At 74.0% G+C, this 56,602-nt stretch carries 52 protein-coding genes and 1 riboswitch (2 of these 53 cut by a window edge); of the genes, 30 read left to right on the forward strand and 22 right to left on the reverse strand.

The features are described 5' to 3' along the window. Positions 1–553, forward strand: partial view of a C40 family peptidase gene (locus ACFVQZ_RS16440; RefSeq protein ID WP_030497573.1) — the 3' portion only. 473 nt of this gene lie to the left of the window's left edge; only the last 553 of its 1,026 coding nucleotides appear in the window; the start codon falls outside the window, past its left edge; its stop codon occupies positions 551–553. Between the two features lie 71 nt (positions 554–624). Continuing rightward, positions 625–1,848 (forward strand): hypothetical protein, encoded by a 1,224-nt coding sequence (locus ACFVQZ_RS16445; RefSeq protein ID WP_383623060.1) that lies wholly within the window; start codon positions 625–627, stop codon positions 1,846–1,848. Between the two features lie 11 nt (positions 1,849–1,859). Here the strand turns inward: ACFVQZ_RS16445 and ACFVQZ_RS16450 are convergent, their stop codons facing one another. After that, positions 1,860–3,137: a glycosyltransferase 87 family protein gene (locus tag ACFVQZ_RS16450; protein WP_030497575.1), complete on the reverse strand. Its 1,278-nt coding sequence runs from the start codon at positions 3,135–3,137 to the stop codon at positions 1,860–1,862. Positions 3,138–3,233: 96 nt separating this feature from the next. Here ACFVQZ_RS16450 and ACFVQZ_RS16455 point away from each other — a divergent pair, with 96 nt between their 5' ends. Continuing rightward, on the forward strand, positions 3,234–4,376 hold the full coding sequence (locus ACFVQZ_RS16455) for a glycosyltransferase family 4 protein (protein WP_030497576.1): 1,143 nt from the start codon (positions 3,234–3,236) through the stop codon (positions 4,374–4,376). A gap of 48 nt (positions 4,377–4,424) precedes the next feature. On the opposite strand, the gene ACFVQZ_RS16460 is transcribed toward ACFVQZ_RS16455, so the two are convergent. Then, positions 4,425–6,221: an AMP-dependent synthetase/ligase gene (locus ACFVQZ_RS16460; RefSeq protein WP_030497577.1), complete on the reverse strand. Its 1,797-nt coding sequence runs from the start codon at positions 6,219–6,221 to the stop codon at positions 4,425–4,427. 259 nt (positions 6,222–6,480) lie between these two features. Between ACFVQZ_RS16460 and ACFVQZ_RS16465 the strand changes: the two genes are divergently transcribed. The 6 genes from ACFVQZ_RS16465 (at position 6,481) to ACFVQZ_RS16490 (ending at position 11,378) form a co-directional block, all read left to right on the forward strand. After that, positions 6,481–7,248 (forward strand): metallophosphoesterase, encoded by a 768-nt coding sequence (locus tag ACFVQZ_RS16465; RefSeq protein ID WP_383623064.1) that lies wholly within the window; start codon positions 6,481–6,483, stop codon positions 7,246–7,248. A gap of 90 nt (positions 7,249–7,338) precedes the next feature. After that, positions 7,339–7,779 (forward strand): SRPBCC family protein, encoded by a 441-nt coding sequence (locus ACFVQZ_RS16470; RefSeq protein ID WP_030497579.1) that lies wholly within the window; start codon positions 7,339–7,341, stop codon positions 7,777–7,779. 31 nt (positions 7,780–7,810) lie between these two features. Further along, complete coding sequence (locus ACFVQZ_RS16475; RefSeq protein WP_030497580.1) at positions 7,811–8,974, forward strand: ArsA-related P-loop ATPase; 1,164 nt, start codon at positions 7,811–7,813, stop codon at positions 8,972–8,974. Between the two features lie 54 nt (positions 8,975–9,028). Continuing rightward, the gene (locus tag ACFVQZ_RS16480; protein WP_383623068.1) at positions 9,029–9,538 is read left to right on the forward strand and encodes a DUF5304 domain-containing protein; all 510 of its coding nucleotides are present in this window, start codon (positions 9,029–9,031) and stop codon (positions 9,536–9,538) included. 67 nt (positions 9,539–9,605) lie between these two features. After that, entirely contained in the window at positions 9,606–10,547 is a 942-nt protein-coding gene (locus ACFVQZ_RS16485) for an ROK family glucokinase (RefSeq protein ID WP_030497582.1), read from the forward strand. Between the two features lie 72 nt (positions 10,548–10,619). Next, complete coding sequence (locus ACFVQZ_RS16490) at positions 10,620–11,378, forward strand: endonuclease/exonuclease/phosphatase family protein (RefSeq protein WP_030497583.1); 759 nt, start codon at positions 10,620–10,622, stop codon at positions 11,376–11,378. 6 nt (positions 11,379–11,384) lie between these two features. Here the strand turns inward: ACFVQZ_RS16490 and ACFVQZ_RS16495 are convergent, their stop codons facing one another. Further along, positions 11,385–12,089, reverse strand: coding sequence for a hypothetical protein (locus ACFVQZ_RS16495; RefSeq protein WP_383623072.1), 705 nt, complete (start codon positions 12,087–12,089; stop codon positions 11,385–11,387). Then, positions 12,082–12,864, reverse strand: coding sequence for an alpha/beta fold hydrolase (locus ACFVQZ_RS16500; RefSeq protein ID WP_030497585.1), 783 nt, complete (start codon positions 12,862–12,864; stop codon positions 12,082–12,084). The genes ACFVQZ_RS16495 and ACFVQZ_RS16500 overlap by 8 nt, the downstream gene beginning before the upstream one ends. A 174-nt stretch (positions 12,865–13,038) precedes the next feature. Between ACFVQZ_RS16500 and ACFVQZ_RS16505 the strand changes: the two genes are divergently transcribed. From ACFVQZ_RS16505 to ACFVQZ_RS16520, 4 genes are all read left to right on the forward strand, one after another. Continuing rightward, the gene (locus ACFVQZ_RS16505) at positions 13,039–13,785 is read left to right on the forward strand and encodes a 1-acyl-sn-glycerol-3-phosphate acyltransferase (protein WP_030497586.1); all 747 of its coding nucleotides are present in this window, start codon (positions 13,039–13,041) and stop codon (positions 13,783–13,785) included. Positions 13,786–13,822: 37 nt separating this feature from the next. Next, positions 13,823–15,052 (forward strand): MacS family sensor histidine kinase, encoded by a 1,230-nt coding sequence (gene macS / locus ACFVQZ_RS16510; RefSeq protein ID WP_030497587.1) that lies wholly within the window; start codon positions 13,823–13,825, stop codon positions 15,050–15,052. A 38-nt stretch (positions 15,053–15,090) separates the two neighbouring features. After that, entirely contained in the window at positions 15,091–15,738 is a 648-nt protein-coding gene (locus tag ACFVQZ_RS16515; RefSeq protein ID WP_030497588.1) for a response regulator transcription factor, read from the forward strand. A gap of 102 nt (positions 15,739–15,840) precedes the next feature. Next, positions 15,841–16,839 (forward strand): 2-hydroxyacid dehydrogenase, encoded by a 999-nt coding sequence (locus tag ACFVQZ_RS16520; RefSeq protein ID WP_030497589.1) that lies wholly within the window; start codon positions 15,841–15,843, stop codon positions 16,837–16,839. 6 nt (positions 16,840–16,845) lie between these two features. On the opposite strand, the gene ACFVQZ_RS16525 is transcribed toward ACFVQZ_RS16520, so the two are convergent. From ACFVQZ_RS16525 to ACFVQZ_RS16535, 3 genes are all read right to left on the reverse strand, one after another. Continuing rightward, entirely contained in the window at positions 16,846–18,720 is a 1,875-nt protein-coding gene (locus tag ACFVQZ_RS16525; protein ID WP_030493026.1) for a phenazine-specific anthranilate synthase, read from the reverse strand. Positions 18,721–18,829: 109 nt separating this feature from the next. Next, on the reverse strand, positions 18,830–18,886 hold the full coding sequence (locus tag ACFVQZ_RS16530) for a trp operon leader peptide (protein WP_107049246.1): 57 nt from the start codon (positions 18,884–18,886) through the stop codon (positions 18,830–18,832). Between the two features lie 90 nt (positions 18,887–18,976). Next, on the reverse strand, positions 18,977–21,757 hold the full coding sequence (locus ACFVQZ_RS16535) for an N-acetylmuramoyl-L-alanine amidase (RefSeq protein WP_030493025.1): 2,781 nt from the start codon (positions 21,755–21,757) through the stop codon (positions 18,977–18,979). Between the two features lie 175 nt (positions 21,758–21,932). Here ACFVQZ_RS16535 and ACFVQZ_RS16540 point away from each other — a divergent pair, with 175 nt between their 5' ends. Both ACFVQZ_RS16540 and ACFVQZ_RS16545 read left to right on the forward strand, forming a co-directional pair. Beyond that, positions 21,933–23,285, forward strand: a complete 1,353-nt coding sequence (locus ACFVQZ_RS16540; protein WP_030493024.1) for a class II 3-deoxy-7-phosphoheptulonate synthase — start codon at positions 21,933–21,935, stop codon at positions 23,283–23,285. 122 nt (positions 23,286–23,407) lie between these two features. After that, positions 23,408–23,653, forward strand: a complete 246-nt coding sequence (locus tag ACFVQZ_RS16545) for a (2Fe-2S)-binding protein (RefSeq protein WP_036413721.1) — start codon at positions 23,408–23,410, stop codon at positions 23,651–23,653. A gap of 8 nt (positions 23,654–23,661) precedes the next feature. Here the strand turns inward: ACFVQZ_RS16545 and bfr are convergent, their stop codons facing one another. Further along, on the reverse strand, positions 23,662–24,138 hold the full coding sequence (bfr, locus tag ACFVQZ_RS16550; RefSeq protein ID WP_030493020.1) for a bacterioferritin: 477 nt from the start codon (positions 24,136–24,138) through the stop codon (positions 23,662–23,664). A 181-nt stretch (positions 24,139–24,319) separates the two neighbouring features. Between bfr and ACFVQZ_RS16555 the strand changes: the two genes are divergently transcribed. Further along, a complete protein-coding gene (locus ACFVQZ_RS16555; protein ID WP_030493019.1) occupies positions 24,320–24,964 on the forward strand; it encodes a sulfite oxidase-like oxidoreductase in 645 nt (214 codons plus the stop codon). Positions 24,965–24,981: 17 nt separating this feature from the next. Here the strand turns inward: ACFVQZ_RS16555 and ACFVQZ_RS16560 are convergent, their stop codons facing one another. The 6 genes from ACFVQZ_RS16560 to thiO all read right to left on the reverse strand — a co-directional run bounded on the left by ACFVQZ_RS16560 (position 24,982) and on the right by thiO (position 30,626). Continuing rightward, positions 24,982–25,473 (reverse strand): DUF4396 domain-containing protein, encoded by a 492-nt coding sequence (locus tag ACFVQZ_RS16560; protein ID WP_030493018.1) that lies wholly within the window; start codon positions 25,471–25,473, stop codon positions 24,982–24,984. 90 nt (positions 25,474–25,563) lie between these two features. Continuing rightward, complete coding sequence (locus ACFVQZ_RS16565; protein ID WP_383623083.1) at positions 25,564–26,415, reverse strand: deoxyribonuclease IV; 852 nt, start codon at positions 26,413–26,415, stop codon at positions 25,564–25,566. Between the two features lie 7 nt (positions 26,416–26,422). Continuing rightward, positions 26,423–28,345, reverse strand: a complete 1,923-nt coding sequence (gene pknB / locus ACFVQZ_RS16570) for a Stk1 family PASTA domain-containing Ser/Thr kinase (RefSeq protein ID WP_030493016.1) — start codon at positions 28,343–28,345, stop codon at positions 26,423–26,425. 99 nt (positions 28,346–28,444) lie between these two features. Beyond that, complete coding sequence (locus ACFVQZ_RS16575; RefSeq protein ID WP_383623086.1) at positions 28,445–29,239, reverse strand: thiazole synthase; 795 nt, start codon at positions 29,237–29,239, stop codon at positions 28,445–28,447. A 5-nt stretch (positions 29,240–29,244) separates the two neighbouring features. Continuing rightward, positions 29,245–29,445, reverse strand: a complete 201-nt coding sequence (gene thiS / locus ACFVQZ_RS16580; protein ID WP_030493014.1) for a sulfur carrier protein ThiS — start codon at positions 29,443–29,445, stop codon at positions 29,245–29,247. Continuing rightward, a complete protein-coding gene (gene thiO / locus ACFVQZ_RS16585; protein ID WP_383623090.1) occupies positions 29,442–30,626 on the reverse strand; it encodes a glycine oxidase ThiO in 1,185 nt (394 codons plus the stop codon). Before thiO ends, thiS begins: the two co-directional genes overlap by 4 nt. Beyond that, positions 30,624–30,737, reverse strand: a riboswitch (TPP riboswitch). Its footprint overlaps the gene before it by 3 nt. Before the next feature lie 83 nt (positions 30,738–30,820). Here thiO and ACFVQZ_RS16590 point away from each other — a divergent pair. From ACFVQZ_RS16590 to ACFVQZ_RS16610, 5 genes are all read left to right on the forward strand, one after another. Then, on the forward strand, positions 30,821–32,044 hold the full coding sequence (locus ACFVQZ_RS16590; protein WP_383623093.1) for an NAD(P)/FAD-dependent oxidoreductase: 1,224 nt from the start codon (positions 30,821–30,823) through the stop codon (positions 32,042–32,044). Between the two features lie 81 nt (positions 32,045–32,125). Then, a complete protein-coding gene (locus ACFVQZ_RS16595) occupies positions 32,126–32,491 on the forward strand; it encodes a helix-turn-helix domain-containing protein (RefSeq protein ID WP_030493011.1) in 366 nt (121 codons plus the stop codon). Between the two features lie 73 nt (positions 32,492–32,564). After that, positions 32,565–33,218 carry a thiamine phosphate synthase gene (gene thiE / locus ACFVQZ_RS16600; RefSeq protein ID WP_383623096.1) on the forward strand — a complete coding sequence of 218 codons (654 nt, stop codon included), beginning with the start codon at positions 32,565–32,567 and terminating at the stop codon, positions 33,216–33,218. A 107-nt stretch (positions 33,219–33,325) separates the two neighbouring features. Next, positions 33,326–34,240 carry a methylenetetrahydrofolate reductase [NAD(P)H] gene (gene metF / locus ACFVQZ_RS16605; RefSeq protein WP_030493009.1) on the forward strand — a complete coding sequence of 305 codons (915 nt, stop codon included), beginning with the start codon at positions 33,326–33,328 and terminating at the stop codon, positions 34,238–34,240. 56 nt (positions 34,241–34,296) lie between these two features. Then, positions 34,297–35,175, forward strand: a complete 879-nt coding sequence (locus ACFVQZ_RS16610; protein ID WP_383623099.1) for a hypothetical protein — start codon at positions 34,297–34,299, stop codon at positions 35,173–35,175. A 22-nt stretch (positions 35,176–35,197) separates the two neighbouring features. Here ACFVQZ_RS16610 and ACFVQZ_RS16615 read toward each other — a convergent pair whose 3' ends face one another. From ACFVQZ_RS16615 to ACFVQZ_RS16635, 5 genes are all read right to left on the reverse strand, one after another. Next, a complete protein-coding gene (locus ACFVQZ_RS16615; RefSeq protein WP_383623102.1) occupies positions 35,198–36,631 on the reverse strand; it encodes a phytoene desaturase family protein in 1,434 nt (477 codons plus the stop codon). A 10-nt stretch (positions 36,632–36,641) separates the two neighbouring features. Next, positions 36,642–37,280, reverse strand: a complete 639-nt coding sequence (locus ACFVQZ_RS16620; RefSeq protein WP_030493006.1) for a DUF4126 domain-containing protein — start codon at positions 37,278–37,280, stop codon at positions 36,642–36,644. Positions 37,281–37,629: 349 nt separating this feature from the next. Next, positions 37,630–38,241: a TetR/AcrR family transcriptional regulator gene (locus tag ACFVQZ_RS16625; protein WP_030493005.1), complete on the reverse strand. Its 612-nt coding sequence runs from the start codon at positions 38,239–38,241 to the stop codon at positions 37,630–37,632. A gap of 34 nt (positions 38,242–38,275) precedes the next feature. Beyond that, positions 38,276–40,426, reverse strand: a complete 2,151-nt coding sequence (locus ACFVQZ_RS16630) for a YhgE/Pip family protein (protein ID WP_383623107.1) — start codon at positions 40,424–40,426, stop codon at positions 38,276–38,278. Further along, complete coding sequence (locus tag ACFVQZ_RS16635) at positions 40,398–41,168, reverse strand: ATP-binding cassette domain-containing protein (protein WP_383623403.1); 771 nt, start codon at positions 41,166–41,168, stop codon at positions 40,398–40,400. The genes ACFVQZ_RS16630 and ACFVQZ_RS16635 overlap by 29 nt, the downstream gene beginning before the upstream one ends. A gap of 366 nt (positions 41,169–41,534) precedes the next feature. Here ACFVQZ_RS16635 and ACFVQZ_RS16640 point away from each other — a divergent pair, with 366 nt between their 5' ends. From ACFVQZ_RS16640 to ACFVQZ_RS16650, 3 genes are all read left to right on the forward strand, one after another. Further along, positions 41,535–42,008: an SAV_6107 family HEPN domain-containing protein gene (locus tag ACFVQZ_RS16640; protein ID WP_051787436.1), complete on the forward strand. Its 474-nt coding sequence runs from the start codon at positions 41,535–41,537 to the stop codon at positions 42,006–42,008. 66 nt (positions 42,009–42,074) lie between these two features. Then, positions 42,075–42,863, forward strand: coding sequence for a methyltransferase (locus ACFVQZ_RS16645; protein WP_030493001.1), 789 nt, complete (start codon positions 42,075–42,077; stop codon positions 42,861–42,863). A gap of 272 nt (positions 42,864–43,135) precedes the next feature. Next, positions 43,136–43,543 (forward strand): DUF3040 domain-containing protein, encoded by a 408-nt coding sequence (locus ACFVQZ_RS16650; RefSeq protein ID WP_030493000.1) that lies wholly within the window; start codon positions 43,136–43,138, stop codon positions 43,541–43,543. Positions 43,544–43,826: 283 nt separating this feature from the next. Here ACFVQZ_RS16650 and ACFVQZ_RS16655 read toward each other — a convergent pair whose 3' ends face one another. From ACFVQZ_RS16655 to ACFVQZ_RS16665, 3 genes are read right to left on the reverse strand one after another with little or no spacing between them, the layout of a single operon-like run. Continuing rightward, positions 43,827–46,163 (reverse strand): transglutaminaseTgpA domain-containing protein, encoded by a 2,337-nt coding sequence (locus ACFVQZ_RS16655; protein ID WP_383623113.1) that lies wholly within the window; start codon positions 46,161–46,163, stop codon positions 43,827–43,829. Then, positions 46,160–47,539, reverse strand: a complete 1,380-nt coding sequence (locus tag ACFVQZ_RS16660) for a DUF58 domain-containing protein (RefSeq protein WP_383623117.1) — start codon at positions 47,537–47,539, stop codon at positions 46,160–46,162. The genes ACFVQZ_RS16655 and ACFVQZ_RS16660 overlap by 4 nt, the downstream gene beginning before the upstream one ends. Continuing rightward, complete coding sequence (locus tag ACFVQZ_RS16665) at positions 47,539–48,555, reverse strand: AAA family ATPase (protein WP_383623120.1); 1,017 nt, start codon at positions 48,553–48,555, stop codon at positions 47,539–47,541. Before ACFVQZ_RS16665 ends, ACFVQZ_RS16660 begins: the two co-directional genes overlap by 1 nt. Before the next feature lie 506 nt (positions 48,556–49,061). Here ACFVQZ_RS16665 and rsmH point away from each other — a divergent pair. The 6 genes in view from rsmH to mraY are tightly spaced (at most 18 nt apart) and all read left to right on the forward strand, a layout consistent with a single transcriptional unit that may run on beyond the window. Beyond that, entirely contained in the window at positions 49,062–50,018 is a 957-nt protein-coding gene (gene rsmH, locus ACFVQZ_RS16670; protein WP_383623124.1) for a 16S rRNA (cytosine(1402)-N(4))-methyltransferase RsmH, read from the forward strand. Then, positions 50,015–50,548, forward strand: a complete 534-nt coding sequence (locus ACFVQZ_RS16675; protein WP_383623127.1) for a septum formation initiator family protein — start codon at positions 50,015–50,017, stop codon at positions 50,546–50,548. The genes rsmH and ACFVQZ_RS16675 overlap by 4 nt, the downstream gene beginning before the upstream one ends. Before the next feature lie 7 nt (positions 50,549–50,555). After that, positions 50,556–52,571 carry a penicillin-binding transpeptidase domain-containing protein gene (locus ACFVQZ_RS16680; RefSeq protein ID WP_383623130.1) on the forward strand — a complete coding sequence of 672 codons (2,016 nt, stop codon included), beginning with the start codon at positions 50,556–50,558 and terminating at the stop codon, positions 52,569–52,571. A gap of 18 nt (positions 52,572–52,589) precedes the next feature. Continuing rightward, the gene (locus ACFVQZ_RS16685) at positions 52,590–54,284 is read left to right on the forward strand and encodes a UDP-N-acetylmuramoyl-L-alanyl-D-glutamate--2,6-diaminopimelate ligase (protein WP_383623134.1); all 1,695 of its coding nucleotides are present in this window, start codon (positions 52,590–52,592) and stop codon (positions 54,282–54,284) included. Between the two features lie 4 nt (positions 54,285–54,288). Further along, the gene (gene murF / locus ACFVQZ_RS16690; protein ID WP_030492992.1) at positions 54,289–55,713 is read left to right on the forward strand and encodes a UDP-N-acetylmuramoyl-tripeptide--D-alanyl-D-alanine ligase; all 1,425 of its coding nucleotides are present in this window, start codon (positions 54,289–54,291) and stop codon (positions 55,711–55,713) included. Then, positions 55,710–56,602, forward strand: partial view of a phospho-N-acetylmuramoyl-pentapeptide-transferase gene (mraY, locus tag ACFVQZ_RS16695; protein WP_030492991.1) — the 5' portion only. 178 nt of this gene lie beyond the right edge of the window; the window shows 893 of its 1,071 coding nt (coding positions 1–893); the start codon lies at positions 55,710–55,712; its stop codon lies beyond the right edge, outside the window. Before murF ends, mraY begins: the two co-directional genes overlap by 4 nt.

Genomic DNA, 56,602 nt, shown 5'->3' on the forward strand with positions numbered 1-56,602 from the left:
CATCGCCCTCGGCGAGCTGGAGCGCAGCCGCGCCGAGGTCGCCCGGCACAAGCGGTCGGTGGAGCGGAAGCTCGCCGAGGCCCGCCGGGTCCTCGCCTCCCTCACCGCCGCCGAGCGCGCCGACTACGAGCGGGCCTCCCGCTCCGGCGGGCGCTCCGGCGGCCCCGCCGAGGAACCGCCGCCCGCCGCCGACCTCGGCCCGGCGGACTCGCGCGGCGCCGCCGCCGTCATGGCCGCCCGCAGCGCCGTCGGCAAGCCGTACGTGTGGGGCGCGACCGGCCCCTCCGCCTTCGACTGCTCGGGGCTGATGGTCTGGGCGTACCGGCAGGCCGGGATCAGCCTGCCGCGCACCTCGGCCGCCCAGCGGCACGCCGGCCGGCAGGTGCCGCTGTCCCAGGCGCAGCCCGGCGACCTCGTCACGTACCGCGGCGACGCCAGCCACGTCGGCATCTACGCCGGGAACGGGCAGGTCATCCACGCCCCCTACCCGGGCGCGCGGGTCCGCTACGACCCCGTGAACATGATGTCCCACGTGACGGTGACCCGGCTCTGAGCGGGCCCTGAGCGGAGGGCGCCGCCGCTCCGGGAGGCGTGACCCCGTCACCCTTCCGTACGATCGGGGGCGTGGTGGAACAGGGGCGCGGCGCGCGACGGCCGGGGGGAGCGCTGCTCGCCCTGCTCCTCGCCCTCGCCGCGCTCGTCGGCTGCTCCACCGCCGCCCGGCCCGCCGACCCGGCGCTCCGCGAGGTCCAGGCCCTGCTCGACCGGCACGCGAAGGCGCTGCTGGCCCGCGACGAGACCGCCTGGCTCGCCGCCGCCGACCCCGCCCACCGGGCCGCCGCGCGGACCGAGTTCCGCCGGCTCGCCGAGGTCCCGCTGGCCGGCTGGAGCTACCGCGTGACCGGCGTCGACCGGACCGGCGAGGACCGGCTCACCGCCCGCGTCCAGCGCGGCCACCGCGTCGAGGGGTACGACCGGGGCCCGCAGGAGGCCGGCCGGGTCATGGAGCTCGTGGAGCGGGACGGGCGCTGGTACGTGGCCGGCGAGCGGCCCGCCGAGGGCGCCCCGGTGCGGCTCTGGGAGCAGGGCCCGGTCGCCTCGGTGCGCGGGGCCCGCTCGCTCGTCCTCGGCGTCGGACAGGACCGGGACCGGCTGGCGGAGATCGCCCGGCTCGCCGACCGGGCGGTGCCCGCCGTCGACGCGGTGTGGAGCGAGGAGTGGCCCGGGCGGGTCCTGGTCCTCGTCCCCGCCTCCCTCGACGCGATGGGCGGGCTGCTCGCGGTGGACGGCTCCCAGTACCGGGGGATAGCGGCCGTCACCACCGGCGAGACGGAGCGCCGGCCCACGTCGCCGGCGGACCGGGTGATCGTCAACCCGGACGCGTACGGCGTGCTCGGCTCCTTCGGCCGGGAGCTGATCCTCACCCACGAGACCGTCCACGTCGCCACCCGCGCCCACACCACGCCGTCCACGCCCGTCTGGCTCTCCGAGGGCTTCGCCGACTGGGTCGCCTACCGAGGCTCCGGCCGGACGCCCGCCCAGGGCGCCCCCGAGCTGCGGCGGGCCGTCCGGGCCGGGGAGCTGCCCGCCGCCCTCCCCGAGGACGGCGACTTCGCCTTCTCCGGCGACTCCGAGGCGCTGGCCCGCGCCTACGAGACCGGCTGGCTGGTCTGCGCGATGGTCGCCGACCGCTGGGGCGAGGACCGGCTGACCGCCCTCTACCGCGCGGTGGGCGCCCACCCGTCCCGCGACGGCGCGGTGGAGCACGCCCTCCGGGAGGTGCTGGACACCACCCCGGAGGAGTTCACCGCGGCCTGGCGGAGCTATCTGCGGGAGCGGCTGGGCTGAGCCGGCGCCGGTCAGGCCGAGCCGGTGAGGACCTTCTCGCGCTCCGGCTCGTCCTCGGGGACCGGGATGACCGTGCCGGCCCCGGTGACCGTGTGCTTCCACAGGATCCGGCAGGCCATCAGGGTCGCCGCGATCAGCAGGCCGTTGCGGAGGAACAGCACGCCGATGCCCAGCCAGTCGCTCTGCGTCACGTGCGAGAACCAGACCGGGAACTCGAACTGCGTCACCGCCGTCGCCCACAGGATCAGGTACGCGGGCGTCCGCATCCGGCTGGAGCGGTACACCAGGCAGACCGCGGCGAGGCCGACCAGCCAGATCATGTACTGGGGGGAGATCACCCGGCTCGTGGCGGTGAAGAGCAGCACCGCGACGAAGGCCGCGTCGGCGACCGTCGAGGAGGTGAAGCGGCGCGCCTTGAACCGCCACAGCAGCAGCCAGCCGAACGCGGCGACGGTCAGCGCCATCGCGCCCTTCGACACCCAGGAGACGTACGGGCCGAGGAACTCGATCGAGCCGTAGTTCATCCGCGCCTCGCCGTCCCAGCCGAAGTGCCGGGCCACGTGGAAGACCATCGCGCCCAGCGACTCCACCTCCGTGCCCCGCTCGCTCTGGAAGGAGAGGAAGGCCAGGCCGCCCGGCATCCACAGCATGCACAGGCCCAGCACACCGGCCGCCGCACCGGCCGCCACCGGCCAGGAGCGCCAGGTCGCCCGGCCCTTCGGGGTGCCCGCGAGGATCAGCGCCGGCCAGACCTTGAGGACCGCGCCGAAACCGGCCAGCGCGCCGAGCACCCGGGGGCTGCGGATCGCGGCGAGCAGCCCGGCGACGGCGACGGCGGTCACCATGATGTCGTAGCGGGCGTACGCCGTCGGGCCGAGCAGCGGCACCGCCGCCAGCCACAGCCAGGCGCCCCGCATCGACCGGCCCGGCCGGCCGCCCGTGTGCACCAGGAGCCCGAAGACGAGGGCGTCGCAGAGGAGGGCCAGCACGAAGAACGCGGACGCGTAGCCGAGGAACGGCAGCAGCGCCGGGGAGAGGATCGCGAGGGCGGCGGCCGGCGGGTACTGCCAGGTGACGTCGTCCTGCGGGTAGGTGCCGGTCTTCAGGACCTCGTACCAGCTCTGGTAGATCTGCTCCACGTCGCTGGTGACGTCCGGTCCCGGAACCACCACGATCTTGAAGACGCACACCAGGAGGATGATCCTGGTCAGTGCCCACAGGCCGAGCGGGAGGCGCAGCTCCCGCAGCCGCCCAGCCGTGCGCGAGCCGGTCCCCACTGCGCCCGTCATACCTGTCCTGTTCCTGTCCTGTCGGTCCGCTCGCGCGGAGGGGGGTGGTGCCGGGCGTAGGGTGCGATCGCGCGCCATCACGTACTGTCTGTCACGATGCACAAGACCCTGATCGTAACGAACGACTTCCCGCCGCGTCCCGGCGGAATCCAGGCGTTCCTGCACAACATGGCGCTGCGACTGGACCCCGACCGGCTCGTGGTCTACGCCTCCACGTGGAAGCGAGGCCGCGAAGGGGCGGAGGCCACCGCTCTGTTCGACGCCGAACAGCCTTTCACGGTTGTCCGGGACCGCACCACCATGCTGTTGCCCACACCACGGGTCACCGCCCGGGCGACCGCGCTGCTGCGCGAGCACGGCTGCGAGTCGGTGTGGTTCGGCGCCGCCGCGCCGCTCGGGCTGATGGGTCCCGCGCTGCGCAGGGCCGGGGCGAAGCGGCTGGTGGCGACCACCCACGGGCACGAGGCCGGCTGGGCGCAGCTGCCCGCCGCCCGGCAGCTGCTGCGGCGGATCGGCGAGGGCACCGACACCCTCACGTACCTCGGCGAGTACACCCGCTCCCGGATCGCCTCCGCCCTCACCCCGGCCGCCGCGGGCCGCATGACGCAGCTGCCGCCCGGCGTCGACGAGAAGACCTTCCACCCCGGCTCCGGCGGCGACGAGGTCCGGGCCCGGCTCGGCCTCACCGACCGCCCGGTCGTGGTCTGCGTCTCCCGGCTGGTGCCGCGCAAGGGCCAGGACACCCTGATCCGCGCCCTGCCGCGGATCCTGAAGCGGGTGCCGGACGCGGTGCTGCTGATCGTCGGCGGCGGCCCGTACGAGCAGGACCTGCGCCGGCTCGCCGCCGAGACCGGGGTCGCCGCCTCCGTCCGCTTCACCGGCGCCGTGCCCTGGTCGGAGCTCCCCGCCCACTACGGCGCCGGCGACGTCTTCGCCATGCCCTGCCGCACCCGGCGCGGCGGCCTCGACGTCGAAGGGCTCGGCATCGTCTACCTGGAGGCGTCCGCGACCGGCCTCCCGGTCGTCGCCGGCGACTCCGGCGGCGCCCCCGACGCCGTCCTCGACGGCGAGACCGGCTGGGTCGTCCGCGGCGAGTCCGCCGAGGACACCGCCGACCGCGTCACCACCCTGTTGCTCGACCCGGAGCTGCGCGCCCGCATGGGCGAGCGCGGCCGGGCCTGGGTGGAGGAGAAGTGGCGCTGGGACCTGCTGGCCGAGCGGCTCAGGGACCTGCTGTAGACACGGGTGAGGGGCCCGGCGCGGTCGCGCCGGGCCCCTCAGTCCGCCCTACTTGGCGTAGATCGCCTCGATCTCGTCCGCGAAGTCCTTCGCCACCACGTTCCGCTTCAGCTTCAGCGACGGGGTGATGTGGCCCGCCTCCTCGGTGAACTGGGAGGCCAGGATCCGGAACTTGCGGACCGACTCGGCCTTGGACACGGCCGCGTTCCCGTCGTCGATCGCCCGCTGCACCTCGGCCAGCAGCTCCGGGTCGTCGCGCAGCACGGCGGCGCCGGCGCCGGCCGGCTTGCCGTGCTCGCTCGCCCAGCGGCCCAGGAACTCCTCGTCCAGGGTGACCAGCGCGCCGACGAAAGGACGCCCGTCGCCGACCACCATGCACTCCGCCACCAGGGCGTGGGCGCGGATCCGGTCCTCGATGACCGCCGGGGCGACGTTCTTGCCGCCCGCCGTCACCAGGATCTCCTTCTTCCGGCCGGTGATCGCGAGGTAGCCGTCCTCGTCGAGGGTGCCGATGTCACCGGTGTGGAACCAGCCGTCCGCCAGCGCCTCGGCCGTCGCCGCCTCGTTGTTCCAGTAGCCGGTGAAGATGTGCTCGCCGTGCAGCAGCACCTCGCCGTCGTCCGCGATCCGCACCACCGACCCCGGCAGCGGCTGCCCGACCGTGCCGATCTTCGGCCGGTCCCACGGGTTGAAGGCGGTCGCCGCGCACGACTCCGTCAGGCCGTAGCCCTCCAGGACGGTGAAGCCGATGCCGCGGAAGAAGTGGCCGAGCCGCTCGCCCAGCGGCGCGCCGCCGGAGATCGCGTACTCGCCCCGGCCGCCGAGCACCGCCCGCAGCTTCGAGAAGACCAGCTTGTCGAACAGCTTGTGCTTGAGCCGCAGGCCCAGCGACGGGCCCTGCGGGGTGGCCAGCGCGCGGCTGTAGGCGATCGCCGTGTGCGCCGCCTTGTCGAAGATCTTGCCCTTGCCGTCCGCCTGCGCCTTGGCCCGCGCCGAGTTGTAGACCTTCTCGAAGACCCGCGGCACGCCCAGGATCAGCGTCGGGCGGAAGGACGCCAGCTCGTCGGTGAGGGTCTTGATGTCGGGGAGGCAGCCCAGCCGGATCGGGGCCATCACCGACGCCACCTCGATCAGCCGGCCGAAGACGTGCGCGGCCGGGAGGAAGAGCAGCACCGAGGAGTGCCCGGTGCGGAAGAGCGGCTTCAGGCGCTCCACCACGTTGCCGCACTCGGCGAAGAACGCCCGGTGGGTCAGCACGCAGCCCTTGGGGCGGCCCGTCGTGCCCGAGGTGTAGACGATGGTCGCCGGGTCGTCCGCGGTCGCCGCCGACATCCGCGCGTCCAGCGTCTCGTCGGAGACCTCCGCGCCGGTCTCGGTCAGCCGCGCGACCGCGCCGTCCTCGATCTGCCGGACGCCCTTGAGCGCGGGCAGCCCCGCGCGCACGGACTCCACGGACGCCTGGTGCGCCGCGGTCTCCACGATCGCCAGGGTGGCGCCCGAGTCGCCGAGGATCCACTGGATCTGCTCCGGCGAGCTGGTCTCGTACACCGGCACGGTGACGCCGCCCGCGCTCCAGATCGCGAAGTCGAGGAGCACCCACTCGTACCGGGTGCGGGAGAGCAGCGCGACGCGGTCGCCCACCTCGACCCCGGCGGCGATCAGGCCCTTGGCGACGCCGCGCACCTCGGCGAGGAAGTCCCTGGCCGTGACGTCGGTCCACCCGTCGCCCGCCTTGCGGCTCATCACGGCGACGTCTGGGTGCTGGGAGGCGTTGCGGCGGATGAGATCCGTCAGGTTGCCGTCCGAAGGGACCTCGTACAGGGCCGGAAGGCTGAACTCGCGCAAGACTGCTGCTCCTCATCGGGCTCCGGTGCCACGGCTCTGTGTGGATGCACCAGTGCGGTCCATGATCGGGCAGGTGCTCGGTGGGGGTGAGCACGACTGTGGACTGCCCGGACGTTACCCACCAGTACGTGGTTCCCGATAGGGGGTCCCGGCCAGATGTTCCGTGCGTCACACCGGCGTGACGCTGCTCTCCGCACAGTAATCCACAGCTTTCCCGACTCCCAAGTAACCGCAGGTCCGACCCCCTAAGGTGGGGCCCATGCGAGTCCACGTGGTCAGCGACGTGCACGGCAACACCGGCGCCCTCGCCCGGGCCGGCGACGGCGCCGACGCCCTCATATGCCTTGGCGACCTGGTCCTGTTCCTCGACTACGCCGACCACAGCCGGGGCATCTTCCCCGACCTCTTCGGCACGGCCAACGCCGACCTGATCGTCGAGCTGCGCACCGCCCGCCGCTTCGACGAGGCCCGCGACCTCGCCCGCCGCCTGTGGGACGGGCTGGACACGGACCGCGACACCGCCATCGAGGCCGCCGTCCGCCGCCAGTACGCCGAACTCTTCGCCGCCTTCCCCACCCCCACCTACGCCACCTACGGCAACGTCGACATCCCCGCCCTCTGGCCCGAGTACGCCCGCCCCGGCACCACCGTCCTCGACGGGCAGCGGATCGAGCTCGGCGGCCTCGTGTTCGGCTTCGTCGGCGGCGGCCTGCGCACCCCCATGCGGACCCCCTACGAGATCTCCGACGAGGAGTACGCCGCCAAGGTCGAGGCCCTCGGCGAGGTCGACGTCCTCTGCTCCCACATCCCGCCCGACGTCCCCGACCTCACCTACGACACCGTCGCCCGCCGCTTCGAACGCGGCAGCCGCGCCCTCCTCGACGCCCTCCACCGCACCCGCCCCCGCTACGCGCTCTTCGGCCACGTCCACCAGCCGCTCGCCCGCCGGATGCGGATCGGCGCCACCGAATGCGTCAACGTCGGGCACTTCGCGGCCACCGGCCGCCCCTTCGCCCTGGAGTGGTGACGGGGCGGCCGCGGGGGCGCGATAGCCTTCCGTCGGCACGTGTGTGCCCTTGGTACGTCCGCCGGACCGCACAGTGGAGGAGCCACCGCGATGGCCGAACACACCAGCTCGAGCATCACCATCGAGGCGGCGCCGGCCGACGTCATGGGCGTGATCGCCGACTTCGCCCGCTACCCCGACTGGACCGGTGAGGTCACCCAGGCCGAGGTGCTGTCCACCGACGACGCCGGCCGCGCCGAGAAGGTCCGGCTCGTCCTCGACGCCGGCGCCATCAAGGACGACCACACCCTCGCCTACACCTGGACCGGCGCCCACGAGGTCAGCTGGACCCTGGTCAAGTCCCAGATGCTGCGCTCCCTCGACGGCTCCTACCGGCTCACCCCGCTCGCCGGCGACCGCACCGAGGTCACCTACCAGCTCACCGTCGACGTCAAGATCCCCATGCTCGGCATGATCAAGCGCAAGGCCGAGAAGGTCATCATCGACCGCGCCCTCGCCGGCCTGAAGAAGCGCGTCGAATCCGGCGCCTGAGCCCCCGCGGGGCCGCGATAGCGTCACCCGCATGCGGATCATCCTCGTCACCGGAACCGGCGGCGCCGGGCGCACCACCATCGCCACGGCCACCGCCCTCGCCGAGGCCCGCGCCGGCCGCCGCGTGCTGCTCGTCCCGGCCGGCGCCGGCCCGGAGCACCCCGGCCCCGAGTCCGCCGCGGCCGCCGCCGGGCCCGGCACCCTCACCGTCCTGCGGCCCGACCCCGCCGGCGACTTCCGGCGCGAACTCCTCGCCCTCCAGGACCGCTCCGGGACCGTCCTCGACCTCCTCGGCGCCACCCCCTTCGAGGACGCCGAACTCACCGAGCCGCCCGGCAGCCGCGAGTTCGCCCTGCTCCGCGCCGTCCGCGAGGCCGCCGCCGGCGACCACGACCTCGCCGTCGTCGACCTGCCGCCGCTCCACGAGGCCCTGGCCGTCCTCGCCCTCCCCGCCCAGCTCCGCCGCTACCTGCGCCGCCTGCTGCCGCCCGAACGGCAGGCCGCCCGCGCGCTCCGCCCGATGCTCGCCCAGCTCGCCGGCGTCCCGATGCCCGCCCAGTGGCTGTACGACACCACCGCCCGCTGGGAGCGGGAGCTCGCCGCCGTCCAGACCGCCCTGGAGGCCCCCGCCACCACCGTCCGGCTCGTCCTCGAACCCGGCCCGGCCGCCGCCGCCACCCTCCGCGACGCCCGCCTCGGCCTCGCCGTCCAGGGCCTCGCCCTCGACGCCGTGATCGCCAACCGGCTGCTCCCCGCCGCCTCCGACGACCCCTGGCTCACCGCCCTCACCACCCAGCAGCACCGGCACCTGGAGACCCTCCGCGCCGAGGCCGGCGACCTCCTGCACGAACTGCCCCACCTCGGCCGCGACCCGCGCGGACCCGAGGACCTCGCCCCGCTCGCCGCCGTACGCCCCGGCCTGCCGCCCGTCCCCGCGCCCGCGCCGACCGTCGAGGACCGGCGCGCCGAGGACGGCGTCCTCGTCTGGCACCTCCCGCTGCCCGGCGCCGTCAAGGCGGAACTCTCCCTCGTCCGCAGGGGTGACGAACTCCTCCTCGGCGCGGGCCCCTTCCGCCGCGCCCTGCCCCTGCCGCCCGCCCTGCGCCGCTGCACCGTCACCGGCGCCGGCCTCGTCGACGGCGACCTCGCCATCCGCTTCGCCCCCGACCCCGGACTCTGGCCCGAGCCCTCCTGACCGGCGCCCCCGGCGTGTACCGTCGGAGGAAGGGAAGCGACGGAGGAGAGCGCCATGAGCAGCGACCACGACCCCTGGGCCGAGGCGTGCGCCGAGGACCTGGCGGCGGAGAAGGCCCGCCGCCGCGCCGAGCACGGCCAGGAACCCGGCTCGCCCGCCGAGGAGTTCCGCCGGCTCTTCGAGGCCGTCGCCGAGAAGCTGACCGGCGGACTCGGCGCCGCCGCCCCGCTGTTCGGCGGGCAGCAGGCCGCCGGAGCCGCCGCCCAGGCCGCCGAGACCGTCAAGGGACTCGTCAACCAGGCGAAGGCCGTCGTCGAGCCCGTCATCGAGCGCAACCCGCAGGTCTTCGACCACCTCGCCGCCGCCGGCGGCGAACTCCTCGCCGCCTACCGCTCGGCCGTCGAAGGCCACGAGACCCGCTGGACCCGGGGCCCCGGACCGGGCGCGGGCCTCGACGAGGACGACCCCCGCCGCGCCTCCGGCACCCCCCGCGAGACCGGCGCCGACGACCACGAGGACGACGGCGACGGCCCCGTCACCGGCCGCCCCATCGACCTGGACTGATCAGGACGGCCCCTCCCCTCGGGTACGGTGGGCCCTAGCGGGGCTCGACCGAATACTGAGGGACTTCATGGGACTCACCATCGGCGTCGACATCGGCGGCACGAAGATCGCGGCCGGCGTGGTCGACGAGGAGGGCAGCATCCTCGACACGCACACGGTGCCCACCCCGCCGACCCCCGAAGGCATCGTCGACGCCATCTGCGCGGCCGTCTCCGAGGCCGGCAAGGGCCACCAGATCGAGGCCGTCGGCATCGGCGCGGCCGGATACGTCGACGACAAGCGCGCCACTGTCCTCTTCGCGCCGAACATCGACTGGCGGCACGAGCCGCTCAAGGACAAGGTCGAGCAGCGCGTCGGCCTGCCCGTCGTCGTCGAGAACGACGCCAACGCCGCCGCCTGGGGCGAGTACCGCTTCGGCGCCGGCCAGGGCCACGAGGACGTCATCTGCATCACCCTCGGCACCGGCCTCGGCGGCGGCATCATCATCGGCAACAAGCTGCGCCGCGGACGCTTCGGCGTCGCCGCCGAGTTCGGCCACATCCGGGTCGTCCCCGACGGCCTGCTGTGCGGCTGCGGCAGCCAGGGCTGCTGGGAGCAGTACGCCTCCGGCCGCGCCCTCGTCCGGTACGCCCGGCAGCGCGCCGCCGCCACCCCCGAGAACGCCGAGGTCCTCCTGTCGCTCGGCGACGGCACCCCCGAGGGCGTCCAGGGCAAGCACGTCAGCGAGGCCGCCCGCGCCGGGGACCCGGTCGCCATCGACTCCTTCCGCGAGCTGGCCCGCTGGGCCGGCGCCGGCCTCGCCGACCTCGCCTCGCTCTTCGACCCGTCCGCCTTCATCGTCGGCGGCGGCGTCTCCGACGAGGGCGAACTCGTCCTCGACCCCATCCGGAAGTCCTTCCGGCGCTGGCTGATCGGCGGGCGCTACCGCCCGCACGCCCAGGTCCTCGCCGCCCAGCTCGGCAACAAGGCCGGCCTGGTCGGCGCCGCGGACCTCGCCCGCCAGGGCTGACCTCCGCACCGTCCGGGCCGATGCCCGCCGCGCCCCCTGGGGCGGGGCGGGCATCCCGCCTATGGTGGGCGGATGGCCCTCGACGCGACCGGCGCGCTGCCCGCCTCCCGTACCGAGCCCGACGGCTCGGCCGTGGTCCGGATCCTCAGCTACAACCTCCGCTCGATGCGCGACGACGAGGACGCCCTCGCCCGGGTGATCCGCGCCTGCGCGCCCGACGTCGTCCTCGCCCAGGAGGCGCCGCGCTTCTTCCGCTGGCGCAAGCACGCCGCCCGGCTCGCCGCCAAGAGCGAACTGGTCGTGCTCTCCGGCGGCGCCACCGCCGCCGGGCCGCTGCTGCTCTGCTCGCTGCGGGCCACCGTCGAACGCACCGAGGACGTGCTCCTGCCGCTCACCCCCGGCCTGCACCGGCGCGGCCTCGCCACCGCCGTCGTCCGTTTCGGCGCCGTCCGGCTCGGCCTCGTCAGCTGCCATCTGAGCCTGCGCGAGGACGAGCGGTACGCCCAGGCCGGCCTGGTCCTCGACCGGGTCGCCGCGCTGGACACCCCGTACACGATCGTCGCCGGCGACCTCAACGAGCGCCCCGGCGGCCCCGCCTTCACCCGGCTCGCCAAGAGTCTCCGCGACGGCTGGGAGGCGACCCCCCGGGGCGGCGAGCACACCTTCCCCGCCGCCGGTCCCCGCGCACGCGTCGACGCCGTCCTGGCCACGGACGGCGTCGAGTTCCTCGGCTGCGGCGTGCCCGCCGAACCGGACCCCGCGGACCTGGCCGCCGCCACCGACCACCTGCCGGTGCTGGCGGCGGTCAGGCTCCGCGCGCCCGCCGCCTGAGCCGGGTCACACCACCGCGCCGCGGCCCGGGTCGTCGTACCCGTCGCCGTCCTCGTCGTCGCCCTTCATCCGGGCCACAAGCGTCACGAAACCGCCCAGGAAGCCGCCGACGCACAGGGTGGTCAGCCACCACGTCATGTCCCACCGGAGCAGCACGGCGACCAGCATCAGGACCGGACCGCCGACCACCGCCAGCCAGGCGAACTTGGTGGTGGTGTCCGCCTCCGGCAGCGGCGGCGGCTCCGGCGGCACGAAGTGCCCCTCGCCGTCGTCCCCGTCGCCGCCCGGCTCCGGCTCCGCCAGGCTGTAGTCGCGCGGCCCGCCGACCCGCACCCCGGGCGCGAAGACGACCGAACTGCCCAGCGCGGGCTTCTCGTCCCCCTCGTCACCCGAGTCGGGGCCCGGCTCCGGCTCCGGCGCGAGCGGCGACGGCGTCTCCCGCTGCGGCGCCTCCCGCCGCGGCCCGTCCTGCTTCGGCCCGTCCTGCTTCGGCTTGTCCGGCTTCGGCACGTCCCCGCCCGAGGCGGACCCGGCCTCGCGGGCGTCCAGCTCCTCCGGCTCCGGCAGCCTCAGGTTCTCGATCGGCCGGAACGGCCGCGTCCCCGGCGGATCCGCGGGCTCCTCGCCGTACCCGGCGACGATCGCGGCCCACGCCGCCTCCTCGTCGATGGGCTGCGGCTCCCGCTCGCCGCCGTCCTGCTGGTCAGCCACCGCTCCTGCTCCCCTTCCCGCCCACGAGCTCCGGGGCGAGACGCTCGACGAACGCCAGACTCTCCTCGAAGATCCTCTCCGCGTCATGGTCCAACGTCGCCACGTGGTAGCTCTGTTCCAGCAGGACCTCCTTCACGTCCGTGGAGGAGACCCGGCCGAGGATCCGCGCCGAGTCGGCCGGCGGCACCACGTGGTCCCGCGGGCTGCGCAGCAGCAGGAGGGGCTGGGTGACCTGCGGCAGCTCCGCGTCCACCTGCCGGAAGAACCGCCGCAGCGAGTGCGCCGCGTGCAGCGGCACCCGGGTGTAGCCGACCTCGGTCACGCCCTCCTTCGCGATGTCGCTGGCGATGCCCCGCGTCGTCGGCACCAGGTGCCGCACCACCGGCAGGGCGTGCGCGGCGACACCGTGCACCTTGTTGCCCGGGTTGACGAGGACGACGCCCCGCACCGCGTCGCCGTGCTTCGCGGCGAGCCGCAGGGTCAGCGCCCCGCCCATGGACAGGCCGAAGACGAAGACGGCCGAGCAGCGCGCGGTCAGCTCCCGCAGCGCCCGGTCCACCTCCGCGTACCAGTCGTGCCACGTGGTCAGCTGCATGTCCTGCCAGCGGGTGCCGTGGCCGGGCAGCAGCGGCACCGACACCGTGAGGCCGCGGTCCGCCAGGTACTCGGCCCACGGACGCATCGACTGCGGGGAACCGGTGAATCCGTGACAGAGAAGGACGCCGACCTCGCCGCCCTCGCGGCGGTACGGCTCGGCTCCGGGAAGGACCGGCACCGGGGTCTCCTGTTCGGTCGCGGCTCCGGCGCGCCGGGCGCCCGAGCCGTACGGCGATGGGGGAAAGGACCTTCACGGTACGCGACCGGACCGACACCCGACCAGGGCCGCAGCGGGGCCGGTGCGCCGGTACGGGATAAAGTCGTCACGACGGCACACGGAAGGCATGGCGAGTTGATCTACGGCGCGATGAAGTTCTCCATCGGAGGCTCCCTGAAGCTGGCCTTCCGGCCCTGGGTGGAGGGCTTGGAGAACATCCCCGCCGAGGGTCCGGCGATCCTCGCCAGCAACCACCTGTCCTTCTCGGACTCCTTCTTCCTGCCCGCGGTGCTCGACCGCAAGGTCACCTTCATCGCCAAGGCCGAGTACTTCACCACGCCCGGCGTGAAGGGCCGGCTGACCGCCGCCTTCTTCAAGGGCGTCGGCCAGCTCCCGGTGGACCGCTCGGGCGCCCGCGGCGCCGGCGAGGCCGCCATCAAGGCGGGCATCGAGGTCATCGAGGGCGGCGGCCTCTTCGGCATCTACCCCGAGGGCACCCGCTCGCCCGACGGCCGGCTCTACCGCGGCAAGCCCGGCGGCCTCGCCCGGGTGGCGCTCGCCACCGGCGCCCCCGTGATCCCCGTCGCCATGATCGACACCGAGAAGATCCAGCCGCCCGGCAAGATCGTCCCGAAGCTGATGCGCCCCGGGATCCGGATCGGCAAGCCGCTGGACTTCTCCCGCTACCAGGGCATGGACGGCGACCGCTTCATCCTGCGCTCGGTGACCGACGAGGTCATGTACGAGATCATGAAGCTCTCCGGGCAGGAGTACGTCGACATCTACGCGACCGCCGCCAAGCGGCAGATCGCGGAGGCCGAGAAGGCCGCCAAGGAGGCCGTGAAGGCGGAGATCGCCGCACGGGAAGAGTCCGGCGCCTGACGCTCCCGTCGAGGGGCGCCGGCGGGGGGTGGGGGAGATGGCCAAGCGCGAGCGTGTCGTGCGCATGTCGGTCGAGCAGCCGCTGTGGCGGGCGCTGACCGGCTACCGCGTCCTGACGATGGTGTACGCGGTGCTGATCTTCGCCACCGGACGGGACCGCTACGAGCGGCCCTGGATCGCCGTCGCCTATCTCGCGGTGCTCTGCGTCTGGACCCTCGCCACCCTCCCCAAGGTGGCGAACGCGGCCAGCTGCACCCGCCGCTTCCTCGTCGCCGACCTCACGCTCGCCCTCACCGGCATCCTCCTCACCCCGCTCGCCGACGCCCACGCCCAGTCCGTCGACGGCCCCACCCTGCCGACCATATGGACGGCCGGCTCCGTCCTCGCCTACGCCATCAAGGGCGGCTGGCGCTGGGCCGGCCTCGCCTCCTCCCTCGTCGCCGTCGCCAACATCATCGAGCGCGCCCACCCCAGCCGGGACACCGTCCACAACGTGATCCTCGTCTGGGTGGCCTCCATCGCCATCGGCTACGTCGTCGAGGTCGCCCGTGCCTCCGAGCGCACCCTCGCCCGCGCCCTGGAGATCGAGGCCGCCACCCGGGAGCGCGAGCGGCTCGCCCGCGACATCCACGACAGCGTCCTCCAGGTCCTCGCCATGGTGCAGCGGCGCGGCACCGCGCTCGGCGGGGAGGCCGCCGAGCTCGGCCGGATGGCCGGCGAGCAGGAGGTCGCCCTGCGCACCCTGGTCGCCGGCGGTCTCACCCGTACCAGCCACGTCTCCGAGGACGAGTCCGAGGGCGCGGTCGTCCGGGTCGTCGAGGTCGACGACGAGCCCGGCGACGGCACCCCCGTCGACCTGCGCACCCTGCTCGCCCCGCGGGCCGGCGCCCGGGTCACCCTCTCCGACCCCGGGGTGCCCGTCCCGCTGCCGTCCGCCGCCGCCCGCGAACTGGCCGCCGCCGTCGGCGCCGCCCTGGACAATGTGCGGGTGCACGCGGGCGCGGACGCGCGCGCGTGGATCCTGGTCGAGGACTGGGACGACGAGGTCATAGTCACCGTCCGGGACGACGGGCCCGGCATCCCGGAGGGCCGGCTCGCCGAGGCGGAGGGCGAGGGCCGGATGGGCGTGGCGCTCTCCATCCGGGGGCGGCTGCGCGACCTCGGCGGCACCGCCGAACTCATCTCGGTCCCCGGTCAGGGCACCGAAGTCGAACTGAAGGTCCCGCGACCGGCGCGGGACGCACGGGGGAAGGCAGGAGAGCAGTGAACGAGGTCCAGCACCAGGAGCCGCGGCCGATCAGGGTGATGGTCGTCGACGACCACCCCATGTGGCGGGACGCCGTCGCCCGCGACCTGGCCGAGTCCGGCTTCGAGGTGGTCGCCACCGCCGGCGACGGCGAGCAGGCCGTCCGCCGCGCCCCCGCCGCCGCCCCCGACGTCCTCGTCCTGGACCTGAACCTGCCCGCCAAGCCGGGCGTCCAGGTCTGCAAGGAGCTGGTCGGCACCCTGCCGGGGCTGCGGGTCCTGGTCCTCTCCGCGAGCGGCGAGCACGCCGACGTCCTGGAGGCCGTGAAGTCCGGCGCCACCGGCTACCTGCTGAAGTCGGCCAGCACCGAGGAGCTGATCGACGCCGTCCGCCGCACCGCCGCCGGCGACCCCGTCTTCACCCCGGGCCTGGCCGGCCTGGTCCTCGGCGAGTACCGCCGCCTCGCCTCCGAGCCCGCGCCCGCCGCCGGCGCCGGGGAGCCCGAGGCGCCGCGCCTCACCGACCGCGAGACCGAGGTGCTGCGGCTGGTCGCCAAGGGCCTCAGCTACAAGCAGATCGCCGAGCGGCTCGTCATCTCCCACCGGACCGTGCAGAACCACGTCCAGAACACCCTGGGCAAGCTCCAGCTGCACAACCGCGTCGAGCTCGTCCGGTACGCGATCGAGCGCGGGCTCGACGAGGGCTGACCGGCCGGGCGCCGGGCGGCCGGCCGGACGGAGCCGTATATTCGGGCGCGTATGCGGCTTTCGTGCGGCTTTCGTGCGGTTTTCGTCAATGGGAGGACGGGCGTGGAGATCCTGGCATTCGGCGTGCAGGCGGACGAGCGGCCGATCATCGAGAAGGCGTTCGCCGGACACCACGACGTCCGCTGCCTCGACGTCTTCCTCACCGAGGACACCGCGCCCATCGCGGCCGGCTACGAGGTCATCTCCACCAGCGTCAACGCCATCCTCGACCACCGGGTCCTGCAGACCCTGGCGGCCGGCGGCACCCAGATGATCGCCCAGCGCTCCACCGGCTTCAACAACATCGACCTGGAGGTCGCCGAGCGCCTGGGCCTCACCGTCGCCCGCGTCTCGTACTACTCGCCGTACTCCGTCGCCGAGTTCGCCTGGACGCTCGCCATGGCCGTCAACCGGCGGATCGTCCGCGCCTCCAACCGCACCCGCGACTTCGACTTCCGCCTCGACGGGCTGATGGGCCGCGACCTGCGCGGCCGCACCGCCGGAATCCTCGGCACCGGCAAGATCGGCGAGGCGTTCGCGCGGATCGCCCACGGCTTCGGCATGCGGCTGCTCGGCTGGGACGTCGCCGAGAACCCGGCCTGCGCCGCCCTCGGCATGGAGTACGTCGACAAGGACCGGCTCCTCGCCGAGTCCGACCTCGTCAGCCTGCACGTGCCGCTGCTGCCCGCCACCCACCACCTCCTCGACGCCGCCGCGCTCAAGGCCATGAAGGACGACGCCCTGCTGGTCAACTCCAGCCGCGGCGGCCTCATCGACACCGACGCCCTCGTCACCGAACTGCGCGCCGGCCGCTTCGCCGGCGTCGGCCTCGACGTCTACGAGGCCGAGGCCGGCCTCTTCTTCCTCGACAAGTCCCTCGCGGGCGTCGAGGACGACACCCTCGCCCGCCTGGTCACCTTCCCGAACGTGGTGGTGACGAGCCACCAGGCGTACTACACCGAGGACGCCGTCGGCCAGATCATCGACACCACGGTCCAGAACGTCCTCGACTACACCGCGGGCCGGCGCGGCGAGAACGTCCTGGTCCCGCGGTCCGCCTAGGACCTCCTAGACCAGCACCCCGGCCAGCAGCGAGGCCGTCACCGCCGCGCCCTCCAGCGTCAGCACCGACTCCGGGTGGAACTGGACCCCCGCGAAGCCGGGGCCGCGCAGCGCGTGCACCTCGCCCGTCGCCGCGTCCCGGCTCACCTCGATCCGGTGCAGCGCCAGCTCCGTCGCCTCCCGCTCGTCGCAGCGCGCGGTGAAGCTGTTGTAGAAGCCGACCGTCCGCTCCTGTCCGAACAGGTCGATCCGCACCTGCGCGCCCTGGAACGGGGTCCGCTTCCGCACCAGGTCCAGGCCCAGCTCCGCCGCGATCAGCTCGTGCCCCAGGCACACCCCGAGCAGCCCGTGCCGGTGGCCCCGCAGCAGCTCGGCGGTGAGCCCGCGCAGGAACCGCATCTTCGGATCGGCCGCGTCCGCCGGATCGCCGGGCCCGGGTCCGAGCACCACCGGCCCCTCGTGGGCGAGCGCCAGCTCCCGCAGCCCCGGCTCGTCGTACCGCAGCACCGACACCTCCAGCCCCGAGGAGCGCAGCAGATGGGCCAGCATCGCGGTGAAGGTGTCCTCCGCGTCGACCACCAGGGCGTGGCCCGTCAGCTCCGCCGACCGGCTCTGCATCCGCAGCCAGAACGGCGCCAGGTCCGCCCGCCGGGCGTCCAGCGCGGCCCGCACCCGCGGGTCGTCCGCGAGCCGAGGCCGGGCGGGGGAGTCCTCCGCCGGCCGGCCCTCCCGCACCCCGAGCGCCGCCAGCACCGCCGCCGCCTTCGCGTGCGTCTCCGCGACCTCGCCCGCCGGGTCCGAGTGCCGCACCAGGGTCGCCCCCACCGGCACCCGCAGCCGCCCGTCGAGGGCGATGTCGGCGGTCCGGATGAGGATGGGCGAGTCCAGCGTCTGTGCCCCGCTGCCGTCCGTGCCGAGCAGGGCCAGCGCCCCCGCGTAGTAGCCGCGCCCGCCGGCTTCGTGGCGCTCGATCACCCGGCAGGCGTTCTGCACCGGCGAGCCGGTCACGGTCGCCGCGAACATCGTCTCGCGCAGCACCTCCCGCACGTCCAGCGAGGACCGGCCGCGCAGCTCGTACTCGGTGTGCGCGAGGTGCGCCATCTCCTTCAGCCGGGGCCCGATCACCACCCCGCCCCGGTCCCCGACCGTGCACATCATCTTCAGCTCCTCGTCGACCACCATGGAGAGCTCCTCGGTCTCCTTGCGGTCGGCGAGGAAGCCGAGCAGCCCCTCGGCGGTCGGCGCCTCCCCGTCCGGGTAGCGGTACGTGCCGCTGATCGGGTTCATGACCACGGTCCCGCCCGCCATCCGCACGTGCACCTCCGGGCTGGCCCCGACGAGCACCCGCTCCCCGGTGTGCACCACGAACGTCCAGTACGCGCCCCGCTCGCCCGCCAGCAGCCGCCGGAACAGCGCCAGCGCGTCGGCCCGCCCGAAGCCGGGGATCTCGCCGGTGTACGTCCGCCGGATGACGAAGTTGGCGCCCTCGCCGGCGCCGATCTCGTCCTCGATCACCCGCCGCACGATCCCCGCGTACTCCTCGTCGGAGACGTCGAACGCCCCGCCGGTCACCTCGACCCGGTGCGCGGGCAGCGCGTCGAGCACCGCGCCGAGCGGCAGCTCGTGCGTCTCCTCCGCGACCAGCACGGAGAGCGGGGTGCCGTCGTCGCGGACGTCGAAGCCGCGCTCCCGGATCTGCCGGAACGGCACCAGCGCGAGCGCCGGCCGCCCGCCCACCGGCAGGTCGGCCAGCCGCTCCGCCTCGTGGACGGCGCCGATCAGCACCTCGACGGTGTCGTGGTCGCGGCCGGGCGTGCGGCGGCGGAGCAGGGCGAACGGCGGGGCGGAGTCGTCGAGGAGACGGGAGAGGTCGAAGCTCATGGCGTGCGGGTTCCTTCCGGTCGGGGCGGGAGCGGAGAGGAACGGCCTCGCGGGAACGAGAAAGGCCGCCCCTCGGGCGGCCTTCGCGTGGTCTTCGGAGTACGCGCAGTCAGTGGGCCGCCGGAGGGACGGTCCACCACCAGTTCTGGGTCGGCAGCGCGTACATGCGAGCACTGTAACCCAGCGGGAGACGGGAACGGGGCCCGTTCCGCACCGTGGACGGTACGGAACGGGCCCCGTGCGAGGCCGTGCCCGATCAGACGATCAGGTTGTAGACCCCCCAGCCGCTGCCCACGTTCACGCGGGTGGCGTACGGGTTCGGGTAGCCGCTGGTGTTCTTGTAGAACCACAGGACGCCGGACCTGTCCCGGGCGATCAGGTCGGGCTTGCCGTCCTTGTCCAGGTCACCGGGGCCGACCATGACGTCGTAGACGCCCCAGCCGCCGCCGACCTTCGCGCGCGTGGCGTACGGGTTCGGGGAGCCGCCGGTGTTCTTGTACAGCCACAGGTAGCCGGCCGTGTCGCGGGCGATCAGGTCGGGCTTGCCGTCCGCGGTCATGTCCCCGGTGGCGATCAGCTCGTTGTACACGTTCCAGCCGCCGCCGACGCGGACGCGGGTCGCGAAGGGGTTCGGGGACGCGCCCGTGTTCGTGTACAGCCACAGCACGCCCGCGGTGTCCCGGGCGACCAGGTCCGGCCGGCCGTCGGCGTTCATGTCGCCGACGCCGAGGAGCTTGTTGTAGATGTTCCAGCCGCCGCCGACCTTGAGCCGCGTCTTGAACGGGGCGGAGGGGTTGCCGGTGCCCTTGTAGTACCAGAGCACGCCGTCCTTGTCCCGGGCGACGACGTCCCCGGTCCCGTCGGCCTTCAGCGTCGTCATCGGCGTGATGGTGTTGTACACCTGCCACCCCGGGCCGACCCGGTACTTGGTCAGGAACGGCGCGCTGCCGGACCCGGTCCCCTGGTACTGCCAGAGCACACCGGAGGCGTCGCGGGCGATGATGTTGTTGCGGTCGGTGGTGCTGACCGGGGCGGCGCCGGGCGCCTCCGTGATCTCGCTCTGCTTCACCCAGACGATCTTGTGGTGGAAGCGGATCGGCACGAACAGCGTGGAGCCGATGACGTTCTTCTGGGCGGAGCCGAACCAGTCGTCGCCCTTCACGGCGGGACCGGCCTTCACGTACGCCTCGCCGGCCTCGAAGGTGAACTTCGACAGCGGGTCGTTCTCGTTGCCGGGCGCCGACAGACCGGCCGCGGTGTAGGCGGCGGTCTCCGGGAAGGAGCGGCCGAAGACCTTGATCGAGGCCAGGCCGGACTTCACCTTCACCGTGGTGGCGTTCACCGGCACGGTGTACTGGCCGCCGGGGTTGTAGAACCACGCCTTCTCGCCCGCGTACCAGATCGCCGTCCAGTTGGACCGGACCTCGGCGACGACGTACAGGCCGCCGGCGCGGACCTTGTTGCCGTAGTTCGAGCCCTCGGTCCACAGCGAGGTGAAGTACGGGTCCTTGAGCGTCGTCGCCGACGTCGAGGGCGACGTGTACAGGTAGCCGAAGTTCGACGGCCGCGGCGGGACCTCCGTGCCGCCGACGCTCAGCTTCGGCTGGTTCGCCGTGGTGAAGGGCGGGACCACGCGGACCGTCTGGCCGGCCCGGAGCAGGCCGCCCGCGCCCTGGTCGCCCTGCGGGGCGCCCAGGAGGGACATGTAGTGGTTCCAGTCCCAGTACGGCCCGCCGTCCCAGTGCAGGTTGGCGACCTTGTCGTCGGTCTGGAGCGCGACCTCGTCGTGACCGATGATGTGCTCACGGTCGATCGGCACGCCGTACGTGGTCGCCAGGTGCTTCACCAGCGCCGCCGAGGAGCGGTACTGGGGCTCGGTGTACCAGCTGCCCTCCTTGATGGCGTAGCCCTCGTGCTCCACGCCGATGGCGTGCATGTTGTGGGTCCAGTTGCCCGCGTGCCACGCCAGGTTCTTGTTCTCGAGCATCTGGGTGACCAGGCCGTCGGACGCCCGGATCAGGTAGTGGGCGCTGCCCCCGCCGTTCGGGTCGGTGAGCACCTTGAGGGAGCCGTCGTAGCCGCCCTCGGTGTCGTGGATGACGATCTGGCGGATGTCGACGCCCTGGTTGGGGCGGTCGGCGGCGGTGTAGTTCTTCTTGCCGGTGGAGGAGGGCACGGTCAGCTTGACGTTGCAGTTCAGGCCGCTCGGGCACTCGGGGAGCGTGGTCGCCGTGGTGCTCGCGAAGGTGGCGGCCAGCGGCACGTTCGCCGGCTTGACGGGCTCGACTGTGGGGTCGGCCGGCAGCGCGACCTGCTCGCCGTCGAGGGTGAGCTCCCGCTCGCCCTTCTTGATCGACTCGAAGACGCGCTTCGCGAAGAGGTCGGCGCCCTTCTTCTCCGGGGACTGGCTGTACCGGGCCACGGCCGGGTACCAGTCACCGGGCTCGTCCGACAGCTCGGCGCCCGCCTGCTTCTGGTAGTCGGCGAGCAGGGCGGCGCCGGCGCGGATGGACGCGGCGGTGTCGTTCTGCACGGACTCGGTGGAGCTGCCGATCAGCTCGGCGCCCTTGTCCAGGGTGTGGAGGCGCGGGTCGTCGGTGTCGACGAGCGCGCTCTCCAGGATGCGGCGGACCTTCTCGCGGTCGAAGGTCTTCTCGATCTCCGGGCGGCCGGAGCCGTTGAAGTGGTCGATCTGCTCGTCGGTGACCTCCTGCTGGACGTCCCCCGGGTCGACCTTCGTCAGACCCATGACGTTGTACGCGCCGGTGGTGCTCGGCTCGCCGTCGTGCGACTCCCAGCGGGTCTGCTGGTACGACACCGCCATCAGCACGCTCTGCGGGACGTCGAATTCCTCCGCCGCCGCCGCGAACTGCTCCTGGAGGGTGGCCGCGGCGCCGGGCTTCGGGTCCTCGGACGTGCCGAGGACACCGGGCGAGGCGACCGCGATCGTGCCGATCGTGGCCGTGGCGACGACCGCCGCCGCCGCTCCGTACAAGAGTCGTTTCTTCTTGCGATCCCTGCGGTGCCTCTGGGTCACGCCCACCCCTATGTGTTCGGCCAAGCATCGGAGAGCAGGTTTGCTCGTTTGCTGAAACGGGGCTGAGGGTAACATCACTCGATGGCGTGAAGATCACGTCCAGGCGTCACGGGTGCGCGTCTCAGTCACTGGGCACGGGACAGGACAGGACGAAGAACCCCGTAGTGTTGTCCGCGTGACCGTGAACGCTGAATCCCACGCCGTCGCCAAGGCGACCTGGCGAGACCTGCCCGCGGCGCAGCAGCCCGAGTACCCCGATGCCGAGGCTCTGCGCGATGTGATCGCGGACCTCGAGTCGTATCCTCCGCTCGTCTTCGCCGGCGAGTGCGACCAGCTGCGCGCCCGGATGGGAGCCGTCGCCCGTGGCGAGGCGTTCCTGCTCCAGGGCGGCGACTGCGCCGAGGCGTTCGACGCGGTGTCGGCCGATCACATCCGGGCCAAGCTGAAGACGCTGCTCCAGATGAGCGCCGTCCTCACGTACGCGGCCTCCGTGCCGGTCGTGAAGGTCGGCCGCATCGCGGGCCAGTACTCCAAGCCGCGCTCGAAGGACACGGAGACCCGCGACGGCGTCACCCTCCCCACCTACCGGGGCGACTCCGTCAACGGCTTCGACTTCAACGAGCGGGCCCGGGTCCCGGACCCGGAGCGCCTGAAGCGGATGTACCACGCCTCCGCCTCCACGCTGAACCTGGTCCGCGCCTTCACCACCGGCGGTTACGCCGACCTGCGCCAGGTGCACGCCTGGAACCAGGACTTCGTGAAGTCGTCCCCGTCGGGCCAGCGCTACGAGGCGCTCGCCCGCGAGATCGACAACGCGCTGAACTTCATGAAGGCGTGCGGTACCGACCCGGCCGAGTTCAAGGCCGTCGAGTTCTACTCGTCGCACGAGGCGCTGCTGCTCGCCTACGAGGGCGCCCTCACCCGTACCGACTCGCGCACCGGCAAGCTCTACGACACCTCCGGCCACATGGTCTGGATCGGTGAGCGCACCCGCCAGCTGGACCACGCGCACATCGAGTTCGCGTCGCGGATCGCGAACCCGATCGGCATCAAGCTGGGCCCGACGACCACCCCGGAGGAGGCGCTCACCTACATCGAGCGCCTGGACCCGGACCGTGAGCCGGGCCGGCTGACCTTCATCGTCCGCATGGGCGCCGACAAGGTCCGGGACAAGCTTCCGGAGCTGGTCGAGAAGGTCACCGCCTCGGGCGCCACCGTCGCCTGGGTGACCGACCCGATGCACGGCAACACCTTCGAGGCGGCCTCGGGCCACAAGACCCGCCGCTTCGACGACGTGCTCGACGAGGTCAAGGGCTTCTTCGAGGTCCACAAGGCGCTGGGCACCCACCCGGGCGGCATCCACGTCGAGCTCACCGGTGACGACGTCACCGAGTGCGTGGGCGGCGGCGACGAGATCTTCGTCGACGACCTGCACCAGCGCTACGAGACGGCCTGCGACCCGCGCCTCAACCGGAGCCAGTCGCTCGACCTGGCGTTCCTCGTGGCCGAGATGTACCGCGATCAGTAAGTAGATACCTACGACAGTGGGGCGCGGATCCTTGTGATCCGCGCCCCATCGTCGTATCGGAGGCTTTTATGCTCCCGGCCCGCCGGGTAAGGTTAGGTTAGCCTAATCGATCTCGGCGGGAGGTGAACCGCGTGTACGTCTGCTCATGCTTCGGTGTCACGGAGAAGCAGGTCAAGGAGCACGCGGAGGCCGGCGCCTGCACGCCCCGCCAGATCGCCTCCGCCTCCAAGGCGGGCACGGACTGCGGTTCCTGCGTCCGGCGCATCCAGGCCCTCCTCGGGCGGGGGAACTGCCCGCGCCGCGAGCTCCTGGACCAGGGCATGCCCGCCCTCGCCGCGGAGGTCACCGACCTCTCCGAAGCCGCCTAGCCCGCTCGCTAGCTCGGCTGCTCGATGAGCGTCGAGAGGTACAGCGCCTCGCCCAGCGACTCGATCAGCTCCAGCTGGGTGTCCAGGTAGTCGATGTGGTGCTCCTCGTCCGCGAGGATCTCCTCGAAGAGGTTCGCCGAGGTGATGTCGCCCTTGGCGCGCATGACCTCGATGCCCCGCTTGAGGCGGTCGATCGCCTCGACCTCGACCTGGCGGTCCGCCTGGAACATCTCGGTGACGGTCTGGCCGACGCGCACGTGGAAGAGCCGCTGGTAGTTGGGCAGGCCGTCGAGCATGAGGATGCGCTCGGTCAGCTTGTCCGCGTGCTTCATCTCGTCGATGGACTCTTCGCGGGTGTACTTCGCGAGCTTCGTCCAGCCCTTGTTGTCCTGGATGCGGTAGTGCAGCCAGTACTGGTTGATGGCCGTCAGCTCGCCGGTCAGCTGCTCGTTCAGAAACTCCAGGACCTCGGGGTCGCCCTGCATCGCTCAAGGTTCCTTCCATCACGGGGTGTGTCCGGCCCTTCACAGGGCAGGATGGCCGCATCCTCGCACTCCGCATGGGGGGCGTCCAGTAAGTGCAGGCTTAGTAGGACTTGCCCGAATGGGTGCGTCCGCGCGGGTGGCTGGTCATGACCACCCCTCGCCGTCTGTCACCATGGAGGACATGGGTCAGCCGGAGAGCGGAGTACACCGGGAAGCGGGGATGCCGGACATTTCGCCCGAGCTGCCGCCGGGGCAGCGGATCCAGCGCGGCTGGCCGGTCACCCATTACGGGCCCGTGCCCAAGTTCAAGCCCGAGCGCTGGGAGTTCCGCGTCTTCGGGGCGACCGCCGACGGTGAGAAGCGCTGCTGGAACCACGAGGAGTTCACGGCCCTGCCGTTCTCCACGGTCACGGCCGATCTGCACTGCGTCACCAAGTTCAGCATGCTCGGCGCGGAATGGGGCGGCGTCGCCGCCCGGACGGTCCTTGAGCTCGCGCCGCCCGCGCCGCACGTCACCCACGTCATGGTCTGGGCCGAGTACGGCTACAGCGCCAACATGCGGCTGAGCGACTTCGCCGACGAGCACACCATCTTCGCCACCCACAAGGACGGTGAACTCCTCACCGCCGAGCACGGCTTCCCGCTGCGGCTCGTCGTGCCGCACCTGTACGCCTGGAAGGGCCCGAAGTGGGTCCGCGGCGTGGAGTACATGACGGCCGACCGCCGGGGCTTCTGGGAGGAGCGCGGCTACCACAACCTCGGCGACCCGTGGACCGAGCAGCGCTACTCGTACCAGGAGGAACCGGGCGACGGCCCGGAGCTGTAGCCCGCCCGCAGGCGCCCTCAGTGGTGGTACCGGTGCACCACCGCGTGACCCTTGCCGCGCCCGATCATCCACTTGTTGACCGGGGTGGTCACCAGGAAGGCGACGAGGAACGCGAAGGCGAGCGCGCCCCAGAAGAGTCCGTCCGACAGGTGCGCGTCCATGGCGCCCGGGACCGCCAGCAGCACGGCGTTGTCGACGGCCTCCATCACCGTGATGGAGATCGTGTCGGCGGCGAGCGCGACGCCGATCGCGGCCCGCAGCGCCAGGCCGGCCCGCGTGACGGCCCACAGCGTGAGCGAGTAGCCGAAGAAGAACGCGAGGACGATCGCCAGAACCATGGTGGGGGCGTTGCCCCAGCCGAGCGCGGTGCCGATGACCATGCCCAGGACCTCGCCGACGGCGCAGCCGGTCAGGCAGTGGAGGGTGGCCTTCGCCGCCGTGCCCCAGGAGGCCCCGTGACCGGCGTGGCCTTCGGGGTGGTGAGGGTGGTGCGTCGTCTGGTGCTCCATGAGGGGCTCCCAACCTCGGGCGCGGTTCCTGTCCCAAGGAGGCGCATACCCCCGCGGGGTACGTGTCATGCAGGGGCGGTCCCGGGCCCGTCAGTCCCGGAGCTTCTTCAGCAGCTCGATGTCGGCGGCGTGCCCCTCCTTGCCGCCCGGGGTCTCGATGACCAGCGGCACCCCCTCGGTGGCCGGGTGCCGCAGCAGCTGCCGGAACGCCTCCTGGCCGATGTGGCCGACGCCGATGTTGGCGTGCCGGTCCTTGTGCGCGCCGGCGACGTCCTTGGAGTCGTTGGCGTGGATCAGCCGCAGCCGGCCCTCGCCGACCGTGGCGACCAGCTCGTCCAGCGTCCGTACCGCCCCGCCCGGCTCCGCCAGGTCGTGGCCGGCGGCGAAGATGTGGCACGTGTCGAGGCAGATCCCCAGCTTCGGGTGGTGGTCGAGCGCGTCGAAGTACGGGCCGAAGTCCTCCGCGCGGGAGCAGAGCGACGAACCCTGGCCGGCCGTGGACTCCAGGAGCAGGTACGGGTCGTCCTCGTGCGTCAGCTCGTCGAGCAGCGGCAGCATCCGCTCCCGTACCTGCGCCAGCGCCTCCGCGCGGGGGCGGCCGCCGGTCGCCGAGCCGGTGTGGACGACCACGCCCCGGGCGCCGATCTCCCGGCCGCGCCGCAGCGAGTGCCGCAGCGACTCCACCGACCGGTCGACCGTGGCCTCGGTGTGGGAGCCGAAGTTGATCAGGTACGGGGCGTGCACCCAGGCCGACAGCGACTCGGCGGCGCACTCCGCGCGGAACCGCTCGTCCTGGGCGGGGTTGCCGGTGGGGGTGGCCCAGCCGCGCGGGTTGGCGACGAAGACCTGGACGGTCTCGGCGCCCAGCTCGCGGGCGTAGCCGAGGCCGGTGGTGGCGAGTCCGCCGGCCACGGGGACGTGGCCGCCGACGGGGTTGCGCATGGGTGTCTCAGATTCCCTTGATGGTGATGGCGACGGTGGAGCCCTCGGGGGCGGTCTCGCCGCCCTCGACGGACTGGCCCGTGACCTCGTCACCGAGGAAGGGGAAGCTCTTCTCCACCTTCACGTCGAAGCCGGCGGCCTCCAGCGCCTCGCGGGCCTCCCCGGTCGTCATGCCGACGACGTCGGGGACCTCGACCTGGCGCGGGCCCTTGGAGACGGTCAGGGTGATCGCGTCGCCCTTCGCGGCCCGGCTGCCCTCGGCGAGGGACTGCGCGGCGACCGCGCCCGCGTCCTCGGGGGAGTGCACCCGCTCCGGGGCCACGGACACCTTGAGCCCGGCCTCCTGGAGGGTGGCGGTGGCGTCGGCGACGGTCTCGCCGGTCACGTCGGGGACGTCGACCGGGGCGCCCTTGCTGACCACCAGCGCGACGGCCGAGTCCGGCGCGCGCTCGGTGCCCGGCTCCGGGTCGGTGCCGATGACCGCGCCCTGGGCGACGGTCGTGCTGAACCTGCTGGTGACGACGCCGGGCGCGAGGCCCTGCTCGGTGAGGATCCGCCGGGCCTCGTCCAGCGGCTTGTTCCGCAGGTTGGGCACCTTCACGATCTCCGGGCCCCGGGACAGGGTCAGGGTGACGGTGGTGTGGTTGCGGACCCGCTCGCCGGGCGCCGGGTCGACGCCCATCACCGTGCCGCGCTCGTACACGTCGCTGAAGGCGCGCTTCGTCGTGCCCAGCTCCAGGCCGGCGTCGGCGAGCCGGTCCGCCGCCGCCCGCTCGGTCTGGCCGAGGACGGCGGGGACGCGGGTGAACTGGCCGGCGTTGATGTACCAGACGCCGGTGCCGAGGCCCAGGGCGAGCAGCACGCCGGCGATGATCAGGAGCGGGCCGTTCGGCGGCCTGCGGAAGGTCCGGCGCGGCCGGGCGGCCGGCGGCGGCTCCGGGGTGTCGAGACGGCTGGTGTGCAGCACCTCGTGCGGGTCGGCGGGCTCGGCGGACGGCACCGCGCGGGCGATCACGCTGGTGCGGTCGTCGCCGGTGTCCCGCTGCCCGGCGCGCGCCCCCGGCGGCACCGCGTCCAGCTGCTCCTCGGTGAGCGCGGCCCGCGCCTCCCGGGCCAGGGCGAGGAGCGCGACGGCGTCGTGCGGGCGGACGTCGGGGGTGCGGGCGGTCGCGGCGGCGACCAGCTCGTCGAGTTCAAGCGGCAGCCCCGGCACGGCGGCGGACGGGGCCGGCACGTCGGTGTTCAGGTGCCGGTAGAGGACCTGGGCGGGGGTGTCGCCGGAGTGCGGCTTGGCGCCGGTCAGCATCTCGTACAGGACGACGCCGCAGGCGTACACGTCGGCGCGGGTGTCGGCGGTGCCGTGCTCGATCTGCTCGGGGGCGAGGTACGAGACGGTGCCGAGGACCGAGCCGGTGGTCGCGGTCGCCGAGCCGACGGAGCGGACCAGCCCGAAGTCGGCGACCTTGACCCGGCCGTCGTCCCCTATCAGCACGTTCTCCGGCTTCATGTCCCGGTGCACGAACCCGGCCCGGTGCGCGGCGCCCAGCGCGGCGAGCACCGGCTCCAGGACGTCCAGGGCGGCGCGAGGCTGGAGGGCGCCGCGCTCGCGGAGCACGTCGCGCAGGGTGCAGCCGGAGACGTACTCCATCGCCAGGTAGACGTACGCGCCCTCGGCGCCCTGGTCGAAGACGGCGACCACGTTCGGGTGCGCGAGGCGGGCGACGGACTTCGCCTCGCGGATGAACCGCTCGACGAAGACGGCGTCGGCCGCCAGCGCCGGGTGCATCACCTTGAGCGCGAGGACGCGGTCGAGGCGGGTGTCGACGGCCCGGTAGACCGTGGCCATCCCGCCGACGGCGATGCGCGCGTCGACGCGGTAGCGGCCGTCGAGCAGCCGCCCGACGAGGGGGTCCTGAAGGGTCGTGTCCACGGCGTCGAGTCTACGAGCCGGTACGCGGTCCCCCCGCCGCCCGGCCCCCGACCGCAGCACGCTTGTGACGTACCCCGCGCCCGCCGCCCCGGCCCCGGGTCAGAACGCGGGGCGCTCCGGGTCCAGCCGGGCGAGGCCCTCCGCCGGCGAGGACGCCTCCGCGAAGTGCCGGCGGGGGATCCGGCCCGCGCGGCGGGCCAGCCGGCCCGCCTCGACCGCGTGCCGCATCGCCGCCGCCATCAGCACCGGCTCCTGCGCCCGGGTCACCGCCGAGGCGAGCATCACCGCCGCGCAGCCCAGCTCCATCGCGAGCGCCGCGTCCGAGGCGGTGCCCGCGCCGGCGTCGAGGATCACCGGGACGCCGGCCCGCTCCACGATCAGCTCGAAGTTGTGCGGGTTGCGGATGCCGAGCCCGGAGCCGATGGGGGAGCCCAGCGGCATGATCGCCGCGCAGCCCACGTCCTCCAGCTTCCGGGCCAGCACCGGGTCGTCGTTGGTGTACGGCAGGACGGTGAAGCCGTCGTCGACCAGGGTCTCGGCGGCGTCCAGGAGCTCCACCGCGTCCGGGAGGAGGGTCCGCTCGTCGGCGACCACCTCCAGCTTGATCCAGTCGGTGCCCAGCGCCTCCCGCGCCAGCCGCGCGGTGAGGACGGCCTCGCCCGCCGTGTAGCAGCCGGCCGTGTTCGGCAGCACGCGGATGCCGAGCCGGTCCAGGACGGAGAGGACCGAGCCCTGCACGGTCGGGTCGAGGCGGCGCATGGCGACGGTGGTGAGCTCGGTGCCGCTGGCCACCAGGGCGCGCTCCAGGACGTCCAGGCTGGGGGCGCCGCCGGTGCCCATGACGAGCCGCGAGGAGAACTCCGTACCGCCGAGGACGAACACGTCGTCGGACATCGCGCTCAGCCCCCCTGCACCGCGGTCAGGACCTCGACCCGGTCGCCGTCGGCGAGCAGCGTCGTCGCCCACTCGCCGCGCGGCACCACGGCCTCGTTGACGGCGGCGGCGACCCCGGCGGGGGCGGTGGTGAGGGTGGCGACCAGGGAGGCCAGGGAGACGGGGGCGGCGAGCGCGCGCGGCTCGCCGTTCACGGACACGTTCATGCGGGCTGCTCCTGAGGTACGGGGCGAGCGGTGGGGAAGCGGCGGGGGGAGAAGGGGCGGGCCTCGGCGGGGAGGACGCCGGTGGCGAGCGCCTCCGCCATGACGTCGCCGGTGACGGGGGTGAGGAGGACGCCGTTGCGGTAGTGGCCGGTGGCCAGGAGGAGGCCGGGCAGGGCGCTCGGCCCGAGCAGCGGCGCGTTGTCGGGGGAGCCGGGGCGCAGCCCGGCCAGGGTCTCGGTGAGCGGCAGCTCGGTGAGGCCGGGGACCAGCTCGTGGGCGTCGCGGAGGAGTTCGTACACCCCGCCCGCGGTCACCGTGGTGTCCCAGCCCAGCTCCTCGCTGGTGGCGCCGATCACCAGCTCGCCGTTCTCGCGCGGCACCAGGTAGACGTGGCTGCCGCGGACCACGGCCCGGACGGTGCGGGAGAGGAAGGGGGCGTACGCGGCGGGGATCCGCAGCCGCAGGACCTGGCCCTTCACCGGGCGGACCGGCGGCAGGACCGCCTCCGGCACGCCGGCGAGCCGGCCGCTGAGGCTGCCCGCGGCGAGGACGGTCTGCCCGGCGGCCAGCGCGGTGCCGTCGCCGAGGACGACCCCGCGCGCCCGGTCGCCGGTCACGGTGAGCCGTTCCGCGCGCGCCCGGTGGAGGACCACCCCGGCCCGCTCGCAGGCGGTGAGCAGCGCGGCGGCCAGCCGGCGCGGGTCCACCTGGTGGTCGCCGTCGACCCGGAGCCCGCCGCGCACCCCGGGCGCCAGCATGGGCTCCAGGCGGCGGCAGTCCCGGCCGCTCAGCCACTCGGAGGCGAGCCCGCAGCGGGTCTGGAGGGCGTGGAGCTCGCGCAGGTGGGCCCGGTCGTCGGCGTCGAGCGCGACGGCGAGGGTGCCGCAGGCGCGGTAGCCCACGTCGAGGCCGGTGGCCTCCTCCAGCTCGGCCACGAACGCCGGGTAGCGCGCGGCGGAGGCGAGGTTGAGCCCGAGCAGGGTCTCCTCGCCGTAGTGGAGTTCGGTGACGGCGGCGAGCATGCCGGCCGCGACCCGCGCGGCGCCGCCGCCCGGATCGGGGTCGACGAGCGCGACGCGCAGCCCGCGCAGGGCCGCCCGCCACGCCGTGACCAGGCCGATGATGCCGCCCCCGACCACGAGGACGTCGGTGGTGCGGTCGGTGGTGTCGGATGGACGCATGGGCGTTCCCGCCCCTCCCTTCGCCGGCATGACCCGGATCAGGTTCGTACGGTCGGAGGCCGGTCAGCCTCCCTCTCAGCCCGGTGCGTCCGGGCTCCCGCGAGTGGTGTCTGCCCGCCACCCTAGCCCCCGGCGGCGGTGCGCCACAGGGCACCTCCCTTTCTGACGTTTCGTCAGGTGCGTAAGGTGGACGGGTGAGCGAGCAGAAGCAGACCCAGCGGCACGTCGTGATCGTCGGCGCGGGCATGGCGGGCGTGCAGACCGCCGTCGCCCTGCGCGAGCAGGGCTTCGAAGGGCCCGTCACCCTCATCGGCGCCGAACCCCACCAGCCCTACGACCGGCCCCCGCTCTCCAAGGCCGTCCTCCTCGGCAAGGCCGAGCACTCCGCCTTCGACATCGACTTCGAGTCCCTCGGCGTCGACCTCCGCCTCGGCGTCGACGTCACCGGCCTCCGCCCCGCCGACCGCACCCTCGACACCGAGGCCGGACCCGTCCCGTACGACACCCTGGTCCTCGCCACCGGCGCCCACCCGCTCACCCTCCCCGGCGCCGAGGGAGTCCCCGGCGTCCACCTGCTGCGCACCCTCGACGACGCCGTCCGCCTCGGCCCCGTCCTCGCCGGCGGCGGCCCCGTCGTCGTGGTCGGCGCCGGCTGGATCGGCGCCGAGTTCACCACCGCCGCCCGCGAGGCCGGCTGCGCCGTCACCGTCGTCGAGGCCGCCCCGCTCCCGCTCGCCGGCGCCCTGCCCGACGAGGTCGCCGTCGCCATGGCCGGCTGGTACGCCGAGAGCGGCGCCGAACTCCTCACCCACGCGCGCGTGGAGACCGTCCGGCCCGGCGCCGTCGTCCTCGCCGACGGCCGCGAACTGCCCGCCGACGCCGTCGTCGTCGGCATCGGCGCCCGCCCCGCCACCGCCTGGCTCGCCGGCTCCGGCATCGCCCTCGACCCGAGCGGCGCCGTCACCGCCGACGACCGGCTGCGCACCTCGCTGCCCGACGTGTACGCGGTCGGCGACTGCGCCTCCTTCCCCTCCGCCCGCTACGGCGAACGGCTCCTCGTCCACCACTGGGACAACGCCCTCCAGGGCCCCCGCACGGTCGCCGCCGACATCACCGGCTCCGACGGCGGCACGCCCGACCCGTACGACCCCGTCCCGTACTTCTGGTCCGAGCAGTTCGGCCGCTTCGTCCAGTACGCGGGCCACCACGCGGGCGCCGACACCCTGGTCCGGCGCGGCGACTCCTCCGGCCCCTCCTGGTCGGTGCTGTGGCTGCGCGACGGCGTGCCGGTCGCCCTCCTCGCGGTCGGCCGCCCCCGCGACCTCGCCCAGGGCCGCAAGCTCATCGAGGCGGGCACCCCCGTCGACCCCGGGCGCGCCGCCGACCCGGCCGTCCCGCTCAAGTCCGCGGTCCGCTAGCACCCCCCTGGCACCCCCCGGACGGAGGCGGCGGGACGGGCCCGACTACCGGCTGTCGGCCCCGGATGGCAGGCTTGTCCCGTGACCGAGATTGACGCAAACATCGATGCTCTCGTCCCCGAGTGGCTCCACCTCCCCGACATCGCCGAGATGCTCGGCGTCGAGGTGACGCGGGTGCGGCAGCTGGTGAAGGAGGGCCAGCTGATCGCCGTCCGCCGCGGCGAGAACAACGCGCTCCAGGTGCCCGCCGCCTTCATCCAGGAGGACAGGGTCGTCAAGGGCCTGTCCGGCACCCTGACGCTCCTCAGGGACGACGGCTTCTCCGACGCGGAGATGCTGGAGTGGCTCTTCACCGCGGACCCGACCCTGCCCGGCACCCCCGCGCAGGCGCTCCGCGAGAATCGCGGCACGGAGGTGAAGCGCCGCGCCCAGGCGCTCGCCGTCTGACACGCCGAACCAGCACCGCCGGTGCCCCGGCCCCGCGCCGCGGCACCGGCACCACCCGACGGGGGGAACCACCATGCCCACGCCTCGCGAGCGGCTCGCCGACGCCCGGCTCTACCTGTGCACCGACGCCCGGAAGCGCCAGGGCGACCTGCCCGCCTTCCTCGACGCCGTGCTCTCCTCCGGCGTCGACATCGTCCAGCTGCGCGACAAGGGCATGGAGGCCGCCGAGGAGCTGGAGCACCTGGCGGTCCTCGCCGACGCCTGCCGCCGGCACGGCACGCTCCTCGCCGTGAACGACCGGGCCGACGTCGCCCACGCCATCGGCTCCGACGTCCTCCACCTCGGCCAGGGCGACCTGCCCGTCCCCGCCGCCCGCGCGATCCTCGGCGACGAGGTGCTGATCGGCCGCTCCTGCCACGCCGAGTCCGAGGTGGCCGCGGCCGCCGCCGAGCCCGGCACCGACTACTTCTGCACCGGCCCCTGCTGGCCCACCCCCACCAAGCCCGGGCGGTACGCCCCCGGCCTGGACCTCGTGCGGTACGCGGCGGGGCTCGCCCAGGACCGCCCCTGGTTCGCCATCGGCGGGATCGACGCGGACAACCTGGACCAGGTGCTGGACGCCGGCGCCCGCCGGATCGTCGTCGTCCGCGCGATCACCGAGGCCGACGACCCGGCCGAGGCCACCGCCGCCCTCGCCAAGCGCGTCCGGGAGCGGTCCGGCGCCTGACGGAGCCCGGCGGGGCCCGCGCGGCCCCGTCGTACCGGTGTCCGAAAAGCTGTCCAGTCCTCGGACGCGGTTTCCGCGCCTGCCTGGACCCCGTCTAACCTGCCCGTATGGCCCTTGGAACCGCTTCCGTCCGTACGGACCGCGCCCGCACGGTCCGCGAGATCCTCGCCTCCGGCACGTCGTACTCCTTCGAGTTCTACGCCCCCCGGACGCCCAAGGGCGAGCAGGTCCTCTGGAACGCCATGCGCCGCGTCGAGGCCGTCGGCCCCAGCTTCGTCTCCGTGACCTACGGCGCCGGCGGCTCCACCCGCGGCGGCACCGTCAAGGCCACCCAGAAGATCGCCTCGGACACCACCCTCACCCCGGTCGCCCACCTCACCGCCGTCGACCACTCGGTCGCCGAACTGCGGAACGTCCTCGGCCAGTACGCCGACGCCGGCATCCGCAACATGCTCGCGCTCCGCGGCGACCCGCCGGGCGACCCGCTGGGCGACTGGGTCGAGCACCCCGAGGGCGTCCGGTACGCCGCCGACCTGGTCCGGCTCATCAAGGAGTCCGGCGACTTCTGCGTCGGCGTAGCCGCCTTCCCCGAGATGCACCCGCGCTCCGCCGACTGGGACACCGACATCCGCCACTTCGTCGACAAGTGCCGGGCCGGCGCCGACTACGCGATCACCCAGATGTTCTTCGACCCGGAGAACTACCTGCGGCTCCGCGACAGCGTCGAGAAGGCGGGCTGCGAGACCCCGATCATCCCCGAGGTCATGCCCGTCGTCACCGCCAGGACCCTCGACCGGCTGCCCCAGCTGAGCAACGCCGCCTTCCCCGCCGATGTGAAAGAACGCATCCTCGCGGTCAAGGACGATCCCGCCGCTGTACGCTCCATCGGTATCGAGTTCGCGACGGAGTTCTGCGCGCGTCTGCTGGACGAGGGTGTCCCCGGCCTGCACTTCATCACGCTCAACAGCTCCACCGCGACGCTCGAGATCTACGAGAATCTCGGACTGCACCAGCAGTCCTGACCGGTCGTACCCGCCCCTGACCCGCGGCGGTGGCCGTAGAGAGGGGCGGCGGGGCAATGGGGTGGACGGTCCTCTACATCGCGTTCGGCCTGGTGGCGCTCTGGCTGCTGGGCGAAGTGCTGCTCCAGTACAAGGCGCGGCTGCGCTGGCGGGTCCTCGCCTTCTGCGGCTTCCTCGGCGTGGTCGCCGGCGTCCTGCTGCCGTCGGTGGCGGTGATCATCGCCGGCGCGGTCGCCTTCGCCGTCGGCCAGACCTTCGTCACCCTCTCCTTCCGCCGCGGCTTCTCCACCGGCTGGGCCATCGGCGGCAACCCCGGCGCCAGCCGCCGCCGCAAGGCCGGCCCGGCCACCGGCGCCGGCCCCACCCTGGAGGTCACCGGCCTCGCGTACGAGGACCCCGCCGCGGCACACGCCCCCGGCCCCGGCGCCGAGGAACTGCGCGCGGGCGACGAGCCCACCTCCGTCTTCGAGCCGCAGCCGCTGCCCGAGGACACCGGCCAGTACGGCGTCTACGGCGGCGGACAGCAGGACCCGGCGGCGCAGACCCCCGGCTACGACGGCTACGACACCGCCGCCTACGCCACCGGGACCTACGACACCTCCGGCTACGGCACCGGCGGCTACGCGCCCGCCGACCCGGCCGCCCCCGCGTACGACGCCTACGCCGCCCCCGCTTACGAACAGCAGCAGCCGGGCTACGACTACGGCGCCACCGGTGCCCCGCAGCAGTACGCCGCCTACTCCGACCCGTACATCGGCCCCGCCACCGACGGCCAGCAGTACACCTCGTACTACGGCGACCCCCAGGCGCCCTCCTACGGCTACGACACTCCGCCCGGCGGCGTGTGGGTGCCGCAGCAGCGCGACACCGACGAGACGCCGGCGCCGTACGGCCAGGGCCCGCACCCCGACGGGCAGACCCCGTACCGCTACTGACTGCCCGTCCGGCCGGGCCCGGTCACCGCGAGCCGCGGAACTCCGCGCCCTCCACGATCAGCCCGGCCACCAGCGCGCCCGACATGCCCGCGTGGGCGAGCCCGCCGCCCGGATGCGCCCAGCCGCCCGCGTAGTACAGCCCGGACACGGGGGAGAGGTTCGGCGCGGGCAGCCACTCCCCGCGGGCGTCCGCCAGCGCCGGGCCCGGCACCTCGGCCGACCCGGTCGCCGCCCGGACGTCCTCCGGCGTGCGGACGTGCCGCCACACCAGCCGCTCGGCCAGCCCCGGCACCGCCCGCGCGGCCGCCTCGACCATCCCGTCGGCGAAGGGCTCCCACTCCCGCTCGACGGAGGCCGGCACGGTCGCCGTGACCGTCACCGCCTCGTGGGCGGCGTCCGGGCGCAGCGCCGGGTCGTCCGGCCGCAGCACGGTCACCGTCGGCCGGCCGCCCTCCGCGTGCACGACGGTCCGGTGGACCGCGTCCGCCTCCCGGGACCCGCGCAGCGCCAGACAGACCGTCACCCGGCTGGTGCCGGGGTGCTGGAAGTGCGTCCACTCGTCGCTGTACCGCCACGGCAGGACCTGCTCGCGGTAGAGCTCCGGCACCGGGGCGCCCACGACCACGTGGTCGGCCTCCACCGTCGAGCCGGATGCGAGTCGCACCCCGACGGCCCGGCCGTCCTCCTCCAGCACCTCGTCCACCGCCGCGCCGAAGACGAACTCCACCCGCCGCTCCCGGCAGCGCTCGTACACCGCGTCCGCGAGCGCCCGCATGCCGCCGGCCACGTACCAGCTGCCGAACGTCTGCTCCATGTACGGCAGCACGGCGGCCGACGCGGGCGCGGACGCCGCCGGGAAGCCGTACGCCTCCGCGTACGCGTCCAGCAGCGCGACCAGTCGCGGGTCCCTCAGTTCGCGCGCGCCGACCTGGGCGAGCGTCCGCGTCGGACGGCGCAGCAGCCCCGCCTTCAGCGCCGGGTACGGCTCGCGGGCCAGGGACTTCGGGTCGGCGGGCTGCGGCTCCTCCAGGAGCGGGCGGCGGGTCCGGTCCCACGCCTCGCGGGCCCGCACCAGGAAGTCGCCCCAGCGCTCGCCGGTGCCCGCGCCGAGCGCCGCGTCGAGGGCGGCGAGCGTGCCGGCCCGCGACGCGTTCGGCAGGTCCACGCGGGTGCCGTCGGCGAAGACGTGCCGGGCGGCCGGATCGACCTGGCTCAGCCCGACGCACTCCTCCAGCGGCTTCTTCCCCGTCTTCACGAACAGATCGCGGTAGACCGCCGGGAGGTGCAGCAGCCCGGGGCCCGTGTCGAAGGCGAAGCCGTCCCGCTCGAAGCGGCCCACCGCCCCGCCGTACGCCGGCGTCCGCTCGTACACCGTCACCGCGTGTCCGGCCACGGCCAGCCGGGCCGCCGCCGCCATGGCGCCGAGACCCGCGCCGATCACCACAATCCGTCCCATGTCAGGGACCTTATCGGCCCCCGCCGACGGACCGGTCCGCAGGTGGGCCGCCTCCGGCCGCCGCCCGTCTGCGCTCCTCGCGGCGCTGCGCCCGGCGGCGCAGGAACCGCCGGATCCGGGCGGCCAGGAAGACCAGCAGCCAGATGCCGAGCGCCAGCAGCACGGCGGCGATCACCGCCGCCGCCACCGGATGGAAGAGCGCGAAGGTGATGATCCCGGCGACGGCCAGGTCCTCGGCGGTGCTGATCGCGATGTTGGAGAACGGCTCCGGCGAGGTGTTCACCGCCATCCGGGTCCCCGCCTTGACCAGATGGCTCATCAGCGCCGTGGAACCGCCGACCGCGCCCGCCGCCAGCTCGGGCAGCGAACCGCTCTGGCCGGCCAGCAGGGCCGCCACGACGGCTCCCGAGACCGGCCGGATCACCGTGTGGACGGAGTCCCACACGTTGTCCACGTACGGGATCTTGTCCGCGACCGCCTCGCACAGGAAGAGCACGCCGGCCGCGATCAGGACATCCGTGCGCTGGAGCGCCTCGGGCACCTCGTCGGTGAGCCCGGTCGCGCCGAAGACGCCGAGGAGCAGGACCACCGCGTACGCGTTGATCCCGCTCGCCCAGCCGCTGGTGAAGACCAGGGGGAGTACGGACACGCTCGCGATCGTAACGAGACCGCGCCCGTCCGTCACCAGGCCGCCCCGGGCCCGCCCCGACGAGGGCCGGACGGGGGCCGGACGCGGGCAGGACGGGGACTGAGTATCCGTACCTAGACGCGGAGATGAGTACCCGCGCGGATGGGGGAGGGGCCGCCCGGAGGAGAGAGTGGAGCCACGGAAGGGGCGCGGCTCCGGAACCGCCGGCACGGGGCGGCGGAACGGGGCCGTGCGCCTGCCGGCACGGGGGACGTGCACGGGGGTGTACGAAGACGGCGCCGGTCCGGCGTGGCTCGGGGGGATCGAGCCTCGCGGGACCGGCGCCTTCCGTCGTCGTGACGGGTCCGGCTCAGCGGCCCCCGCCCACGCGGCCGTGCAGCAGCAGCGACAGCGCCGCGTGGACGTCGTCCAGGGAGCGCTCGCTCTGGAACGCCTTCCAGTCGAGCGCGGCCACCAGGACCATGCCGACCAGCGCCGCCGCCGTCAGCGGGACGTCGATCTCCTCGCTCAGCTCGCCCTCCTCGACGCCCGCGCGCAGGACGCCCTCCACGACCGCGACGGCTTCCTGGCGGACGACGAGGAGGGTGGAGTTCCACGCCCGGTTGGTGCGCCAGAGCTCGGCCACGTACAGCTGGGTGAAGGCCGGGTAGCGGTCGATGAAGACGAGTCCCGCGCGGATCATCGCGTCCAGCGCGGCGACCCGGGTGCCGCCCCGGGCCTCGGTGTCCTCGGCGGCGGTCCGCAGCGAGGCGGTGAGCAGCGAGACGCCGTGGCGCAGCAGCTCCTCGAAGAGCTCGGTCTTGCTCTTGAAGTTGTAGTAGACCGTGCCCTTGGCCACCCCGGCCCGGTCGGCGATCTCGTCGACCGTGGTCGCCGAGAAGCCCTGCTCGGCGATGAGGGTGACGGCCGCCTCGTAGAGCTTGGCGCGGGTCGCCTGGCGGCGGGTGCTGCTGCTGTCCATGGGGTCGATTCTCACAGAGCCGGTACGGGTCGGTTCACAGCGACAGCTCCGGGTGGAGCCGGTCCAGCGTCCACACCTGCTTGCGGCGCGCGGTGACCGCGGTCAGGGCGAGCGCGCCCAGGGTGAAGGCGGTCAGGACGGCCACGGCCTCCCAGACCGGTCCGAGCCCGCCGCCGGAGATCAGCCGGCGCAGCGCCTCGACCACGTGGGTCATCGGCAGGAACGGGTGGACGGCGTTGAAGAAGCCCGGGCTGGTCTGCACGGGGTAGGTGCCGCCCGCCGAGGTCAGCTGGACCATGAGCAGCGCCAGGACGAGGATCCGGCCGGCCGCGCCGAAGCGGGCGTTCAGCCACTGGATGATCGCGGCGAAGCAGCAGGTCACGAGGGCGAGGAAGCCGACCGTCCCGGCCGCCCTGGCCATCTCCAGGCCGAGTCCCCAGTGCAGGACGGCCAGCAGCGCGCCGACCTGGAGGACGCCGATCGCGGCCACCGGGAGCCAGCCGGCCAGCGCGATCCGCCAGGCGGAGGCGCCGGCGGCGAGGGCCCGCCGGTTCATCGGCTGGATGATCATGTAGGCGACCATGGCGCCGACCCAGAGGGAGAGCGGGATGAAGTACGGGGCGAAGCCCGTGCCGTAGTTGGGCGCCTTGTGGAGCGACTGGGCGGCCAGCTTCACCGGGTCGGCCATGACCTCCGTGCGCCGGTCCCGCTCGTCCTTGTCGTAGTCCGGGATCTTGCCGACGCCGTCCTTGAGGCCGGTGGCGAGCGAGCCGGAGCCGTCGGCCAGCTTGAACAGGCCGCCGTCGAGGTCGCCGGCGCCCTTCTTCAGCTTGCCGACGCCGCTGTCCAGGCTGACCGAGCCGGCGCGGGCGCCGGTGATGCCGGTGTGGAGCCGCTCGGCGCCGTCGGCGACCTTCTTCGCGCCCCGGTTGAGCTCGTTGATCTTCCGGATGGCGCCCTCCACGTCCTCGTCCAGGTGCGGGGCGCGGGCGGCCAGCTCGTCGGCCTCCTTCTTGAGCTTCTTCAGGCGCGCGTCGAGCGTCTTCAGGTCGCCCTTGCTGTCCTTGGTCAGCTGGTGCACGTCGTCCGCGATGGTGGCGACGTCGCCGGCGGTGGTCGACGCCTCCTTCAGGGCGGAGCAGTACTGCTTCGTGTCGGGCAGGACGAACCCCTCGGGCAGGGTGACGCCCTCCGGCAGCTCGATCTTCGGCGGGTCGGTGGCGCCGGGCTTCTCGCAGGACGTGCGGTGCAGCCGGGCGAGGGTGTCGTCCGCCGTGTGGGCGGCCGTGCGCAGCTGCGGGGCGCGGCGGACCAGGTCGGCCAGGTCGTTGCGCGCGGCCGTGGCGGAGTCGGAGACGAGCTTGGCGGTGTCGCGGATCGACGTGCCGTTGTTCGCCAGGTAGGGGCGGACCTTGTCGGCGGTGCCGTTGACCTTGTCGGCGAGCGCCTGGGTGCCGTTCGCGACCTGGCGGGTGCCGGTCTGGACGTCCTTGGAGCCCTTGTCGAGCTTCTTCAGGCCGGCGGCCAGGTCGCTGCTGCCGGCCTTGGCGTCGGTGAGGCCCTCGGAGAGGTCCTTGGAGCCCTTCTTGGCCTTGTCCACGCCCTTCTTCAGGTCGGCGGCGCCCTTGGCGGCCTCGGCGGTGGCCTCGTGGATGTCGGAGAAGGAGATGAAGATCTTGTCGAGGAAGGTCCGGGACGACTTGGTGGAGGCGGCGGTGCGCACCTCGGCGAAGACGGTCCGGGAGATCTGGCCGACGATGTAGTTGTTGGAGTCGTTCGTCCGGACCTTCAGGGCGCCGGTCTCCGGGGAGTCCCCGGAGCTGGACGCGATCCGCTCGCTGAAGTCGCGGGGGACGGTCAGCGACAGGTAGTACGTGCCGTCCTCGACGCCCTCGCGGGCCTCGGCGTCGCTGACCTCGTGCCACTCGAAGGTCCCGCTGTCGAGCAGCCCCTCGGTGATGTCGGCGCCCGCGGTGATCCGCTTGCCGTCGGCGGTGGCGCCGCGGTCCTCGTTGACCAGGGCGACGGGCAGCTTGTCGAGCCTGCCGTACGGGTCCCAGAACGAGTACAGGTACAGGGCGCCGTACAGCAGCGGCAGCAGCAGGACCGCGACGAGCGCGGCGCGCGGCAGCTTGCCCCTGCCGAAGCGCCTCAGCTCAAGCGCGGCCAGTTTCGGCGAGCGCATCGTCCGCCCCCTCCTCGGTGATGTCGTCTTCGTCGTCGGCGGCTTCCGGGGCCCGCTCGTCCCCTCGCGGGGCGGCGGCGACCGTGGTGATCCGCAGGGCGTCGGCGGGCGCCTCGCTGCACACCGCGAGGACGGTGGTGCCCGCGGCGGCCACCGAGCGCAGCAGCGCCCAGGCAGCGGCCCGGTCGGCGTCCGACAGCTTCAGGTCCGTGTCGTCCACGCCCAGCACCCGGGGCCGCCCCATCAGGGCCAGCGCGATCGACAGGCGCAGGGCCTCCAGCCGTTCCAGGTCGCGTACGGAGGTCCGCTCGCCCTTCGGCAGGGCGGCGAGGTCCAGTCGGGCGGCGGCCAGCGCCTCGTCGATCCGCGCCCGGGTCTCGGCGGCCCGGGTGCCGGGGCGGCGGAGCAGCGCGCGGACCGAGCCGTCGAACCGGCGCTGGAGCAGGGCCCGCTCGCGCAGGTGCTCGGCGACCGTGAGCGACGGGTCGAGCTCGCTGACGCCGGGGACCTGGCCGAGCGCGGCGATCCGGCGCACGGCGGCCATCCGGCGCGGCAGCGGCAGGCCGCCGACCTCGGCGCGGCCCTCGGCGGTCTTCATCCGGCCGGTGAGGGCGAGCAGCAGGCAGGTGCGGCCGGTCCCGGACGGGCCCTCCAGCGCGACCAGCGCGCCGGCCCCGGCGCGGAAGGACACGTCCCGGAAGGCCCAGCCGCGCGGGCCCTTGAGGCCCAGCCCCTCGGCCACGACCTCGGCGCCGGGGCCGGAGCCGCCGGGGCCGGTGCGGTCGGTGCGCTCGGCGTGATCGGTGCGGTCGGCGTGATCGATGCGCTCGGCGCCGTCGGCGAGAGCGGTGCCGTCGGTGTGATCGGCGCCGTCGGTGCCGTCGGTGCCGGGCTCCCCGCCGGGCCCGTCCGGAGACGGTCGTGTGGTCAGGTCCTCGGATCCCACGGATCCACCCCCCGGTTCCACTTTTGGACTGACTGGTCAGTCCAAAAGTTACAAGGTCGCCGCCCAGCCCGCAAAACCCCAGGTCAGGCCCATTGTCAGTGGCGGGCGGCACGATGGGCACAGACGGCGACAAGACCGTCACCCGACGACAGGAGGCTCGTCATGGCCAGTCCTTTCGCAGCAGCCGACGTCCATCCCGTGTCCCGCCGGACCACCGCCCCGCCCGCCGCCCTCGACCTGCTCGCCAAGGCCCGGGCCGGTCTCGACGAGGCCGCCGGCCTCGAACGGCCCCACGAGAGGTACGCCACCGCGCACCTCGCCGCCCTGCGTGCCGCCGCGGCCGTCCTCGCCGCCCGCGCCCGCCCGGTTCCCCGCACCCGCCGGCGCCAGGCCATAAGGAGCGCCTGGGAGCTGCTGCCGCAGCTCGCCCCCGAGCTCACCGAGTGGAGCGCCCTCTTCGCCGCCGGAGCCCCGCGCCGGGCCCTCGCCGAGGCCGGGGTCGCCGCCGCCGCGACCCCGCGCGAGGCCGACGACCTCGTCAGGGACGCCGGGCACTTCCTGCGCCTGGTCGAGCGGCTGCTCGTGCTCCAGCCGGTCCTGCCCCGGCAGCCCCCGGCGGACGGGGTCGCCGGCTGATCCACGCCGCGCCACGGAGGCCATAGGGTGGGGAGGTCCGTACCCGTCACCGAGGAGTCAAGAGCCGTGCCGGACCCTTCCTCCGCCTTCGGCCGCGAGGCGTCGTCGCGCCCGTCGCGCGCCTCCCTGCGAACCGCCGTCGTCTGGGACGTCCTCAAGGACGCCCTCGACCGCCGGGTCGGCACCACCGGGAACGCCGCCCTGGACGTCCTGGACACCGGCGGCGGCTCCGGCAACTTCGCGGTGCCGGTCGCCCGCCTCGGCCACCGCGTCACCGTCGTCGACCCCAGCCCGAACGCGCTCTTCGCCCTGGAGCGGCGCGCCGCCGAGGCCGGCGTCGCCGACCTGGTGACCGGCGTCCAGGGCGACGTCCGCGGCCTCTTCGACGTGGTCGAGCGCGGCGCCTACGACGCCGTGCTCTGCCACGGCGTCCTGGAGTACGTGGACGACCCCGCCGAAGGCGTGCGCCACACGGTGGCCGCGCTCCGCCCCGGCGGCGCGCTCAGCCTGCTCGGCGCCGGCCTCGGCGGCGCGGTCCTCGCCCGCGCCCTCGCCGGGCACTTCACCGAGGCCCGGACCGCGCTCGGCGACCCGGACGGACGCTGGGGCGCCGGCGACCCCGTGCCGCGGCGCTTCACCGCCGACCAGCTCACCGGCCTGGCCGAGGAGGCCGGCCTCTCCGTGACGGCCGTCCACGGCGTACGGATCTTCGCCGACCTCGTGCCCGGCGTCCTCGTCGACACCGAGCCCGGAGCCGCCGAGGCCCTGCTGAAGCTGGAGGCCGCCGCCGCCGAACTGGCCGCCTTCCACGCCGTCGCCACCCAGCTCCACGTGCTCGCCGAGAAGCCCGCCTGACCCGGTGGAACTCCCGGGCCGCGCCACCCGTTCGGAGGTGCGGGCCCGGCTCTGCCACAGGCCGCCCCATATGCGGCTTCGCGCCGTATGATCGAGGCAACCATCCGGCATGACGGGCGGACGGCTGGGGAATCAACGCCTCACCAACCGAACCGCGTGGCGGCACGGATGGACTGATCGGCATTGAGGGCGGGTTTCACGGGGGCGATTCCCTGCCTATCCTGAAAGGGCCGCAACCGGTCGCCCCCGCGACCGACGACTAGGAGGACTCCGTGCCGCTCTCGGAGCACGAGCAGCGAATGCTCGAGCAGATGGAGCGAGCGCTGTACGCCGAAGACCCCAAGTTCGCGACAGCGCTCGAAGGAAGCGGGCTGCGCACGTACACCCGTCGCCGGGTGTACCAGGCAGTCGCCGGCTTCCTGGTGGGTATCGCGCTCCTCATGGCCGGCCTGGTCTTCTTCGAGGATGGCCTGATCTGGCTCAGTGTGGTGGGCTTCCTCGTCATGCTGGGCTGCGCGGTGCTGGTGGTCACCGGCTGGCGCAAGGCGCCCAAGCCGGGCGAGCAGGCGCACCGGACGGCCGGTGGCCGTCAGGGTGGACAGGCGCGACGCTCCATGATGGACCGTATCGAAGCGCGGTGGCAGCGCCGCCGCGACGAGCAGCAGGGCGGCGGCCACTGACGCCCCCCTAGCGGAGACCCCGCCCCCCGAGGCCCCGCCCCGCCGGCCCCGAGCCCTGGCGGGGCGCCGCCATGTCCGGGCCCGTATCGGTGCTCTGCCGCCGTGTCCGGGTCCGTATCGGTGCTGTGCCGCCGTGACCGGGCCGGTGTCGGCGATCGCCGCCGTGTCCCGGCCCGTATACCAGTGCGCCGCCGCCGTTCCGTCGGGGCGTGGCGTGGGCAGGCGTTCCCGTCGGCCGGGGGGGTGCGGCCCCGGGCGTCGCCCGGGACCGCACCCCCCGCCGTCACGGTGTCGTGCGGGTCCGCAGGGCCGTCCAGCGGGTGGAGGCGGCCCAGCGGAGGCGGGTCGCGGAGCGGGGGGCCAGGAGGGCGCGGAGGCGCCCGGCACGCGACGCGCTCGCGTGGAAGCCGGCCCGTACCAGCGCCGCCTCCCGCCCCAGCCCCGTCATCGGCCGCGGCGACGGCGCGTACAGGGCCTCCTCGACCGCCCCGGCCACCCGGTGCACCGCTTCCGCCGCCGCACCGGTCAGCTCACCCGCCCGGACGATCCGCTCGGCCGTTCTCCGCGGCGTCTGCGCGTCGTCCGGCTCGAACCCGTAGTCCCAGGCCGTGTCGCCGATCTCCCGCCAGACCGCCAGCGGGCCGGCCGACGGGGCGAGCCGGCGGGACCGGACGCGGATCCGCCACAGCAGCGGGAGGAACGGCAGCGCCAGCGCGACCAGCGCGGCCAGCGACCACCCGGCCACCTTCAGCACGTCCGTACCGCCGCCGGAGGACGGGCCCGCGGCCGCCGCCGGGTCCTGGCCGCACTCGCCGAGGCGCCGCATCTCCGGCGGGCAGCTCTCCGAGGCGCTCGGCGCCGCCGTGGGCTCGGCCGAGGCCGTCGCCGAGGGCTGCGCGGGACCGGTCGGGCCCGCGGTGGGCGCCGCCTGCCGGGTGTACGCCGGCGTGGAGCCGCGCGACGGCGTCGGCTCGAACCGGGTCCAGCCGGCGCCCTCGAAGTACAGCTCGGGCCAGGCGTGGGCGTCCCGGATGCCGACCGAGACCGAGCCGTCGGACTGGCCGGTGCCGGGCATGAAGCCGACCGCGACCCGCGCCGGGATGCCCAGCGTGCGGGCCATCGCCGCCATCGAGAACGAGAAGTGGATGCAGAAGCCCTTCTTGTCCCGCAGGAAGCGCGAGATCGCCTCGGTGCCCGTCCCCGACGTCACGTCCACGTCGTAGCGGAAGCCGCCGTCCTCGGCGAACCAGTCCTGGAGCCGCACCGCCCGCTCGTAGTCGTTCCGCGCGTCCTTGGTGACCTCCAGCGCCGTCGCCTTCACGTCGGCGGGCAGGCTGCCGGGCACCTTGGTGTACTCCTCGCGCAGCCGCTCGGGCGCCGGACCCGCCTGGGCCAGCTGCTCGCCGGTCGGCTGCACGTCGAGGCTGGTCACCTGGTAGCGGACGCCCTTGGTGGTCTGCTTGTCGTCGCCGACGAGCATCCGGCCGGCCGGCTCGTATCGCCAGCGGCCCTCGACGTCCACCCGGGCCGCCGGGAACGGCATCGGCAGCCACTTCTGGTCGTACCCCTCGGAGGCGACGAAGTTGCTGGTCACCTCGGAGGTGCGGACGGACTGGGCCAGGCCGTCGGGCCACGGCAGCGACTTCGGGACCGCCTCGATCGGGCGGACCGAGGACTTCCACGAGGTGCCGTCGAACTGATCGAGGGCGACGAGCCGCAGGTAGAGGCCGCTGTTGTCCAGCGCGTTGGTGCGGTAGCGGAGGACCTCGAAGTCCTCCGGCTGCCGCAGGTTGTCCTGGAGGGAGACCAGCGGGTTCACGGCCGCGATGGTGCCGCCGCCCCCGCTGCCCTCGCCGGCGCCCCCGCCGCCGTCCCCCAGCAGCCCGCCGGAGAAGCCCGGCAGCACCAGCGGCACCACCAGGGCGGTGCCCATGGCGACCGCCCCGATCCGCCGGCCGGTGCGCACCGGCGCGAAGGACGGCCCGCCGCTGCCCACGGGCGCCCCGGCCCGGCCGGAACGCTGGGCGCCGCCGAAGACGCGGCCCCACCCGGACAGCCGGTCGCGGCCCTCGGCGAGGAGCAGCAGCAGGTAGCCGGTGGCGGCGAGCACGAACCAGAGCGGGCCGGCGCCGCCGCCGGAGAGCCCGGCGGCCACCGAGTACAGCGCGAGCAGCGGCAGACCGGCCGGGGCGGCACGCCTGAAGGTGACCGCCAGGACGTCCACGAGCAGCCCGATCGCCAGCACCCCGGCGACCAGCATGAGCCGGATGCCCTCGGTGTCCGGGGCGGGGATCGCGTACGTGGCGACGTCCTGGGTGCCCAGGCGGAACAGCTCGGCCCCCCGCTGGACCGCCTGCGGCCCGGGCAGAAAGCCGAGGAGCGCCTGCTCCCGGGCGAAGACCACGGTCAGCGCGACCACGCCGACCAGCAGCTGGGCGCCGATCGTCACCGGCCGGGCCAGCGGCACCCGCCGGCACAGCATGCCGGTGCCGCTCTGCAGCGCCAGCAGCAGGGCGGCGGTGAAGATCCACGTGGCCGGCTTGACCAGCGGCAGCAGCGCCCCGGCGGCCATCAGGGAGGCCGCCCAGGCGGCCAGTGTCAGGCGGGTGAGCCCGCTCATGCCCATCCTCCGTAGCTGTCTGCGGCGGTGCTCTCCCGCGGCGCGCCGGCGGCCTGCTGCCAGAGGTCGGCCACGCGGGCGCCGGGCGGGACGGAGACGACGGTCCAGCCGGCCTCGCGCAGCTGCCGGACCCGGGTCTCGACGGCCCCGGCCGCGGCGCCGCCGGTGAGCCAGGTGCCGGAGTCCAGGAGGAAGGCGACGGCCGCGCCGGCCCGTCCGCGCATCCGGGCGGCCAGGGTGCCCTGCTCCTCGTCGAGGTCGCCGAGGAAGGCGACGAGCAGGCCGTCGCTCCCGGTGCGCAGCACGTCGGAGGCGCGGGAGAGGCCGGCGCCGTCGGAGTGGTCGACGACCGCGAGGGTGTCCATCATCAGGCCGGCCGTCTCCGAGGAGTCGGCGGAGGACGCCCCGGTGTAGCCGTCGGAGCCCACGCCGGGGACCGCGCTGCCGGTGTCGGTGAGCAGCCGGACGGCGTAGCCGCGCTCCAGCATGTGGGTGAGCACCGAGGCGGCGCCGGAGACGGCCCATTCGAAGGCCGAGTCGGGTCCGGAGCCCTGGTAGCCGGACCGGCGGGTGTCGAGCAGGACGGTGCAGTGGGAGCGCTGCGGCTGCTCCTCGCGGCGGACCATCAGCTCGCCGTACCGGGCGGTGGAGCGCCAGTGGACCCGGCGCAGGTCGTCGCCGTGCCGGTACGCGCGCGGGATGACGTCGTCGTCGCCGGCGAGGGCCAGCGCGCGCTGCTGCCCGTCGCCGTGGCCGGACGCCTCGCCGCCGAGCCGGACGGCGGGCAGGGGGGCGGTGCGCGGGACGACGGTGAGGGTGTCGTACGCGCTGAAGGAGCGGGTGAGCTCGCACATGCCGAAGGGGTCGCTCAGCCGCAGCTGGAGCGGCCCCAGCGGGAAGCGTCCGCGCAGGTCGGAGCGGACCCGGTAGGAGACCTCGCGCCGGCCGCCGGCCTCGACCCGGTCCAGGACGAAGCGGGGGCGGGGGCCGAGCATGTACGGCACGTGGTCCTGGAGCATCAGCAGCCCGGTGGGGAGCTTGGCGACGTTCTCCATGCGGAGCTGGACGCGGGCCTCGGTGCCGGCCTCCACCCGCCGCGGGGTGAGCAGGCGGGACGTGGCGACCCGGTAGCGGGTGCGGTGCAGGACGACGGCGCAGATCAGCGGGAGGGCGGCGAGCAGCAGGCCGACCCGGAGCAGGTCGGCCTGGCCGAGCACGTAGGCGCAGACGGCGGCGGCGGCCCCGGCGGCCAGGAAGGACCGGCCGCGGGTGGTGAGGCCCGCGAGGGCGGCCCGCAGACCGCCCCGGCCGTCCTCGGCCCGCGGCCCGTCGCGGTCGTCGGCGCGCTGCCCCCGGGGTGCGGCGGGGGTCGCCATCACAGCGGCCGGCCGCCGGTCTGCCGGCCGTAGGCCGGGCCGGCGGGCGGCGCGGCGGCCGGGACGGGGGTGCGCTGGAGGATGTCGAGGACGACCTGCTCGGCGGTGCGCCGGTTGAGCTGGGCCTGCGCGGTCGGCAGCAGCCGGTGCGCGAGGACCGGCACGGCCAGCGCCTGGAGGTCGTCCGGCAGCACGTACTCGCGGCCGGCGAGGGCGGCGGAGGCCCGGGCGGCCCGCAGCAGGTGGAGCGTGGCGCGCGGGGAGGCGCCGAGCCGCAGGTCGGGGTGGGCGCGGGTGGCGGCGACGATGTCGACCGCGTACCGCCGCACCGCGTCGGCGACGTGCACCGCGCGGACCGCCTCGATCAGCTTCAGGATCTCGTGGGCGTGGGCGACCGGCTGGAGGTCGTCCAGCGGGTTGACCGCGCCGTGCACGTCGAGCATCTGGAACTCGGCCTCGGCGCTGGGGTAGCCGATGGAGACGCGGGCCATGAAGCGGTCGCGCTGGGCCTCGGGCAGCGGGTAGGTGCCCTCCATCTCGACCGGGTTCTGGGTGGCCACGACCATGAACGGGCTGGGCAGCTCGTAGGTGTGCCCGTCGATGGTGACCTGGCGCTCCTCCATGGACTCCAGGAGCGCGGACTGCGTCTTGGGGGAGGCACGGTTGATCTCGTCGCCGATGACGATCTGGGCGAAGATGGCGCCCGGCTTGAACTCGAACTCCCGGCGCTGCTGGTCGAAGATCGACACGCCGGTGACGTCCGACGGCAGCAGGTCGGGGGTGAACTGGATGCGGCGCACCGAGCAGTCGATGGACCGCGCGAGCGTCTTGGCGAGCATGGTCTTGCCGACACCGGGCACGTCCTCGATGAGGAGGTGGCCCTCCGCGAGCAGCACCGTCAGCGCGAGACGTACGACCTCGGGCTTGCCCTCGATCACGCTCTCCACCGAACCGCGGACCCGCTCCGCGGTAGTGGTCAAGTCTGTGAGGCTCGCTCGGTCGTCATAGGTCGTCACCCCGGCCCTCCTCGGCCTTGCAGGAACACGGACACCTGCCCCCGGGTGGGATGTACGGGGGGTGTCACCCGAGCATTCTTGTGGGGACGGCCGGGCCCTGTCACTCGCCTGTGGACAACTGCGGAGGAAATGCCGGGGTTTGTCGTCTTACGCGGAGGCGGAACGTGTGCTGGGGCACTGCCGGAACGCTTCTCCACAGGTCAAGGGGGTACCGCGGCGCCGCCCCCGGGAACCGGACGCGACGCGCCGGCCGGCGGGCGTGTGAGCCGCCCCACAGCGCGCGCCGGACGCCGCCGACCGGGTGACCCGCCCGGAATCCCCGCCCCCGCGCCCGGCGCCGCGCGACGCGCCAGCCGGTTGATTGACCGGCCCCGTCCGTGGACTAGAGTGACGCGGAGTTCCCGGAGACAATCGAGCGTTTTGCAGCGGTTTCTCCCCCCGTGTGCGCGGCGGCACCCACGGCTCGCCCCCTTACCCGCTCGCCGTGCCCGTTCTGAGAGGGTGCGTTGAGCAACGACCGACACGTCCCGGTGATGCTCCAGCGGTGCCTGGACATGTTGGCCCCTGCCCTCCAGCGCCCCGGCGCCGTCGTCGTCGACTGCACCCTGGGCCTCGGCGGACACAGCGAGGCCCTGCTCCGCGCCTTCCCCGAGGCCCGGCTCGTCGCCCTCGACCGCGACAAGGAGGCTCTGCGCCTCTCCGGCGAGCGGCTCGCCCCGTACGGCGACCGCGCCACCCTCGTCCACGCCGTCTACGACGAGCTGCCCGAGGTCCTCGACCGGCTCGGCATCGACAAGGCCGACGGCGTCCTGTTCGACCTGGGCGTCTCCTCCATGCAGCTGGACGAGGCCGACCGCGGCTTCGCCTACGCCCAGGACGCCCCGCTCGACATGCGCATGGACCAGACGACCGGCATGAGCGCCGCCGAGGTCCTCAACACCTACCCGCCCGGCGAACTCGTCCGCATCCTGCGCGCCTACGGCGAGGAGAAGCAGGCCAAGCGGATCGTCTCCGCCATCGTCCGGGAGCGCGAGAAGGAACCCTTCACCACCAGCGCCCGGCTCGTCGAACTCATCCGCGACGCCCTCCCGCAGGCCGCCAAGCGCACCGGCGGCAACCCCGCCAAGCGCACCTTCCAGGCCCTGCGCATCGAGGTCAACGGCGAACTGAGCGTCCTGGAGCGGGCGATCCCGGCCGCCGTGAAGGCCCTCGCCGTCGGCGGCCGGATCGCGGTCCTCTCGTACCACTCCCTGGAGGACCGGCTCGTCAAGCAGGTCTTCGCGGCCGGCGCCGCCACCACCGCGCCGCCCGGCCTCCCGGTCGTCCCCGAGCAGTACCAGCCCCGCCTCAAGCTCCTCACCCGCGGCGCCGAGCTCCCCGCCGAGGAGGAGGTGGCCGAGAACCGCCGGGCCGCCCCCGCCCGGCTGCGGGGCGCCGAGCGCATCCGGGAGGACGTGCTGTGAGCGCGGCGAGGGGGCCGCTCAAAGGCCGGGCCGCGCGGCTCGGACAGCTCATGCCGTCCGGACCCAGCACGGCCGCCCGCACCCCCTTCGTCCTGCTCGTCGTCCTCCTCCTCGGCGGCGGCCTCATCACCCTGCTGCTGCTGAACTCCGCCCTCAACCAGGGCTCCTTCGAGCTGCGCGAGCTCAAGGACCGCACCACCGAGCTCACCGACGAGGAACAGGCCCTCCAGCGCGACGTCGACGCCTACGCCGCACCCGACGCCCTGGAGCGCCGCGCCCGCGAGCTCGGCATGGTCCCCGGCGGCAGCCCCGCCTTCCTCGGGCCCGACGGCAAGGTGCTCGGCGTGCCCACCGTCGCCCCCTCCCCGAAGCCCTCCCGGACGCCGTCCCGCGCCCCGGACCGCACCGGCGACCCCGCCGCCTCCGGTACGCGGCCGCCCGCGCCCGGCGCGGGCACCGCCCCGGAGCCGACCGCCACCGCGACCGCCACCGCGACCGCCCCGACCGCCCCCACGACCTCCGGCAGGTGACCGAGCAGTGCCCTCCCAGGAGCCCCCGCGCCGCCGCGTCCCCGGCCCCGCCCGGCCCTCCCGACCCCGGCCCGCCGGCTCCGGAGCGGCCTCCGGCGGCACCCCCCGGGGCGGATCCGGCGCCCGCGCCCCGCGCCCCGGAGCACGGCCGGCCACCCGCCGCCCCGCGCCCCGGCCGCAGGCCCGCAAGCCGCGCACCATCAAGCTCGGCCGCCCCCGGCCCCGGCTGCGGCTGATCTCCGTCGGCCTCACCCTCGTCATGCTCGTCTTCGTGGTGCGGCTGCTCCAGGTCCAGGCCGTCGACGCCAGCGCGTACGCCGCCAAGGCCGACAAGTACCGCTTCCAGGAGTACACGCTCTCCGCCGAGCGCGGCGAGATCACCGACCGCAACGGCATCGCCCTCGCCACCAGCGTCGACGCCTACGACATCACCGCCGACCCCAAGCTCTTCACCCCCGAGGAGTCCAAGCGCCGCGACGCGCCCGAGCAGGCCGCCGCGCTGCTCGCCCCGATCCTCGGCAAGGAACCGGCGGAGCTCGCCAAGAAGCTCCGCACCCCCAAGTCCCGCTACACGCTGCTGGCCCGCAAGCAGACCCCGCAGGTGTGGAACCAGATCAAGGACCTCAAGAAGGTCTACGCCGAGAAGTCCCAGGAGCCCGGCGGCACCGGCGTCAACCTGCTCGGCGGCGTCCTCAGCGAGCCCAGCACCAAGCGGGTCTACCCGAACGGCGAACTCGGCGCCGGGATACTGGGATACGTCAACGCCGAGGGCCGCGGCGCCGGCGGCGTCGAGTCCATGCTCGACACCGAACTCGCCGGCCGCGACGGGAAGATCCGCTTCACCGCCTCCGGCGGCAGGCAGGTCCCCACCGCCGGCTCCCAGGGCACCCCCGCCGTCCCCGGCTCCGACATCGAGCTCACCATCGACCGGGACATCCAGTGGGCCGCCCAGCAGGCCATCACCGAACAGGTCCGCAAGTCCCGGGCCGACCGCGGCTACGTCATCGTCCAGGACACCCGCACCGGCGAGGTCCTCGCCATGGCCAACGCGCCCGGCTTCGACCCCAACGACCTCTCCGCCGCCAACGCCGCCGCCATGGGCAACGCCGCCCTCCAGGACGCCTACGAACCCGGCTCCACCAGCAAGGTCATGTCCATGGCCGCCGTGCTGGAGGAGGGCAAGGCCACCGCCGACACCCACGTCGTCGTCCCCAACCGGCTCCACCGCGGCGACCGGCTCTTCAAGGACGACATCGACCACAAGACCTGGTACCTGACGCTCAACGGCGTCCTCGCCAAGTCCAGCAACATCGGCACCATCCTCGCCACCGGCCAGCTCGGCAAGGACCAGGCCGAGTCCAACCGCATCCTCGACGGCTACCTCCGCCGCTTCGGCATCGGCAGCCCCACCGGCCTCGGCTTCCCCGGCGAGACCCCCGGCATCCTCGCCAAGCCCGAGGACTGGTCGACCTCCCAGCAGTACACCATCCCCTTCGGCCAGGGCCTCTCCGTCAACGCCCTCCAGGCCGCCTCCGTCTTCTCCACCGTCGCCAACGGCGGCGTACGGATCGAACCCAGCCTGGTCCGCGGCACCAAGGGCCCCGACGGGCGCTTCACCCCCGCCCCCAAGCCCGCCGAGCACCGGGTCGTCAGCGAACAGACCGCCAAGACCCTCGCCCAGATGCTGGAATCCGTCGTCGACGACCGCGAGGGCACCGGCACCCGGGCCGCCATCCCGGGCTACCGCGTCGCCGGCAAGACCGGCACCGCCAACCGCGTCGACCCCGAACTCGGCCGCTACAAGGGCTACACCGCCTCCTTCGCCGGCTTCGCCCCCGCCGACCAGCCCCGCGTCACCGTCTACTGCGCCATCCAGAACCCCACCAAGGGCAGCTACTTCGGCGGCCAGATCTGCGGCCCCATCTACAAGAAGGTCATGGAGTTCGCGCTCAAGACCCTCCACGTGGCACCCACCGGCAGCGAACCGCCGCGCCTGCCGGTCACCTTCGAACCCACCCCGTGACCCCCGGGAGCACCACCAGTGACGACGATCACCCCCCACTCCGGGAACCGGAAATCGAACTCCGGCGACGCCCCCGGCTCGTTTGGTCCCCCGCAGGGTGCGCCCGGTACGCTCACCGCCGTGCCACACGCTGATCAGTCCCGAACCACCCCGCCCCGCCCGGAGCGGGCCCGCCCGACACCCCTGGGCGAGCTCGCGGCACGGCTGGGCACCGAGATCCCCGACGCCGCCCGCGCCGTCCCCGTCTCGGGAATCACCCACGACTCCCGGGCGGTACGCCCCGGGGACGTGTACGCGGCCCTCGCCGGCGCCCGCCTGCACGGCGCCGACTTCGCCGCCCAGGCCGCCGGCCTCGGCGCCGCCGCGGTCCTCACCGACCCGGCCGGAGCCGACCGCGCCGCCGCCACCGGCCTGCCGGTCCTCGTCGTCGACGACCCGCGCGGCCGGATGGGCGAACTCGCCGCCGAGATCTACGGCCGCCCCGGCGCGGACCTGCTCCAGATCGGCATCACCGGCACCTCCGGCAAGACCACCACCGCCTACCTCGTCGAGGGCGGACTGCGCGGCGCCGGCAAGCACACCGGGCTGGTCGGCACCGTCGAGATGCGGATCGGCGACGAGCGCATCAAGTCCGAGCGCACCACCCCCGAGGCCACCGACCTCCAGGCCCTCTTCGCCGTCATGCGCGAGCGGGGCGTCGAGGCCGTCGCCATGGAGGTCTCCAGCCACGCCCTGGTGCTCGGCCGGGTCGACGGCTGCGTCTTCGACGTCGCCGTCTTCAACAACCTCAGCCCGGAGCACATGGAGTTCCACTCCGACATGGAGGACTACTTCCAGGCCAAGGCGAGCCTCTTCACCCCCGGGCGCAGCCGGACCGGCGTCGTCAACGCCGACGACGAGTACGGCCGCCGGCTCGTGAAGGAGGCGGGCGTCCCGGTCGTCACCTTCTCCGCCGAGGGCCGCCCCGACGCCGACTGGCGCGCCGAGGACGTCGTCCTGGGCGCCGCGAGCTCCACCTTCACGGCCGTCGGCCCCGAGGGCGTGCGGATCCCCGCCACCGCCCCGCTGCCCGGCCCCTTCAACGTCGCCAACACCCTCGCCGCCATCGCGACCCTCGCGACCGCCGGGCTCGACCCGCGGACCGCCGCCGACGGCGTCGCCGCCGTCCCCGGCGTCCCCGGCCGCCTGGAGCGCGTCGACGCCGGCCAGCCGTACCTCGCCGTCGTCGACTACGCGCACAAGACCGACGCCGTCGAGTCCGTGCTGCGCTCGCTGCGCGAGGTCACCGAGGGCCGGCTGCACGTGGTCATCGGCTGCGGCGGCGACCGGGACACCACCAAGCGCGGCCCCATGGGCGGCGCCGCCGCCCGGCTCGCCGACACCGCCGTCCTCACCTCGGACAACCCCCGCTCCGAGGACCCGCTCGCGATCCTCACCGCGATGCTCGCGGGCGCCGCCGAGGTGCCCGCCGCCGAGCGCGGAGACGTCCTGGTCGAACCCGACCGGGCCGCCGCGATCGCCGCGGCCGTGGCCCGCGCCCGGCCGGGCGACACCGTCCTGGTCGCCGGCAAGGGCCACGAGCAGGGCCAGGAGATCGCCGGGCAGGTCCGTCCCTTCGACGACCGCCGGGTCCTCCGCGAAGCGATCGAGGCGGCGACCGGGACACCGGCCGCCGCGGCGACCGAACACCGTCACCAGAACAGTCAGGGATGAAGCAGTGATCGCCCTCTCCCTCGCCGAGATCGCCGAAATCGTCGGCGGGCAGGCGCACGACATACCGGATCCGGACACCCGGGTCACCGGGTCCGTCGTCATCGACTCCCGCGAGGTGAAGCCCGGCAGTCTCTTCGCCGCCTTCGCCGGGGAACGCGTCGACGGCCACGACTACGCGGAGCGCGCCGTAGCGGCGGGCGCGGCGGCCGTGCTCGCCGTCCGTCCCCTCGGCGTCCCCGCGATCGTCGTGGACGACGTGCAGACCGCGCTGGGCGCCCTCGCCCGCACGGTCGTCGAGCGCCTCGGCACCGATGTCGTCGCCCTCACCGGCTCGGCCGGCAAGACCTCCACCAAGGACCTGATCGCCCAGGTCCTCGAACGCCACGCGCCCACCGTCTGGACGCCCGGCTCCCTCAACAACGAGATCGGCCTGCCGCTCACCGCGCTCACGGCCACCGAGGAGACCCGGCACCTCGTCCTGGAGATGGGCGCCCGCGGCATCGGCCACATCCGCTACCTGACCGGGCTCACCCCGCCCCGGATCGGTCTCGTCCTCAACGTGGGCTCCGCCCACATCGGCGAGTTCGGCGGACGCGAGCAGATCGCCGTGGCCAAGGGCGAGCTCGTGGAGTCCCTGCCGTCCGCCGAGGACGGCGGCGTGGCGGTCCTCAACGCCGACGACCCGCTCGTCCGCGCCATGGAGAGCCGCACCAAGGCCCGCGTCCTGCTGTTCGGCGAAGCGGACGAAGCGGCCGTACGTGCCGAGAACGTCCGGCTCACAGGGACCGGACAGCCTTCTTTCACGCTCCACACACCCACCGGGTGCAGCGACGTGACCTTGCGCCTGTACGGTGAGCACCACGTGTCGAACGCGCTCGCAGCGGCCGCCGTCGCGCACGAGCTGGGCATGTCCGCCGACGAGATCGCCACCGCGCTCTCCGAGGCAGGCTCCCTGTCGCGCTGGCGCATGGAGGTCACCGAGCGTCCGGACGGCGTGACGATCGTCAACGACGCCTACAACGCGAACCCCGAGTCCATGCGAGCCGCCCTGCGCGCGCTCGCGGCCATGGGCAGGGCCGGACAGGCCCAGGGGGCCCGCACGTGGGCGGTGCTCGGCAAGATGGCCGAGCTCGGTGACGCGTCGCTGGCCGAGCACGACGCGGTCGGACGGCTCGCCGTCCGGCTCAACGTCAGCAAGCTCGTCGCGGTCGGGGACAGGGAAGCGTCCTGGCTGCAACTGGGCGCCTATAACGAGGGTTCGTGGGGTGAGGAGTCGGTGCACGTGTCCGACGCGCAGGCGGCTGTCGACCTGTTGCGCAGGGAGCTGCGCCCGGGGGACGTGGTCCTGGTGAAGGCGTCCCGCTCGGTCGGTCTGGAGCAGGTCGCGCTCGCGCTGCTCGACGCTGAGGGCGAGGTATCCGGCCGATGAGGCAGATCCTCTTCGCGGGGGCCATCGGCCTCTTCCTGACCCTGATCGGCACCCCGCTGCTCATCAAGCTGCTGGCCCGCAAGGGGTACGGGCAGTTCATCCGGGACGACGGCCCGCGCGGCCACCTCGGGAAGAAGGGCACGCCCACCATGGGCGGCATCTCCTTCATCCTGGCCACGCTCATCGCGTACGCCCTGGCCAAGGTCATCACCGGCGAGGACCCGACGTACTCGGGCGTCCTCGTGCTGTTCCTGATGGCCGGCATGGGCCTGGTCGGCTTCCTCGACGACTACATCAAGATCGTCAAGCAGCGGTCGCTGGGCCTGCGGGCCAAGGCGAAGATGGCCGGCCAGCTGATCGTGGGCATCGCCTTCGCGGTGCTCTCGCTCCAGTTCGCGGACGCGCGCGGGCTGACCCCGGCCTCCGAGAAGCTCTCCTTCATCACGGACTTCGGCTGGACGATCGGCCCGGTCCTCTTCGTGGTCTGGGCGCTCTTCATGATCCTGGCCATGTCCAACGGCGTGAACCTGACGGACGGTCTGGACGGTCTGGCCACCGGCGCCTCCGTGATGGTCTTCGGCGCCTACACCTTCATCGGGCTGTGGCAGTTCCAGGAGTCCTGCGCCAACGCGCTGACCCTCACCAACCCGAACGCCTGCTTCGAGGTCCGCGACCCGCTCGACCTCGCCGTCGTGGCCTCCGCGCTCATGGGCGCCTGCTTCGGGTTCCTGTGGTGGAACACCTCGCCCGCCAAGATCTTCATGGGCGACACCGGCTCCCTCGCGCTCGGCGGCGCGCTCGCCGGTCTCGCCATCTGCTCCCGTACGGAGCTGCTGCTCGCGCTGCTCGGCGGCCTGTTCGTGCTGATCACGATGTCCGTGGTCATCCA

It is taken from the genome of Streptomyces sp. NPDC057854 (assembly GCF_042797055.1).
Taxonomy (GTDB): Bacteria; Actinomycetota; Actinomycetes; order Streptomycetales; family Streptomycetaceae; genus Streptomyces.

What these genes read in the sequence shown, in the direction of transcription:
- ACFVQZ_RS16655 (WP_383623113.1), bottom strand. Translation starts at nt 46,163, where the DNA reads ATGAGCGGGCTCACCCGCCTGACACTGGCCGCCTGGGCGGCCTCCCTG.
- ACFVQZ_RS16565 (WP_383623083.1), bottom strand. Translation starts at nt 26,415, where the DNA reads ATGCGCAACCCCGTCGGCGGCCACGTCCCCGTGGCCGGCGGACTCGCC.
- thiS (WP_030493014.1), bottom strand. Translation starts at nt 29,445, where the DNA reads ATGAACGTGTCCGTGAACGGCGAGCCGCGCGCGCTCGCCGCCCCCGTC.
- macS (WP_030497587.1), top strand. Translation starts at nt 13,823, where the DNA reads ATGGCCAAGCGCGAGCGTGTCGTGCGCATGTCGGTCGAGCAGCCGCTG.
- ACFVQZ_RS16490 (WP_030497583.1), top strand. Translation starts at nt 10,620, where the DNA reads ATGGCCCTCGACGCGACCGGCGCGCTGCCCGCCTCCCGTACCGAGCCC.
- ACFVQZ_RS16555 (WP_030493019.1), top strand. Translation starts at nt 24,320, where the DNA reads ATGGGTCAGCCGGAGAGCGGAGTACACCGGGAAGCGGGGATGCCGGAC.
- ACFVQZ_RS16455 (WP_030497576.1), top strand. Translation starts at nt 3,234, where the DNA reads ATGCACAAGACCCTGATCGTAACGAACGACTTCCCGCCGCGTCCCGGC.
- ACFVQZ_RS16615 (WP_383623102.1), bottom strand. Translation starts at nt 36,631, where the DNA reads ATGGGACGGATTGTGGTGATCGGCGCGGGTCTCGGCGCCATGGCGGCG.
- ACFVQZ_RS16630 (WP_383623107.1), bottom strand. Translation starts at nt 40,426, where the DNA reads ATGCGCTCGCCGAAACTGGCCGCGCTTGAGCTGAGGCGCTTCGGCAGG.
- ACFVQZ_RS16640 (WP_051787436.1), top strand. Translation starts at nt 41,535, where the DNA reads ATGGCCAGTCCTTTCGCAGCAGCCGACGTCCATCCCGTGTCCCGCCGG.
- ACFVQZ_RS16610 (WP_383623099.1), top strand. Translation starts at nt 34,297, where the DNA reads ATGGGGTGGACGGTCCTCTACATCGCGTTCGGCCTGGTGGCGCTCTGG.
- ACFVQZ_RS16525 (WP_030493026.1), bottom strand. Translation starts at nt 18,720, where the DNA reads ATGAGCTTCGACCTCTCCCGTCTCCTCGACGACTCCGCCCCGCCGTTC.
- ACFVQZ_RS16560 (WP_030493018.1), bottom strand. Translation starts at nt 25,473, where the DNA reads ATGGAGCACCAGACGACGCACCACCCTCACCACCCCGAAGGCCACGCC.
- bfr (WP_030493020.1), bottom strand. Translation starts at nt 24,138, where the DNA reads ATGCAGGGCGACCCCGAGGTCCTGGAGTTTCTGAACGAGCAGCTGACC.
- ACFVQZ_RS16465 (WP_383623064.1), top strand. Translation starts at nt 6,481, where the DNA reads ATGCGAGTCCACGTGGTCAGCGACGTGCACGGCAACACCGGCGCCCTC.
- ACFVQZ_RS16625 (WP_030493005.1), bottom strand. Translation starts at nt 38,241, where the DNA reads ATGGACAGCAGCAGCACCCGCCGCCAGGCGACCCGCGCCAAGCTCTAC.
- ACFVQZ_RS16470 (WP_030497579.1), top strand. Translation starts at nt 7,339, where the DNA reads ATGGCCGAACACACCAGCTCGAGCATCACCATCGAGGCGGCGCCGGCC.
- ACFVQZ_RS16515 (WP_030497588.1), top strand. Translation starts at nt 15,091, where the DNA reads ATGGTCGTCGACGACCACCCCATGTGGCGGGACGCCGTCGCCCGCGAC.
- ACFVQZ_RS16450 (WP_030497575.1), bottom strand. Translation starts at nt 3,137, where the DNA reads ATGACGGGCGCAGTGGGGACCGGCTCGCGCACGGCTGGGCGGCTGCGG.
- ACFVQZ_RS16575 (WP_383623086.1), bottom strand. Translation starts at nt 29,239, where the DNA reads ATGTCCGACGACGTGTTCGTCCTCGGCGGTACGGAGTTCTCCTCGCGG.
- metF (WP_030493009.1), top strand. Translation starts at nt 33,326, where the DNA reads ATGGCCCTTGGAACCGCTTCCGTCCGTACGGACCGCGCCCGCACGGTC.
- ACFVQZ_RS16660 (WP_383623117.1), bottom strand. Translation starts at nt 47,539, where the DNA reads ATGGCGACCCCCGCCGCACCCCGGGGGCAGCGCGCCGACGACCGCGAC.
- ACFVQZ_RS16485 (WP_030497582.1), top strand. Translation starts at nt 9,606, where the DNA reads ATGGGACTCACCATCGGCGTCGACATCGGCGGCACGAAGATCGCGGCC.
- ACFVQZ_RS16480 (WP_383623068.1), top strand. Translation starts at nt 9,029, where the DNA reads ATGAGCAGCGACCACGACCCCTGGGCCGAGGCGTGCGCCGAGGACCTG.
- ACFVQZ_RS16475 (WP_030497580.1), top strand. Translation starts at nt 7,811, where the DNA reads ATGCGGATCATCCTCGTCACCGGAACCGGCGGCGCCGGGCGCACCACC.
- thiE (WP_383623096.1), top strand. Translation starts at nt 32,565, where the DNA reads ATGCCCACGCCTCGCGAGCGGCTCGCCGACGCCCGGCTCTACCTGTGC.
- thiO (WP_383623090.1), bottom strand. Translation starts at nt 30,626, where the DNA reads ATGCGTCCATCCGACACCACCGACCGCACCACCGACGTCCTCGTGGTC.